The 50,404-nt window shown below is 55.5% G+C and carries 42 protein-coding genes (1 of these 42 cut by a window edge); 23 read left to right on the plus strand and 19 right to left on the minus strand.

Going from position 1 to position 50,404, the window contains the following annotated elements:
• On the plus strand, positions 1-4,554 hold the 3' portion of the coding sequence (locus ACQZ40_RS07260; protein ID WP_448747651.1) for an alpha-2-macroglobulin family protein. It extends 903 nt beyond the left edge of the window; the window shows 4,554 of its 5,457 coding nt (coding positions 904-5,457); its start codon lies beyond the left edge, outside the window; the stop codon is at positions 4,552-4,554.
• Complete coding sequence (gene pbpC, locus ACQZ40_RS07265; RefSeq protein WP_448747652.1) at positions 4,551-6,629, plus strand: penicillin-binding protein 1C; 2,079 nt, start codon at positions 4,551-4,553, stop codon at positions 6,627-6,629. The genes ACQZ40_RS07260 and pbpC overlap by 4 nt, the downstream gene beginning before the upstream one ends.
• Positions 6,630-6,766: 137 nt before the next feature.
• Here pbpC and ACQZ40_RS07270 read toward each other — a convergent pair whose 3' ends face one another.
• The 7 genes from ACQZ40_RS07270 to ACQZ40_RS07300 all read right to left on the minus strand — a co-directional run bounded on the left by ACQZ40_RS07270 (position 6,767) and on the right by ACQZ40_RS07300 (position 14,878).
• Complete coding sequence (locus tag ACQZ40_RS07270; RefSeq protein WP_220317470.1) at positions 6,767-7,063, minus strand: hypothetical protein; 297 nt, start codon at positions 7,061-7,063, stop codon at positions 6,767-6,769.
• Positions 7,064-7,471: 408 nt separating this feature from the next.
• Entirely contained in the window at positions 7,472-9,322 is a 1,851-nt protein-coding gene (locus ACQZ40_RS07275) for a TniQ family protein (protein WP_448747653.1), read from the minus strand.
• 18 nt (positions 9,323-9,340) lie between these two features.
• Positions 9,341-10,318, minus strand: coding sequence for an ATP-binding protein (locus tag ACQZ40_RS07280; protein WP_448747654.1), 978 nt, complete (start codon positions 10,316-10,318; stop codon positions 9,341-9,343).
• A gap of 1 nt (position 10,319) precedes the next feature.
• Positions 10,320-12,524, minus strand: a complete 2,205-nt coding sequence (locus ACQZ40_RS07285; protein WP_448747655.1) for a DDE-type integrase/transposase/recombinase — start codon at positions 12,522-12,524, stop codon at positions 10,320-10,322.
• A 47-nt stretch (positions 12,525-12,571) separates the two neighbouring features.
• Positions 12,572-13,216 (minus strand): hypothetical protein, encoded by a 645-nt coding sequence (locus ACQZ40_RS07290; protein WP_174040036.1) that lies wholly within the window; start codon positions 13,214-13,216, stop codon positions 12,572-12,574.
• 432 nt (positions 13,217-13,648) lie between these two features.
• Entirely contained in the window at positions 13,649-14,395 is a 747-nt protein-coding gene (locus ACQZ40_RS07295) for a hypothetical protein (protein ID WP_065656412.1), read from the minus strand.
• Positions 14,396-14,482: 87 nt separating this feature from the next.
• The gene (locus ACQZ40_RS07300) at positions 14,483-14,878 is read right to left on the minus strand and encodes a winged helix-turn-helix transcriptional regulator (protein ID WP_020808707.1); all 396 of its coding nucleotides are present in this window, start codon (positions 14,876-14,878) and stop codon (positions 14,483-14,485) included.
• A 165-nt stretch (positions 14,879-15,043) separates the two neighbouring features.
• Between ACQZ40_RS07300 and ACQZ40_RS07305 the strand changes: the two genes are divergently transcribed.
• From ACQZ40_RS07305 to ACQZ40_RS07315, 3 genes are all read left to right on the plus strand, one after another.
• On the plus strand, positions 15,044-15,436 hold the full coding sequence (locus tag ACQZ40_RS07305) for a DoxX family protein (RefSeq protein ID WP_448747656.1): 393 nt from the start codon (positions 15,044-15,046) through the stop codon (positions 15,434-15,436).
• A gap of 20 nt (positions 15,437-15,456) precedes the next feature.
• Positions 15,457-16,203 carry an SDR family NAD(P)-dependent oxidoreductase gene (locus tag ACQZ40_RS07310; protein ID WP_448747657.1) on the plus strand — a complete coding sequence of 249 codons (747 nt, stop codon included), beginning with the start codon at positions 15,457-15,459 and terminating at the stop codon, positions 16,201-16,203.
• A gap of 102 nt (positions 16,204-16,305) precedes the next feature.
• Positions 16,306-16,695: an MAPEG family protein gene (locus tag ACQZ40_RS07315; protein ID WP_448747658.1), complete on the plus strand. Its 390-nt coding sequence runs from the start codon at positions 16,306-16,308 to the stop codon at positions 16,693-16,695.
• Between the two features lie 193 nt (positions 16,696-16,888).
• On the opposite strand, the gene ACQZ40_RS07320 is transcribed toward ACQZ40_RS07315, so the two are convergent.
• Both ACQZ40_RS07320 and ACQZ40_RS07325 read right to left on the minus strand, forming a co-directional pair.
• Positions 16,889-17,809, minus strand: a complete 921-nt coding sequence (locus ACQZ40_RS07320) for an oxidoreductase (RefSeq protein ID WP_448747659.1) — start codon at positions 17,807-17,809, stop codon at positions 16,889-16,891.
• A 47-nt stretch (positions 17,810-17,856) separates the two neighbouring features.
• Positions 17,857-18,426, minus strand: a complete 570-nt coding sequence (locus ACQZ40_RS07325; protein ID WP_448747660.1) for a TetR/AcrR family transcriptional regulator — start codon at positions 18,424-18,426, stop codon at positions 17,857-17,859.
• A gap of 299 nt (positions 18,427-18,725) precedes the next feature.
• Between ACQZ40_RS07325 and ACQZ40_RS07330 the strand changes: the two genes are divergently transcribed.
• The 4 genes from ACQZ40_RS07330 to ACQZ40_RS07345 all read left to right on the plus strand — a co-directional run bounded on the left by ACQZ40_RS07330 (position 18,726) and on the right by ACQZ40_RS07345 (position 24,021).
• Complete coding sequence (locus ACQZ40_RS07330; RefSeq protein WP_448747661.1) at positions 18,726-20,423, plus strand: tetratricopeptide repeat protein; 1,698 nt, start codon at positions 18,726-18,728, stop codon at positions 20,421-20,423.
• Between the two features lie 420 nt (positions 20,424-20,843).
• Positions 20,844-21,305 (plus strand): hypothetical protein, encoded by a 462-nt coding sequence (locus ACQZ40_RS07335; protein ID WP_448747662.1) that lies wholly within the window; start codon positions 20,844-20,846, stop codon positions 21,303-21,305.
• Positions 21,306-21,712: 407 nt separating this feature from the next.
• Entirely contained in the window at positions 21,713-22,831 is a 1,119-nt protein-coding gene (locus ACQZ40_RS07340; protein ID WP_448747663.1) for a nucleoid-associated protein, read from the plus strand.
• A 2-nt stretch (positions 22,832-22,833) separates the two neighbouring features.
• Positions 22,834-24,021 carry a hypothetical protein gene (locus tag ACQZ40_RS07345; protein ID WP_448747664.1) on the plus strand — a complete coding sequence of 396 codons (1,188 nt, stop codon included), beginning with the start codon at positions 22,834-22,836 and terminating at the stop codon, positions 24,019-24,021.
• Positions 24,022-24,625: 604 nt separating this feature from the next.
• Here the strand turns inward: ACQZ40_RS07345 and ACQZ40_RS07350 are convergent.
• The gene (locus ACQZ40_RS07350; protein WP_448747665.1) at positions 24,626-25,177 is read right to left on the minus strand and encodes a hypothetical protein; all 552 of its coding nucleotides are present in this window, start codon (positions 25,175-25,177) and stop codon (positions 24,626-24,628) included.
• A 557-nt stretch (positions 25,178-25,734) separates the two neighbouring features.
• Positions 25,735-26,571 carry a hypothetical protein gene (locus ACQZ40_RS07355; RefSeq protein ID WP_448747666.1) on the minus strand — a complete coding sequence of 279 codons (837 nt, stop codon included), beginning with the start codon at positions 26,569-26,571 and terminating at the stop codon, positions 25,735-25,737.
• Between the two features lie 477 nt (positions 26,572-27,048).
• On the opposite strand from ACQZ40_RS07355, the gene ACQZ40_RS07360 reads away from it, so the two are divergent.
• Positions 27,049-28,584 (plus strand): reverse transcriptase domain-containing protein, encoded by a 1,536-nt coding sequence (locus ACQZ40_RS07360; protein WP_448747667.1) that lies wholly within the window; start codon positions 27,049-27,051, stop codon positions 28,582-28,584.
• Between the two features lie 136 nt (positions 28,585-28,720).
• The gene (locus ACQZ40_RS07365) at positions 28,721-29,467 is read left to right on the plus strand and encodes a helix-turn-helix domain-containing protein (RefSeq protein ID WP_448747668.1); all 747 of its coding nucleotides are present in this window, start codon (positions 28,721-28,723) and stop codon (positions 29,465-29,467) included.
• A 358-nt stretch (positions 29,468-29,825) separates the two neighbouring features.
• Here ACQZ40_RS07365 and ACQZ40_RS07370 read toward each other — a convergent pair whose 3' ends face one another.
• Complete coding sequence (locus ACQZ40_RS07370) at positions 29,826-30,506, minus strand: SH3 domain-containing protein (protein WP_448747669.1); 681 nt, start codon at positions 30,504-30,506, stop codon at positions 29,826-29,828.
• A 364-nt stretch (positions 30,507-30,870) separates the two neighbouring features.
• Between ACQZ40_RS07370 and ACQZ40_RS07375 the strand changes: the two genes are divergently transcribed.
• The 4 genes from ACQZ40_RS07375 to ACQZ40_RS07390 all read left to right on the plus strand — a co-directional run bounded on the left by ACQZ40_RS07375 (position 30,871) and on the right by ACQZ40_RS07390 (position 34,782).
• Positions 30,871-31,851: an ABC transporter substrate-binding protein gene (locus ACQZ40_RS07375; protein WP_448747670.1), complete on the plus strand. Its 981-nt coding sequence runs from the start codon at positions 30,871-30,873 to the stop codon at positions 31,849-31,851.
• A gap of 241 nt (positions 31,852-32,092) precedes the next feature.
• Entirely contained in the window at positions 32,093-32,716 is a 624-nt protein-coding gene (locus tag ACQZ40_RS07380) for an ABC transporter permease (protein WP_448747671.1), read from the plus strand.
• Positions 32,713-33,435 carry an ABC transporter ATP-binding protein gene (locus ACQZ40_RS07385; protein ID WP_059755729.1) on the plus strand — a complete coding sequence of 241 codons (723 nt, stop codon included), beginning with the start codon at positions 32,713-32,715 and terminating at the stop codon, positions 33,433-33,435. Before ACQZ40_RS07380 ends, ACQZ40_RS07385 begins: the two co-directional genes overlap by 4 nt.
• 9 nt (positions 33,436-33,444) lie before the next feature.
• Positions 33,445-34,782, plus strand: a complete 1,338-nt coding sequence (locus ACQZ40_RS07390; RefSeq protein WP_448747672.1) for an LLM class flavin-dependent oxidoreductase — start codon at positions 33,445-33,447, stop codon at positions 34,780-34,782.
• Positions 34,783-34,952: 170 nt separating this feature from the next.
• On the opposite strand, the gene ACQZ40_RS07395 is transcribed toward ACQZ40_RS07390, so the two are convergent.
• The 3 genes from ACQZ40_RS07395 to ACQZ40_RS07405 all read right to left on the minus strand — a co-directional run bounded on the left by ACQZ40_RS07395 (position 34,953) and on the right by ACQZ40_RS07405 (position 38,486).
• On the minus strand, positions 34,953-36,689 hold the full coding sequence (locus ACQZ40_RS07395) for a COG3904 family protein (RefSeq protein WP_065656407.1): 1,737 nt from the start codon (positions 36,687-36,689) through the stop codon (positions 34,953-34,955).
• A gap of 40 nt (positions 36,690-36,729) precedes the next feature.
• Complete coding sequence (locus ACQZ40_RS07400; RefSeq protein ID WP_065656406.1) at positions 36,730-37,254, minus strand: hypothetical protein; 525 nt, start codon at positions 37,252-37,254, stop codon at positions 36,730-36,732.
• Positions 37,255-37,565: 311 nt separating this feature from the next.
• Positions 37,566-38,486: an SMI1/KNR4 family protein gene (locus tag ACQZ40_RS07405; protein ID WP_448747673.1), complete on the minus strand. Its 921-nt coding sequence runs from the start codon at positions 38,484-38,486 to the stop codon at positions 37,566-37,568.
• Between the two features lie 447 nt (positions 38,487-38,933).
• Here ACQZ40_RS07405 and ACQZ40_RS07410 point away from each other — a divergent pair, with 447 nt between their 5' ends.
• On the plus strand, positions 38,934-39,464 hold the full coding sequence (locus tag ACQZ40_RS07410) for a hypothetical protein (protein ID WP_448747674.1): 531 nt from the start codon (positions 38,934-38,936) through the stop codon (positions 39,462-39,464).
• Positions 39,465-39,848: 384 nt separating this feature from the next.
• Here ACQZ40_RS07410 and ACQZ40_RS07415 read toward each other — a convergent pair whose 3' ends face one another.
• Positions 39,849-40,415, minus strand: a complete 567-nt coding sequence (locus tag ACQZ40_RS07415) for a peroxiredoxin (protein ID WP_448747678.1) — start codon at positions 40,413-40,415, stop codon at positions 39,849-39,851.
• A gap of 356 nt (positions 40,416-40,771) precedes the next feature.
• Between ACQZ40_RS07415 and ACQZ40_RS07420 the strand changes: the two genes are divergently transcribed.
• Positions 40,772-41,407, plus strand: a complete 636-nt coding sequence (locus ACQZ40_RS07420; RefSeq protein ID WP_174016235.1) for a hypothetical protein — start codon at positions 40,772-40,774, stop codon at positions 41,405-41,407.
• 141 nt (positions 41,408-41,548) lie between these two features.
• Here ACQZ40_RS07420 and ACQZ40_RS07425 read toward each other — a convergent pair whose 3' ends face one another.
• Positions 41,549-41,923 (minus strand): metalloregulator ArsR/SmtB family transcription factor, encoded by a 375-nt coding sequence (locus ACQZ40_RS07425; protein WP_065656401.1) that lies wholly within the window; start codon positions 41,921-41,923, stop codon positions 41,549-41,551.
• A gap of 130 nt (positions 41,924-42,053) precedes the next feature.
• Here ACQZ40_RS07425 and ACQZ40_RS07430 point away from each other — a divergent pair, with 130 nt between their 5' ends.
• Positions 42,054-43,040: an acyl-CoA desaturase gene (locus tag ACQZ40_RS07430; protein ID WP_423753061.1), complete on the plus strand. Its 987-nt coding sequence runs from the start codon at positions 42,054-42,056 to the stop codon at positions 43,038-43,040.
• Positions 43,041-43,091: 51 nt separating this feature from the next.
• Here the strand turns inward: ACQZ40_RS07430 and ACQZ40_RS07435 are convergent, their stop codons facing one another.
• Entirely contained in the window at positions 43,092-43,826 is a 735-nt protein-coding gene (locus ACQZ40_RS07435; RefSeq protein WP_233282683.1) for a DUF930 domain-containing protein, read from the minus strand.
• A 389-nt stretch (positions 43,827-44,215) separates the two neighbouring features.
• Between ACQZ40_RS07435 and ACQZ40_RS07440 the strand changes: the two genes are divergently transcribed.
• Positions 44,216-44,875, plus strand: a complete 660-nt coding sequence (locus ACQZ40_RS07440; RefSeq protein ID WP_081307945.1) for a DUF6892 domain-containing protein — start codon at positions 44,216-44,218, stop codon at positions 44,873-44,875.
• A 789-nt stretch (positions 44,876-45,664) separates the two neighbouring features.
• Here the strand turns inward: ACQZ40_RS07440 and ACQZ40_RS07445 are convergent.
• Positions 45,665-46,213 carry a GNAT family N-acetyltransferase gene (locus ACQZ40_RS07445; protein WP_065656398.1) on the minus strand — a complete coding sequence of 183 codons (549 nt, stop codon included), beginning with the start codon at positions 46,211-46,213 and terminating at the stop codon, positions 45,665-45,667.
• 514 nt (positions 46,214-46,727) lie between these two features.
• Here ACQZ40_RS07445 and ACQZ40_RS07450 point away from each other — a divergent pair.
• The 4 genes from ACQZ40_RS07450 to ACQZ40_RS07465 form a co-directional block, all read left to right on the plus strand.
• Entirely contained in the window at positions 46,728-48,119 is a 1,392-nt protein-coding gene (locus tag ACQZ40_RS07450) for a GTP-binding protein (RefSeq protein WP_448747675.1), read from the plus strand.
• Complete coding sequence (locus ACQZ40_RS07455; protein WP_448747676.1) at positions 48,113-48,373, plus strand: hypothetical protein; 261 nt, start codon at positions 48,113-48,115, stop codon at positions 48,371-48,373. Before ACQZ40_RS07450 ends, ACQZ40_RS07455 begins: the two co-directional genes overlap by 7 nt.
• Positions 48,374-49,182: 809 nt before the next feature.
• Positions 49,183-49,674: a hypothetical protein gene (locus tag ACQZ40_RS07460; protein ID WP_065656396.1), complete on the plus strand. Its 492-nt coding sequence runs from the start codon at positions 49,183-49,185 to the stop codon at positions 49,672-49,674.
• A gap of 322 nt (positions 49,675-49,996) precedes the next feature.
• Positions 49,997-50,404: DUF4365 domain-containing protein (locus ACQZ40_RS07465; protein WP_448747677.1), on the plus strand; the 408-nt coding region annotated here is incomplete at its 3' end.

Genomic DNA, 50,404 nt, shown 5'->3' on the forward strand with positions numbered 1-50,404 from the left:
CTGGATGGGGCAGCGCCCAAGGCCATCGAGACGAAGGGCAGCGAGATTTGCGTGGAAGGCCTGACCCATGGCCAGCGTTACAAGATTGCGTTTCGCGCCGGCCTGCCGTCTTCGGTGGAAGAGCCTCTCGAAAAGCAGGTCGATCTCGATATATACGTGCGTGACCGCGCCGCCAGTGTGCGCTTCACCGGCGAGAACTTCGTGCTGCCGGGCACGGCGCGCCGCGGCATTCCAATCGTCTCTGTCAATGCCGACAAGGCCGACCTGAAGCTTTATCGCGTCGGCGACCGCAACATCACCTCGCTTCTTTCAAACTCGCAGTTTCTGACGCAGATGGATGGCTACAACGCCGACCGTATCGAGAACGAAATTGGCGAGCTTGTCTGGCAGGGCTCAATCGATATCCAGCCCGATCTCAACAAGGATGTGGTGACGAGTTTTCCGGTGGATGAGGCCCTGCCCGAGCGCAAGCCCGGCATCTATGTGCTGACCGCCGTACCGCCGGGCACCGCACCGGAAACCTGGGATTCGCGCGCCACGCAATGGTTCCTCGTATCCGATACCGGCATCACCACCTATGCCGGAACCGATGGGCTCAATGTCTTCGTCCGCGCCCTTGGCAGCGCCAAGCCGTTGGCAGATGTGGATTTGCAGCTGCTCGCCAAGAATAACGAGGTGCTGGGCACTGCGAAGACCGATGCGGACGGCCGCGCGGTGTTCTCAGCCGGCCTAATGCGCGGCACGGCGGCGCAGGCGCCTGCAATCCTCACCGCACGTAACGGCGACAAGGACTATGTGTTCCTCGACATGACCCGCGCCGGCTTCGATCTTTCGGATCGCGGCGTGACGGGCCGGGCAGCCCCCGGCGCCATCGACGTGTTCAGCTGGACGGAACGCGGCATCTATCGCGCCGGCGAGACCGTGCATGCCGCAGCCCTTGCCCGCGATGTCGACGGCAAGGCAATCGAGGATCTGCCGCTCACCTTCATCTTCTCGCGCCCTGATGGTGTCGAGGACCGGCGTTTCGTCAGCGACGGCAAGGCGCTCGGCGGCCATGCGGTCGATCTGCCGTTGCAGGCAAATGCCATGCGCGGCACCTGGACGCTGCGCATCCATACCGATCCGAAGACGGCTGCCATCAGCGAAAAGAGCTTCCTCGTCGATGATTTCGTGCCTGACCGCACCGAGTTCGATCTTTCCAGCAAGGCAAAGCAGATCGACCCTGGCGCAGAAACGGCAATCGATGTCGATGGCCGTTATCTCTATGGTGCGCCCGCAGCCGGCCTGACGCTGGAAGGCGAGGTCGCGATCAAGCCGACGCGCACCAGCGCCGATTTCGAAGGTTATTTCTTCGGTCTGGCCGATGAGGAAAGCGAAGAGGAAAACCGCACCACGCTTGCCGATCTGCCGGCGCTGGACGAAGAGGGCAAGGCGAGCTTCAATATCGATCTGACCGATCTGCCATCCACAACGCAGCTTCTTTCCGCCAACATCACCGTGCGCATGCGCGAAGCCGGCGGCCGCGCCGTGGAGCGCTCCCTGACGCTACCCATCAAGGCTGAAGCGCCGGTCATCGGTATCAAACCGCAATTTTCCGGCGACCTTGCCCAGAATTCCGTCGGTCGTTTCCACATCATCGGCGTCAACGCCGACGGTGCCAAACAGGCGATGAGCGGCCTCAACTGGAAGCTCATCAAGGTCGAGCGGAACTATCAATGGTATCGTCAGGGCAATTCCTGGCGTTACGAGCCGGTGGAATATACCAAGCAGCAGGAAGCGGGCACGCTTTCGGTCGATGCCAATGGCGGCGAGATTTCCCTGCCCGTCACCTGGGGTCGCTATCGGCTGGAAGTGGAGGGCGCCGGCAATGGCGCGCCTGTCTCTAGCGTTGAGTTCGATGCCGGTTTTTATGTCGAGGCAAGCTCGACGGAAACGCCGGATGCGCTGGAAATCGCTCTCGACAAGCAGAGCTACAAGATCGGCGATACGGCCAAGCTCAAGGTTTCCTCGCGTTTTGCCGGCGAGTTGATGGTGACTTCCGGTTCGGAAAAGCTGATTGCCGTGCAGAATGCTGAGATCGGCGAGGATGGCGGCGAGATCGACATTCCCGTCACAGAGGAATGGGGTGCGGGCGCTTATGTGACAGCCACGCTGTTCCGTCCCGGCGATGCGCAGGAAAGCCGTATGCCGATGCGCGCCATCGGCATCAAATGGCTCGCCGTCGATCCGGCCGAGCGCAAGCTTGCCGTCACGCTTGGCGCGCCGCAGAAAACGCTGCCGCGCCAGCCGCTTGAAATTCCGATCACCGTCGCTGGTGCCGGCGTCGGCGAAAAGGCTTATGCCATCGTTGCGGCAGTCGATGTCGGCATATTGAACCTTACCCGCTATGAGCCGCCAAAGCCGGATGAATGGTATTTCGGCCAGCGCCGGCTGGGGCTGGAAATCCGCGACCTCTATGGCCGCCTGATCGACGGTTCGCTTGGCGCCACCGGCCGGCTGCGCACCGGCGGCGACGGTGGGCAGGCAGCCCTTCAGGGCAGCCCGCCCACGGAAAAGCTCGTGGCCTTCTTTGCCGGTCCGGTCGAACTCGACGCAGACGGCAAGGCGACGGTGAGCTTCGATATTCCGCAGTTCAACGGCACGGCCCGCATCATGGTGGTGGCCTGGACGAAGACAGGCGTGGGACATGCCGTCTCCGACGCTATCATTCGCGATCCTGTCGTCGTCACAGCCAGCGCGCCGAAATTCCTCGCACCCGGCGATGTCTCGCAATTGCGGCTCGATATCGCCAATACCGATGGCGAGCCCGGCGACTACCGGCTGGATGTGACCAGCAATACCGCATTGACGGTCGATCAGGGCGAGATGTCGCAAACTCTCGCGCTTCAGAAAGGCGGCAAGTCTTCGTTGACGGTCCCGCTGACGGGCGAACAGCCCGGCAATGGCGCGATCACCATCAAGGTTTCCAATACCGCCGGTCTTTCACTGGAGCAGGTTCTGAACGTTCCGGTACGTCCGGCCGTTCTGCCGGTGACGACGCGGCGCGAAATCAAGATCGCACCCAATAGCAGCCTGACGATCAACGGCGATCTTCTGGCCGACAGCATGCTTCTCGGCTCTTCCGTCGCGGTCAATGTCACGCGCTCGCCCGCCTTCGATATTCCGGCGCTGGTGATGATGCTGGACAAATATCCTTACGGCTGCGCCGAGCAAACGACGAGCCGCGCTTTGCCGCTGCTTTACGTTTCGGAACTGACGAAGGATAGCGGCCTTGCAGAAGACCCCGATACCCGCAAGCGCGTGCAGGAGGCGATCTACCGCGTGCTGTCCTTCCAGTCGAGTTCCGGCAGCTTCGGCCTCTGGTCGCCGGGTTACGGCGATCTGTGGCTCGATGCCTATATCAGCGACTTCCTGACAAGGGCGCGTGAGCAGAATTACGATGTGCCCGAAGCCGCCATGGTGCAGGCGCTGAACAACCTGCAAAATGGTCTTTCCTATGACAGCAATGTCAAGGATCGCGGCAACGAGATCGCCTATTCGCTTTATGTGCTGGCGCGCAACCGCAAGGCGGCGATCAACGATCTGCGTTATTACGCGGATACGGCGCTGGCCGATTTCCCGACGCCGCTCGCCAAGGCGCAGGTTGCCGCCGCCCTTTCGCTTTATGGCGATCAGGCCCGTTCTAAGGCCGTGTTCGGCGCTTCGCTCGACATGGCAAGCCGCACCACCAATGTCAGCTTCTCGCGCGCGGATTACGGCTCCGCCCTGCGTGACGGCGCGGCGACGCTGGCGCTTGCGGCGGAAAGCCGGCCGGTTCCGGCCGTCGTGCCGCAGCTTGCCGGTGCGGTGGCCAAGGAATGGGAAAAGAAGCCCTATACCAGCACCCAGGAACAGGCATGGATGCTGCTGGCCGCCCGCGCCGTCAAAGGCGAGGACAAGGATATCCGTCTCGATGTGAACGGCGATCTGCAGACCGGAGGCTTCGGCAAGCGGATGAGCGGCGATGAATTGCTGGCCGCACCGCTGAAGATCGCCAATGCCTCGGCCGATCCGGTCACGGCCGTCGTCACCACGGTGGCGCCGCCGGCGCAGCCGCTTGTCGCAGGTGGCGAGGGCTTCACCATCACCCGCACCTATTATTCCATGGATGGCGAGGAGGTGAACCCGAGCGAGGTCACGCAGAACGAGCGTTATGTCGTGGTGCTGAATGTGGTGCCGCAGAATAACTGGCAGTCGCGCATTCTGGTGACCGACCTGTTGCCCTCCGGTTTCGAAATCGACAATCCGAGCCTCGTCAATTCGGCGGAGCTTTCGAATTTCGACTGGTTGCCGGAAACGGAAGCGGCGCATACGGAATTCCGCTACGACCGTTTCGTGGCGGCCTTCGACCGCTCGGCCGGCGACAGTTCGGAAATTGCGCTGGCCTATGTGGTCCGCGCCGTCACCCCCGGCACCTATGACCATCCGGCAGCTTCGGTTGAGGATATGTACCGGCCGCAATTTGCCGCCCGCACGGCAACCGGCCGCATGGAGGTGCGCTCGGCAAACCCATGAGGCGACGCAAGGCGATCATTGTCGGCATCATGACGGCCGCGTTGCTTATGGGCGGCGCGGCCTTCGGTCTCGATGCGCTGGACAAGGCCTATCCGCCGCCGCTGGACGCTGCGCAGCAACGATCCTTCGAGGTTCTGGATCGTGACGGCAAGCTGTTGCGCGCTTTTGCGACACCCGATGGCCGCTGGCGGCTGAAAACCACGGCCGCCGAAGTCGACCCACAGTTCCTGCGCATGCTGGTGGCCTATGAAGACCAGCGCTTCTATGAGCATCACGGCGTCGATCCCTGGGCGCTTTTGCGCTCCGCCTGGCAATTGGCCAGCAACGGCCGGATCGTTTCCGGCGCATCGACGCTTTCCATGCAGGTGGCGCGGCTGATCGAGCCGCGCGCCGACCGGTCGTTTTCGGCGAAATTCCTGCAGGCCGCGCGCGCGCTCCAGATCGAGAGAAGGCTCAGCAAGGCGGAAATCCTCGATCTCTATCTGAATATCGCGCCCTATGGCGGCAATCTCGAAGGCATTCGCGCCGCAAGCCTCGCCTGGTTCGGCAAGGAGCCGGGCAGGCTCGATACGGCGGAGGCAGCCCTTTTGGTGGCGCTGCCGCAATTGCCGGAAAAGCGACGCCCGGATCGCTTTCCGGAGGCGGCGAAGCAGGCGCGCGAGCGGGTGCTGCAACGGCTTGCCGTGGAACGCGTGGTGGGTGAGGGGGAAGCGGAACGGTCGGCGCTTGCGAATGTGCCCACCAACCGGCGGGACCTGCCGGCCTATGCGCCGCATATGGCCGTCGCCGCACGGGTGAAATTCCCGGATACTGCCGAGGTGCGTTCCACGCTGAAGCTGCCGATCCAGCGGGAGCTGGAGGGTGTTGCCCGCCATGCGGCGGAAAAGCTCGGCGACAGGGTCTCCGTCGCCATCGTCATGGCCGATGCGCAGAGCGGCGATATTCTGGCGGAAGTGGGCTCGGCGGATTATCTCGATACGGCAAGACGCGGTTTCGTGGAGATGAGCCGGGCCGTTCGCTCGCCGGGCTCCACCCTCAAGCCATTCATCTACGGCCTTGCCTTCGAAGACGGTCTTGTCGGGCAGGAAACCATCATCGAGGATCGCCCGGCCGACTTTTCCGGTTACAGGCCGCGCAATTTCGACATGCATTATCAGGGCGATGTCAGCATCCGGCAGGCGCTGCAACTGTCGCTCAACGTGCCTGCCGTCAAGCTGCTGGATGCCGTCAGCCCCTCGGCGCTGATGGTGCGGTTCCGCCGGGTGGGCGTCAAACTCGTTCTTCCCGCCAATGAAGCGCCCGGGCTTGCCATCGCCCTTGGCGGCGCGGGTGTTTCGCTGGTCGATCTGGTGCAGCTCTATGCGGGGCTTGCCGGCGGCGGCGATCCCGTGCGGCTTGGAGACGGCGTCCGCTCCGCCCCGGAACGGCTGGAGGGGGACCGGTTATTCTCCGATGCCGCTATCTGGAATGTCTCCGACATCCTCTCCGGCGTGCTGCCGCCGCTCGGCATGAAACAGCGCGGCATCGCCTACAAGACCGGCACCAGCTATGGCTATCGCGATGCCTGGTCGGTGGGGTATGACGGGCGGCATGTGGTCGGCGTCTGGGTCGGCCGGGCCGACAATGGCGCGGTGCCGGGCATTGCCGGTTATGCGACGGCCGCCCCGATCCTGTTCGAGGCCTTCGAAAAATCCGGCGTGGCGATCACGCCGATGCCGGCCGCACCTTCGGGTGTCGCTCGGGTCGCGGTCAATGACCTCCCCGCCAACCAGCGGCGTTTTACCACGACGGCCAGCGGTCTGCTTTCTGCTTCAAGACGTGAAAGCGCCCCGCGCATCGTTTACCCGCCGGAGGGCGCGCGTGTGGAGCTTTCCGGCCAGTCGGGCATCTCGCCGCTGGTATTGAAGCTGCAGGGCGGGCGGGCACCCTTCCGCTGGCTCGCCAATGGTTTGCCTTTGCCGAACGCCTCCCATCGCCGCAACAGCGAATGGCGGCCGGAAGGCCAGGGATTTTCCACACTGACGGTCATCGACGCCGACGGCCGCGCCTCGAGCGTGCGGGTTTTCGTCGAATAGCAGGGATGTCCAACTGTACGAGGGGTTGCTCCGGGCTTGCGCCTCGAGCGTCTCGTCAATTTTTTCGCCGTCTTGCCAAAGATATGCAGCAAGCAATTGTACAAGAGTGACGACGAAGATGATGTGCCTAAGTTCTATTACGCCACATCGAGTGAATGGCGGTGGATCCGCTCCTGAAGCGAAGCCACAACGGCTTGTAGAAATTCCCGGCGCCTGGGATTGGTCGTTGCCGTCAGTGTCACCTGTAGCCGGCTTGTGATGTTGTTCAGAAAGCCAACGTGATTAAAACTATCGGCGGCGATATTGACCTCCACCTCGTCCATGTAATGCGCCAGATGCGGTTCCAATACGAGATTTGCATCCGTCTGGTAGCAGGCAGCCATCTGTTCTCCAAGCGTGGACATCTGCACATATGGACCATATTCGTCGATCATCAAATCTCCTTCCTCTAGCGCAACTAATTTTGACAGGCGCTTCATCATCACAGATAGGAAATAGGAAGCAATTGCCCGCTTTCAACGCTCCCTTTTGAAGCTTTTAATTTTCCGTGTTCGTGAAGGATGTCGCCGAGACTCCGGTCGAAGTAGAGACCTGCCAAACGGCTATCAGCCGCGCTGGGCCGCGCTCAAACTATTGATTGCGCTCCGTTGATTTGTCGCTGTGACGGTAATTTTCTCTGATTTCATTGAGGAATTTTAGAGGGCATCCCAAAGGTCAGGGCGAATTGCTCCGATAGGTGTGTCCAGAAACTAAAGTGCCGGAACTGCAGGCAATAAAAAAGCCCGCCGAAGCGGGCCTTCCAAACTAAGATTGTACGTGTTCGTCGAAAGACGATCTTCGTTTTATTGCCAGTGCGCCACGTCCGATCTCCGATAGAATCTCGAGTTTCTACCGGTCGGTTCATAAATGGGTCGCACTCCCTCGGCCTCGAGTTTTTGACGAAGGATGCCGGGAAAGACACCAGCACGGTCCGACAAAAGAGCGAGACAAATATTTTCGGCGATGAAGGCATCCACGGAATGAGCGAGGATGTATTGTTGCTCACGCCGGGTGGCAGGATTGATCCGGGTTTCCGTCTTTAGATAACCGAGGCGCAGCAGTTCGCTGATCGTGCCTCTCGCCGTCCCGATCCGGCGTTCTGTGTCTCGGACATTGAGGTGTCTATGACTATCGTTTTGAACGTTGCCATTCAACGATGCCACTTCAGGAATAGAGCGGTTCAAGCAGGCTCTGACTTCCTCCCAATCCACAAGGAGGTTCAAGAGAGTCGTCCGACCACCTTTGAAATGGAGGCTTTTCAGAGAACCTTCCAGGCCCAATTTGAGGATGGTCTCGGTTTGGCAACCGCATCTTTGCGCTGCTTTATCCAGCCGCACCAGGCCGTCTGTATTTGAACCGTTTAGTGAGCGCCCGAAAAGCGCTTTCTTAAATGCCTCGAATTCGGACCGTTGGACGCGCGAAAACACGCGTGCGCCGTCTTTTGGTTGCTCCACGCGGCGCAGAAGTCCGGCATCAAGAATGGCTCGCATGCGGTCATCCCTGATTCCGAGAACCGTCCGGATTTCAACACTGGTCATCGTATCCAGCGCATTGGACAATACCTCGTGGCCCCGACGCGCATCGAAGTAAATCTGGGCGCTCGTCAGCTGTGAAGGTGCAATGAGATTAGCTTCCAGAAGGAGGTCCTGGATACGGTCTTCCATCATGCCATATTCGAGGCCTGCCGATCTGATCGAATGCAGATGGCGTTTTCGGGTGGGCAGCACAAAGGCTTCATCAGGACCGATTGGGAGATTCCGCTCGGCGATGTCCTGAAAAATCTCTGTTACGAGGGAGAATTCAGGCTTCTTGTGATTGCGCAGCAGCCAATCTCGCAACGGCCCAAAAAAGGAAGCCATTTCGTAGACCATCGGTTTTGATTGTTCGATCGCCTGGCAAATAATCTTCTCAATCAGATCGCGTCCAGCGGAGGCGGAACCAAACCCGCACTCGACGTCGGAATGAGACGCCACGTCGCAACGATCGTATGCGATCTGATGCATCTTCTGGAAGCGACCGAAATGACGGCAAAGATCGACAGCCACATAGGTTTCAAATTTGTCGAGAAACTCGTTGGCAGGGAGACCGTCGATTCTTGCGACCACGTATCGATCGATTTGAGACGAGGAGGCTGCGCTGGTGTCGACCGCCTCCTCCCTGATCGTTGGAATATTCAGGGCTACGCACGAGGCGAAATCACCTTGCTCTTGCGCGGACGCCGGGGCTTCCTTGATCGCACAAGCATGCTCATGGCAATTCTGTAAGGCGCGTGTCATCCACGCCGCCCGGACGTAGGGCCGTGAGAAAGGACGGCCGCTGCCGTTTTCGAGATCGTCAACGACACATTTCGGGCAGTACCGATGATTTCGTCCCGGTCGCATATCACGGCCCATCAATGCGTGACCAAGCTTCCACGTCGCTCCGGCGGTGACGGACGCGATTGCATACGCTACGAGACTTGCTTCTTCGACACCTGACCAGTGTGCGAGCAATGAAATCGCTTCGGGGTGGCCCGAGGCGATGGCAGTGGCGTTTGTGCCCGTCGTGGCGAGAAACGCTCGCATTGAACGATAGCCATTTGCGTGCGCGAGGCGGGATGCCAGGCTCAGGGGAGTTTCGGTTGCGTGAAACTCGACGGTGACGGGGAGTGCCATGACGCGATACCTTCTTGGCTATTGCTTCTTCTTTTTCGAGGGCTGGGCAACGAGGTCCGTCAATGCATTGCTGCGATCAATGTCGCGCCACCGGGGCGAGGTGATGATGTTGTCGCCGCGAAGACTGCCCGACGCACGGTCGTAGAAACCTGCGAAGTCGCGAGCCGTGAGATTTTTACGGTTTCGTCCCAGGGCTGCGAAACAAGCCGCTCGCACCATCTCGATCATCGTACCCAGCCCACCGCCCGTGGATGCTACCAAGCGTCCCAGGAAGTCGTCGGTCATCAACTCGTCCGCCAGCACAAGACCGCAATGGTCGACGGCAATGTCGCACAGAAGCTTTTCGATGAGCGGCTTGTCAGAAGGAAAACGCACCGGCTCGAACCGCATGACCAATGACCTGTTCGCGAGCTGGAGATCGCCGGATACCAGCCTGGCCAGGTCCGGCACGCCGCTGTAGATCGTGTGGAGTGGCCAGTCGGGAATGGCGATGAGGCTTTTCAGGCGATCCTGAAGAGACCTTACGGCTGCTGCCGTTGGTGCCCGCAAGAGGTCTTGTGCCTCGTCCAGATGCAGAAAGAGGACGCGGCGTTCTCTGAGCTGTTGTTTGACTGTCTCGTAAAGTTCATGCTCATTTGCGCGATTGCTCGCGGGCAGACCCATTTCGTGAAGGATACGGATTGCCAAATCTTTGGTGGAGCAGGGTTTCGGCACCTCGATACTGATCAGTGGACGCACCGTTTCGCCATACTCATTCTGGTACGGCTGAAACGATGGGATCATCGTAAACGCTCGCTCCAGCGAGGTTGACTTCCCACTACCGGACTCGCCGATTACGATGAAGGAGCGCCTTCTCGAGCCGCCGCCGGCAAGGCAATCGAGGGCATGCTCCTCGAATTCCGTAAGGCGCTTCACGAGTTCTAGGCAACGGCCTGTCTCGAAGTAACGGTTGGTTTCCCTCACACGCAGCGCGCGCAGTTCGTTGGTTGCCGTCATCTTAGTACTCCTCATCATAGTAGAAGCCCGAAGCAAGCGCGTCAGAGGCTTGCGTGGCGGTGGGTTCGTTTTCTTTGATTTCTTCGGCCTCGGATTTTTCGAGGACGAACAGATCGGGCCGCTGGATGACCATGCCGATCCGCAGCGGATCGTCGGGCAGCGGGCCTTCGGCGAGGAGCTGAGTTTGATCTTCAGACGGCGCGGCCATCCAGGCACCGAACAGTTCCGAGTCCCAACGGTCGAAGTCTTTTGCGGTCGGTACGCTTGGAGAAAGACCGGCGCGGAGAGTTGCGGCATCACCGATAGCGCGAAGACGATTGATAGCGTCGTACATCACCGTCATGCCCTGCTCGGCAGCAGTGGCGTAGCTGGCACGCAATTCCTTGCGCGCGGCCATCCATTCGGCGAGCGTTACACTGTCATCAAGACCGATGGTGTTGCGAACGACGAACCAGCCCTTGTCGCCTTTAACGGCGATGTGGGCGGGGCATTCTGGATCGTATTTGATCTCGACGTCGACCTGGTCGAACTTGGTCCGGAGCCGCTGGATTTCGGCATCACAGTAGGTGATGCCGAATACGGTAATACCGTAGTCTGAAATCCGGCGGGTCGTCTTGATGCCGAAAATCTGGAGCATTTCTTCGGCATCTGGCGGGTAGAGGATTTCGTATTCTTTGGAGGCCTCGACCCACGCATTATGCGGGGTGTTGCCGCCAAGGCCAGAATGCGGCTTGTTGTGGTAGATGTCACAGACCGCGAAGATGAAAATCTTGATCAGTTCGTCGACCAGCAATGCGGCATGAACCTGCGGATCGTAATCGCCCTTTTCTACGACCGAAGAGAAAGTCCGGCCCTCGAAATACGGTGCGATTAGCAGACCGATCGAATGGAAAAGGCTTTCGATGAACGGGCGGCAACCAGGATCGCCGGCGGGCGGGCGGGTGCCGTGAATGCGGGCGGCGCGAAGCACCTCGGCGGTTCGTTGTGCGGTGAATTCCGCGCCGTTGTCGGTGTAAATGACCCGGGGCCTGATTTTCCCGATCCATGGCGTCTGGGCGGCCACATAGGACGACAGGTGCCTCTTGTCGGTCATGATCATGCGGATCGTGGCAACGGCGGACACGGCGTTCGGATTCGTGCTTGCCTTGAGCGCGAGAATGTAACGTGTCGCGACGTCGATTGCGGCGCAGAAGCAGATGCGGACGCGAGGAATACGCTCCTGTACTGTTTCCGGAAGGGCGTTCCAGATACCCGTTTCCACGAGAAGCGAGATCAGATCGACGGTGACAAAATCCATCTCGATCCGCTGGCCAGGAGCGACCACGTGGAAACTCCGACGGATCGCCTTGAACTTCTGGATGGCGAACTTCTCGCCGTGACGGCTCGCAATGACGTGGAACTTGTCGAACTTCGCGATCATCGCTTCGAACTTTTTGCGGGATACCTTGCCGATTTTCTTCGGGATCGGGAGGTCGGCGTTGTGCTTCTGAAGCTCAGCCAGATACGAGCGATAGACATGTGCCTTGGTCGGGCGGCGACGATCCAGATAGGCCATCGCCATCTTGTGTGCGAACGCGATCGTAGCTGGTTTCGGGGCGAACAGCTTCGGACCCGGACCGTGATGCCGGGGAAGAAGCGCCATCACGTCACCGTCGCAATTATGATAGTCGTCGTAGTCGCGTTTGAAGGTTTTAACGCTTGGGCAAGGGAAAATGACGACCTGGCTTCTCTGGTCGGCCCGGCCATCAGCGGCGAGGTCGAACAGCGCGTCGTTGATTTCCCGGTTCCTCGCCAGCAGCTTCGGGCCGAGCTTTTTCTCGGACATTGGCAGGAGCTTGCCGATGCGGTGGCATTCCACATCGTATCTGTGGATCAGCTTTTCCCGATGAACGGCGAGATCACGATCTTCGACGTCGAATTCGTCCCATGGCTTATCGCCGAAGATGGCACGGATTTTCTGCTGCGCGGGACTGTTATAGCCATATCGGATGGATGCTTTGTTGCTGTCGAGCGCGGCGTAGATTTCCTGGTGGGAGAGGAAAATCTTATATTCCACATCGCTTTCTGAACGGAGCACATAGCCTACGTCATCCCGACTTACAGGAATGAAGAAGGCGTTCCTCGTCTTGTCATGGTAGCGATCCATTTGACCCATACCGATGAGGGAATGAAGGAATTGACGAGCGGGCAGGGTGCGGGATTCCATGATGGTCCTTTCTCTGATGGATGGAATTTTGATTTGGTTGGGAACGGCTAGGCGCAGGCGCGCAGCCAGGATCGATCATCGATACGGCCCGAGTAGACGGGTGCGATCAGACGGAGATCGATAAGACGCCAGATGGCGGTCCGGCGTTTGTCACGTGCATGGACGTCACGCAGGAGGTCACCAAACCGGAACTGGCCCGGCAGACGTTTCACCACATCCACGAGTCTGGCACATTCGGCGTCATCGTGGTGGAGGCGAGATGTGAGGATGAAGTAGGCATTTTCGAATGCCTCGTGGGTTGCTTCCTCGTTCGTCATCAAGGTGACGGCGTCCGCGACGCGCGGCGTCAACTTTCCGAGTGAGCCGACCCCTGTGATACCGGCGGCGCAGATGCGATCGAGCAAGTCGATCATTTCGGCTCGCTTGCGGGCATACTTCACCGCGACGGCGACCCGTGTGCCGTCGTTGAGAACGATGAAGTAATCGAAGGTGTGCTCACGAAGAACGCCGTCGGCGTCGGTGTAGTGAACCTTCGGGTATTGCGACTGAAGTTCTCGAAGGCCAGACAGGGTCTGGAGCACAGAGCTGACGCGGTGCTCGAGTTCGCTCTCGTGGTAGACACCGTTGCCGTTGAAGAACGTGTGACCACGTGCGGTTTTCGCCTGTTTGTCGGCGGGCACGCGCAAGGCCAAGCCAAAGTGCGGCTCGTGCCAATACTCCTTGTCCGCTACGCTGACGGCCGGATTGGCGGCTGGGCTATATTCGCAAGCCCCCGGCCAAGGTCGTGCCGGTGTTCTCCGGCGGTTGGGTCATGGACGCAAGGGAAAGGAACCCGAGGCCCTCGCGTTTCTGGTAAAGGTATTGGGCGACTTTATGGGAGTGACGCATTCCGATCTCCTGCCTCGTATCCTGCGATGATCTCGCTGGCCGAGGTTTCCGGTCGGAAATCCTCTGGCTCAGAGAGAAGCAAAACCTATAGTGGCTGCTATCGTCATCATGCGTCCTCATTACTGCTCACGCTGTCGGCGAGCGGATATTACGTTGAGGCAGGGCTCTTAGGGTTCAAACGTAAATGAAAAGAAAATTTTTTCGGCGATTTCTCATAATTGGGCGCGTTACGAGTATTATTTTTTGGCTACGGCTTTATGGAACCAGTCTGGTATTTGAAGCTGATCAGACCACCATATGTTTTCGGGGACCGAAAGCCAAAAAGCCCTGAAGGCGGCGTGAAACTCGAGAAGGTGTTCGCGGGTGACGGAGAGATGCGAATGGTCTGCGAACTTTAGCCACGCGGCCTCATTTTCGTCCGGCAACCCAATTCTCAAGTAATGAGAATAAGATTCTTTTAGGCTTTCGAGAGATGTACCCGGGCCATGTTTATAGACATTAACAATTAACCTGCATGCATCGATTTTTTGGAAATATTCTTCGGAAGAGGCATCCCATCCCCAAAGTCTGAATAGACGAAAAATCTCATCGATATTCACAGACCAAATTTGGGGACCAAGGTGGTCCATATTGAAATTGTGAGACAGCTCCCTGTGCAGCCATTCGCGCAGTTGTTTGTCCCATTCATGATACATGCCCGCTGCTACCGATAGGAATGTGCGGCTCCGAAGGTCGTCGAGCATCTCATAATATTCGATTCCCTCTTCCCAAGCGGCCTCTGCGAGGTCACCCATGTCATACATCTCAGGGCGGCTGATTTCAGCAAGTTGAGTATACTTGTCGTTGGCGTAAGCCTCAGCTTCGTCATTGATATTGTTGAACTGACTGAGAATACGTTTTTCCGCCTGATCCATATAGAAGTCGAGTTCATCGATGAGGCGTTCGCGCCATCGCGACCAGATATTCAACAGCGTGCGTGCCATTCCTACTCCTGGAGAAGATCGAAAAAGGACATAAGATTTTCAACGCTCTACGGACATAAGTGGTCTTCTGCCAGAAGAAGCAAGGTTTCATACCAGACGCTTGGATTTCTCTCCCGCGGCCCTCGTGGTTGGCTTACGGCCACGCCCATTTGACTTCGAGGGGATAGTTTTACCGTACTCTTCCCACCAGGCGGCCAGTGCCTGCATCGTCGGGCCGAGACCAAGCGCCTTTTCTGTCATCTCATATTCGACGCGCGGTGGCACTTCAGCAAAAACGGTGCGCGAGACGAGACCGTCCGCCTCCAATTCGCGAAGCTGCGCCGACAACATGTGCTGGGTAATTCCCGGGATCGCCTTTCGCAATTCTCCAAAGCGGTGGACCCGCTGATGGAGTAACCACATGATTTCCAGCTTCCATTTTCCCGAGAGCATCGCGAAGGCGCGACGCATCTCGTCCTGCATCGTAAAGCCGGTTTCAGTCATTAGTCTGAATTTCCATACCTAGTGTCATAAATTCATCCTACTTGCGAAAATTCATTATAGCCTACAAATTCTCTACAAGCTCTTCGTAGCCGATGCAACGCGTCATCCGAAAAGCGCAAGATCAATGCTCAATTTCGCCGGGACGCCCGGTGAGAGGGATATTCCATGACCTACACTTACTGGATCAGCACCGTTCTCTTGTCGGCACTGTATCTGTCTTCGGCGACCCTGTACCTGACCAAGAGGGTTTTCGTCGAAAAGGCCCAAGCCGATCTCGGCTATCATGCGGCCCATCTGGTGCCGTTCATGATCGTCGTGAAGATACTCGGACCACTTGCGATCCTGGCCCGTCTGTCTCTGCCACTTAGCGATCTCGCCTATGCGGGCATTTTCTATCACCTGATCCTGTCGGGAATGGCGCATCTCGGCGTCCGCAACATCAAGGGTGCGATGCCCGCTGCCATTGGCCTCATCCTGTTGGCCACATCCTTCGCGACGCAGAACCACGCTCGCGATGTTCCCTCACCGTATGCTCTCGAAGCGGCGGTGCACCAGTAAACATGAAAAAGGAAACACCCATGAAAAGACTGGAAGGCAAGGTTGCGATTATCACTGGAGCCGGCAGAGGAATCGGCCGCGCCACCGCCAAACTATTCGCGGCGGAAGGGGCAAAAGTCGCTGTACTCTCTCTCACACCCACGAATGTCAGCGCTGTTGTGGAAGACATAGAAGCCGCAGGCGGAATTGCACTGGGCATTGCGGTTGATGTTAGCGATGCCGACGCGATCAAGGCTGCAATCGACAAGGTTGTAACAACATGGGGCGGCATTGACATCCTCGTGAACAATGCCTTTGACCCGTCAGTGGTGCAATCGTCTGTTCTCGATCTTTCGTTGGAACAACTGCAGCGCAATTTCGATACGGGCCCGATTGCCTTCCTACGGACGATGCAGGTCGCCTATCCCCATCTCAAAGCAAGCGGCGAGGGCCGCATCATCAACTTCGGATCGATGGCAGGCGTTACGGGTCTGGTGCCCTATGCTCCATACAACATGGCAAAGGAAGCCGTCCGTGCCTTGACCCGGGTTGCTGCACGCGAATGGGGGCCTGACAATATAACCGTTAACAACGTGCTTCCGATTGCCGACACCTGGGGTGCGGCGGCTGCCAATATTCCGGCCCCGGCCAATGCCCTTGCCCGGTACGGCTCGCCCGAAGACGACATCGCGCCCGTGGTGCTGTTCCTCGCCAGCAAAGATGCACAGTTCATCACTGGTTATAGCCTGACGCCCGACGGCGGGATGATCATTGATGCAGGCCGTTAGGTCTCTTTCCCAGAAGTCCACTCTCGCAGAGGTCAGCGAATGGTCGCTGACCTCCAACGCAATCTCATTAGGACGGTCCTGGAATCAAGTCGAGGAACTAACATGCCGATACTTCCCATTACGTCAATCTTTGCGGCCTGTTTCGCTATCGCACTTGTCGCGCTGTCGTTTCCGATTTCGTTGCGGCGTATGAAGGTTGGCGACATGATTGGAGATAGCGCCGACGATCTTCTGCGACGCCGTATCAGGGCGCAGGGAAATTTCACCGAGTATGTTCCGCTTGGTGTCGTGATGCTTGGCCTCGTTGAGGCACAATCCGCTCCAGGTGGAGTTGTCGTTGCTATTGGGACAATGTCGGCTCTCGGCCGCGGCTTGCATGCGATTGGTATGCTGTCAGCCTCGGGACCAGTGCGTGGTTTAGGAATGATCTTTACGTACTTGGCACTTCTGGCGTCGGCTGGATGGTTGATTGCGGGAACTGCTGTTTTTTGACAGCATGTCCGGTTAGGATCGGCACGACGACGTCCGCTGCTACGTTGGTCATCGCGACGTTTGAATATCCGAAGTGTTGAGCAAGTCTGGGTCTGGCCTTGATCGGCATCCCAACTGCAGATTCAGGGAGAGCTGCCCACGCGAGAATGACGCAGCTCTCCATCATGGATAGGTTTTCAGTGTCGGGCAGCGCTTACCTGACGCTGAATGGAGAAATCGGATCGACGCCCGTGATCTCGACAGATATGTCCCAAAGGCGTTGCGCAGAGATGGCATCCCGCGCTTCCAGTGAAGGCTGGGCCTCGCCGGATATTCCTCTGACACCCTTCAAACCCTGTGGGCCATAGTATCCCCCCGGACGAACGACGCCTGTCGCCGCTTGCAAGGCGGGCCAAGCTCCCTGTGCTGCGTTGTTCAGAAGCAAGCCCACCAATGGATTTAATATCTGGAGCGGCCCCATGTGCCGGCCAAGGCTGGTCCTTGCCATGCCTGGATGACACCCAACGGCCGTGACCGGTGCGTTGACCGCACGAAGGCGTCGATCAAGTTCAATGAAAAACAATGCGTTTGCCAGCTTGCTTGCCGCATATCTCGACATGCGCGCGTAAGACTTGTCTGCATTGAGATCGTCCCAATCGATCCTGGCTCCTGCATGAGCAAGGCTCGAGGTGACGACTACTCTTGAGCCGTGTGTCTCAGCGAGCTTTTGCAGAAGACGGCCAGTCAATGCGAAGGTGCCCAGATGATTGACGCCGAACTGGAGTTCAAAGCCCTGGTGTGTGCGGCTCAAGGGCGGCGTCATAACACCAGCGTTGTTGATGAGGCCATCAATGCGCGGTTCACGCGCGGCGCGGTTCGCGGCGTCGGCCACGCTTTCAAGGTCAGCCTGATCCAACGGTAGAAAGGCGAGATCGGCAGTAGGCATAACAGCCTTGATGCCTCTGATTGCTTCGTCAGCTTTTGCATGCTCTCTGCAGGCCAATAGCACACGTGCTCCACGCGATGCCAGAACGCGCGCGATCTCGAAACCGATACCAGCGTTGGCTCCTGTGACTATGAAGCACTTTCCCGACTGGTCGGCGACGTTCTTCTCCGTAAATCCTTTACTCGACATATTGTCTCCTTTTTATGCGTAAGTACGCACTCATTTAATCTTCCTCATCAGGCGGCAGTTCCTTTCCAGAAGAGGTCGAAAGTCGCTGCTGCAATTTCCTTCTTCTTCCGGGGGGTGGCCGCAATTGCATCGATGGCATTGTCAACCAGGGGAAACAAAACTGTGTCTATGTAGAAATCTATCTTTTGAGGGTCTGCATGCCCCGCCAGACACTCCGTTACCACAGCACGCGCTTTCGACAGCATCGTCTCACACTGCCGCTTACTTGTGTTGGTTATCCGGTCGGACACCTTGAGCTGCCTCATTGCTTTGCGTTCCAATGGATATGCAAGTCCCCATCCAATAATTCTGTTCCAAACTTCCTCAAGCTTCTCCCTGCCGGGAAACGGTTGAGGAAAATCTTCCAAGAGGAACGATGCCAGATGCCCTTCTATTTCGAGAAAAAGCTGATTTAACAGAACGTCTTTTGTCTCAAAGTAGATGAAAAGGGTGCCTTCTGAGACGCCGGCTCCTTTGGCAATTTTGGATGTAGGCGCACTTGTTCCCATTAGAGCGATCATGGATGTGGCAGACACCAGCAGGGCTTCGCGCTTTTCGGGGCTAAGAGGACGAGCCATGACTACCTTTTAATGAGTGTGCAATCGCTTATTTATATAATTGGTATTTGAGCGATGTCAAATGTCGCGGTCTAACGATTTTCGCCAAGAGCAGCCTTACCGCTTCTGGGCACGCTGCGTGAGGCCAGCAAGCATCGCGCGGTTTTATCGCGAACGGTATCGGATCGCGTCACGCAGTTCTATTGATCGTTTCGAGGGCACAAGCCGGCGGTACATGGGCGTAAAAAACATCGGTTCGACTGCAACAGCATATTCTGTGCTAAGCCTACCCTCTAGCTCCCAGCCGGAACCGATCCCAAATGCCATCCATGTTGAAAAAATATCTGACGACGCTCGCAGATCGTTATTTCGAGAAGCGCACGGCAGGCCCCGCGCCGGAAAAGCGCTGGCACGACCTCTATGATGTTCCACTCGACGATCTGAAGCAGCGGGCGTCCTCCGGTGATGCCGATGCCGCCTTCGTACTGGGCGACATTTACGATCAGGGCTATTGCGGCGTTACCCTTGATAGGGTGCAGGCAGTCGAATGGTACGAAAAGGCGGCTGCTCTCGGGCATGGCGACGCAATGAATAATATCGCCAGCATGTACCAGCACGGCGACGGCCCTTTCCCAGTCGATCTCCTCAAGGCACGCGATTACTACGAGCAGGGCGTCAAAGCCGTATGCGGCACGGCCATGGGCAATCTCGGCCATTTTTACACCGACGGCAGGGCCGGGTTGAAGCAAGATCATCGCCGCGCGGTCAAGCTCTTCAGCCAAGGAGCCCATCGCGGTGACAGCGATTCCATGGTCAGCCTCGGCCATCGCTATAGCACCGGCACCGGTATCCGGAAGAGCCCGACCCGGTCGCTTTACTGGTATCGCCGTGCCCTTCAGGCCGGTAATCCCCGTGGTGCCAACAATCTCGGCGTTGCCTATTATTATGGAACGGTCGTGCAGGAAGATGCCGAAAAGGGCGTCCAGTTGCTCTTCGCCGCGCTTGAATGCGGTTTCGAGCGGGCGGCCTATACGCTCGCCGTCGCCAACGAGGAGGGCAAAGGCACGGGACGCGACCTGGAAGAGGCGCTCTATCTGTTCCGCCGTGCACGGGCCGGTGGTCGCGAGGATGCGGATGAAGCGATCGAGCGGGTGCTCACAAAGATGGGTGAGGAGTTTTCTTCGGCCGTCGATCCCGAACAGCGACTGGAGGACCTTCGGATTATGATCCGCAATCCGGAGAAGCGATTCAGCGTCGAGGCATTGCTTCTGGAACTGGCCCGTGTCTGTGAGCAACTGGTCGAGGATGAGGATAACCCTGCCGCTGACCAACCCCATGTGCTTGGCAGATCAAATCTGATCCGCGGCTTCGTGCTGTGGAAGCAACGCAACCCCGCCTATCTCGAACCGGTCGAAACCGCGCTTGCGATCGACGACCGGCATCCCTTCCTGACGTCACAGGAACGTGCCTCTCTGATGACCGCCAGGGCTGTTGCGTTTGCCCGCGACCACAAGTGGCAGGAAGCGATCGATCTGCATCGTGGCGCGCTAGCGATCGTTGAGGCCGGCCCGGAAGCGGACGAGAACGTCGTGCTCGCCGCAATGACCGATCTTGCTTTCTGCCTGCACGAAGCCTCCGAATTCGAAGAGGCGCGCAAGCTCAATGCGGAGGCTCTCTCTCGCGGCGAGATAGTCTTCGGCAAGGACGATCCTGTGCTGTTGCGTATAATCGGTAACCTCGCCAAGAACGAGTTTGCGCTTGACCATCCTGGCAGGTCGGTGGAACTTGCGCGTCGACGGCTGGAAATCGCCGAACAGCACGAAATTCTCGACGAGATCGGCACGGCACTACGCGATCTGGCGATCGCCAGCTTTTCGGCGGGTGATCTCGTCGGCGCTGAGGGTTTATTTCGTCGCCAGTTAGCCTTTGCCGAGCGCAACGGTGACAGTGACGACATCGCCCGCGCTCGTGCAGACCTCAACGGCCTGTTTGAACGACTGGGGAAAATGTCCCTATAGTTCAGAGAAGGGACGTCTCGATTGAAGACAGAGCGCAGAGCCACCAGCGAGGCATACCTCCCACATTTTCGGCTTTTACGAATGCCCAAGGGAAGACATGCAACTGCGTTGCGGCGAAAAATTCTGCGGCCGCTGTCGCTACATCGTCGTGGACGGCCGCTCTGCTTATCCTTCTCGATCAACGAATAGTTCGGGCGCGCCCTAAATACGTTTTTTGATCCTTGCGAGCAGAATGTGTAGTGACCGACGCCTCCAGTTAAAATTCGGGACTTACTGAACCCATCACATCCTGCTGAAAACAATTAGAAAATCTGAAGGCAAGCTTGGCGACCCTTACTTGGCAGTCAGTTTAAGGGAGTACACGGTTGACAGTAGCCTATGGCGCGTGAGCTACTGTCTTTACGACAGAAGGTTTCATAGTTGTCATCACTTCTCTTCCAGCACTATCGGGCCGCCCTCCTTTCTCGCTCGCTTTCTAACGTCTGGCGGGGTCATGGCTCTGCTATCTTTCTTGAATTCGGCCCTCTTTCTCCGACCTCGAAGTTGGATGGCTCGCCGGGACAATCGCAAGGGGAATACACCCTGATGATTGAATGGAGTTGGCGTATTGAAGGGGCCAAATCCATTCTCTGCGGAAGCTGGAGCGAAGAACAAGAGTGGACTGATGTCTTCGATTCTCTGATAGGTCGCAAGGTAACCGATGTAGCGCTTTATGGGCGTCTGCCAGAGGTTACGCTCGCCTTGGAAGGGGAGCATTTCATAACGTCCTTCATGACAGCCGAGGGGCAGCCGGCATGGACAATCTTTCAGCGTTCCGGAAGTCGCAGAAGTCTCACGTCCATCTCTGTTATTGATGGGCATGTTCAAGAGAGCGCGGAATAATTCATACCTCCCAATAGACGTCCGAAGGTCTGCGTTCCGACGCTCTTTTTGCTAACCACGATTGATCGCCCGTGGCTTGTTAATGCCATCGCTTCGGGGTCGCCCGAGAGCATGGCAAAACTCAATCTTCTCTGCTGTGTTCGCCTGGCAGAGCAAAAACGTAGACGTTAATTGTGGAAATGGTCCCATACGGACAAGAGCGGAAAACAATTGAAATCAATGTCGACCGTGGTGCGGATGATTGTGAGGTAAATCGGTTCCTCGACAAGCTGGCCTTTACCATTGAATACGCTCAGGGAGTTTTCCCGATCAAAAGTACGGCAGAACTTTCACTGCAAACGCCAGGGAATTACTGAGGAAACGCAGGCGCTAGTCCCTCCAATGCGTGAGGAAGAGGCCCAAAGAAAATGACGAAATCAACTTTAACGGAAAATTCCAAGGTCGCGATACACGCTTCTCTTGAATTCCAGCCCGTATGCGGTCAAAAAGCGCTCGGGTATATTGGTTCGGGGGAAGATTCGATGGTTGACAAGGTTGTTCAAGTCGCGGTGCATGATTTGCGGCGCAAAGGACAGGGTGATTTCGAGACCGGACTTGGAAAGGCTCAGCTCAATGTTTCGCCGACGGTCGTTCGCGTCGTGAATGAATTGCATTCTCTGTACGCAAGTAAAGCTTCTAAAGCACATGGAAGATTTTCTGAGAATGTTGCCGACTATCCCGCGCAGACTTTCATTTCGGATTTCGAAAAGGGTCAATATCAAGACTTCGTGGAGCTGACGCAAAAGCTAATGGGCACTCTCACCGTGCAAGCGAGGAGGAAGTCCGGTGCGACAGGTGGGCATGTGTTGTTCGCTCATCTCGAAAAGGACGCCCACGTGTATCTGATGGTGGCAATTATCAACGACAGGCTGGGCGCAGCTCTCACAAACGACCTAGATATCACGGATGTCATGCATCTCGATCTCGATGGATTCCGTTTTGCAGGCCGCGTGAACATTACGGCCTGGTTGGCCAACGCAGATCGCTACATTGGCTTTCTAAAAGGGAAGGGCGATGTAGCGGAATATTTCAAAGAGTTCCTGGGTTGCGACACAACTGTTCAAGATATCAAAGACACCAAGACGCTTGTTCGTGTTCTCGAAAATTTCGCCGACCCAGCGAAGGGAGCCGTAAAAGACAAAAGTGCTTTCTTGCAACGGGCTTTTGAAATCTGCGAGAGGCATGTGCGCGAGGGAATACCATTAGATTTCGAAGTTTTATCGAACGAGTTGTATCCCGAAAAACCGGAAGACCTAGCAAAGGCGCTCGGTGATCCCGATTTAGCTCTTGGTGACGGGTTCATTCCGAACCCGCGTTCTTTGCGGGCTCTTGTCAAATTCAAGGCGAAGACACCACAATGGTCGGTAGAGTTTGATCGTAGTGCGTTGGCTGACGGAAAAATCGTCTATGACCGCGAAAAGAAGACGATAACATTCAAGGAATTGCCTGCCGAATTTATAGAGGAACTTGAACGAGAACGGGAATAGGGATGGCAAGGATTACGTTTGACCAACTGATTCCTTTGTATCGGAACACGGCGTTCAATGCGGCCCAAACAGGCGGACGTCTCCATATTGCCGATCACTCGATTCTGGAAACGCTCAATTTCATCAACACGGACGATGATGCGTTCCGTGACTCCGGTATCCTGATAGAGTGCGATGCTGACGCGCTTGTCCTTGGAGGTAGCGTCGAGCTTGAGATTTCTACGCCCCGAACGGGACTGGGCATACTTGCTCATGATATGGACGGAGTATTCGCGGCTGGCGCACATCGCATCAAAGAGCCCGTGCGCTATTATGTGATCAGCGAAAAATTTGCTTACAATGATGCGACGATCCCGGAAACTGTATCTCGCTATCGATTGGTTTTGAGGCTGGTGAAGTCTTTGTCGGAAGCTGCGGCGTTCGTCGATTCAAATCAGGCGGAAGCGACATTCTTCGGCCCTGGTCGACTGCGCATCCCGATAGTTTATAAGGTTGCAGACATTGGTGCGGTTACTTCAAAGCCGGTGGACGAACTTGAAGATTTCGTTTTCGAGAAAATTCATAGAGACCAGAAGGCGGCTATCCTATCGTCCAATGTCATAGAACTATGCCGACATCAGCCGGAAAATGACCGCTTCAAATTCCTCTTGGCTCATCTGCGAGAACTCGTTTCAAAAGCGCAAGATGGCTACAAGCTGTTTGCATCCGAATTTTCCTACGAGAAAATAAAGACAAAGACCGAAGACGCCATCAACGATTACACCAGCAAAATCCATAAGACGTTTCACGATATCCAGAATCAAGTAATGGGCGTGCCGGTTGCCACGATTATTGTTGCCACGCAGCTCAAGTTGGCCAAAGAGTGCGGAGTGGAGTTCTGGGCAAATCTGGCGGTTTCGGTCGGAGCGACCTTGTTCGTGATTTTTCTCACCATCGCCGTCTTGAACCAATTGATGACACTGGCATCGATAAGTAATGATTTGGTGCGCCAGAGATACAAGCTGAATAAAGAGTATGCCGCTGTTGCAGAACAGTTCCTCCCTCTATACTCGGGTCTGACAAAGCGTATCAGAATCCACCGTGCGATCTTGAGGGTGATATTGCTCATCTGCTGGGCGGGTATGGGTATGACTTGGCTTATTTATCACCGCCTGACGGTTCCCGAACTATCCGCTTGCCTGTACAATTAACAGAGCCACACGGTACGCGGTAAGCAGATCGTCAAACCTCCGATGCTGAAGCGATCTTGGGGTAACGATCCGTTTTTGGCTAAATTTGGCATTGGAACCTCTGACTAAAGATCGAGAGGTTCCATGGCAGCTTAGATTACATTACCCGGCAACTACCCTCCCCCAAAAGAGCGGCGTGAAGGTCAAGAAGGGTATCCAGGTGTTTCCCAGGCAGGGATTTCGCGCGCCCGAACTCCGTTTGCAGTGTCGCCTCGACGGACCGGCGGAGACCTTTTTGCCCATGTCGCAATGCCGATAGCCCCAGAAGGACCTGCAGGAATTATTGGCCTCGATGACAAATGGTCAGCCCTCTGCCCGGGTTCAGCGACTTCAGGTTACTCAGTCTCAAAACTGGATCGTAACGCGCCAGAGTACGATGTCCTCCCCACAAGGCGCGTCAATGGCGGAGCAACGTATCGCGAAAAGATGGTGATGATCCTAGAAGCCAGAATAGAAAAGAATACTGAGTACCCGGGAGGCGGTCAGCTTTCATCGGAATCTCGTTGCATTTGCTCCATAGTGCCGGAAATTTGTCCAAGTGGCTACGTCGACCAGATTCCATACTTCAACGATGTCTGATAGATAACGAAAAATGCGTTTGTCTCTTCATGGAACGCCAGTTTTCCACATCAGCCTCAAGTTTGCTACTCCAGCTTTCCACATTAACCACTGTGTGGTCAGGAATTTTTCCCATCTTTCCTCGCATCGCAGCCTCGCCCTGCCGAGAAAACAACTTTGTTACAGACATTGGCCGCCCGTCCGGATGCCTGAAATCCAGTTTCAGACTTAGAAGAAACTGCACGGTCTGATCGATATCCAAGCATGACGTGTGGTACCAAGCATCGTGCTCGATCGATTGCTTTGTGATCCGCCAGTGCTTTTCGTCTTCTTCTCTCAGGCTATAGTATTCATCTGGAAATCGAAACACTGTGTCGTCGGCTGTTATCCCGAATGTATCGCGTGACACCTTATCGATGAATTCGGTTACTTCAGTAGGTAGCTCGCCGCGCTTCGATACGTATGTCCTGAACTTGTCTTCCGCAGCTTGGAAACCTTTCACCATTATCATTCGGATAGGGGTAGGAATGGCTGCCACGGTTTTCCGTGCCTGTTCCATTGCTTCTTTCTTTTTTCGCTTCCTATCGCTGATTTTAGGCACTTTAGTCACGCTTTTCCCGTGTGTGTATTTCAATGGACAATACTACTTTACCGACAAGTGAAACAAATATGCGCCGCAACCAACGGACCTTATCCACAGGTCAAAAGTTCATGTCCAGGAAGACTGTGTAATCTAGCGACAAACTCGCTCTCGTTTAGTTGCAGCAAACGTAGGACCTCAACCAGTTCACCTGTTCCTGCCTCACATTGTTTGTCGATTTCGGCGACGCTGCCTTTCCACGGGATTGATTTGGTGGCTGACTTACGTTCCCTACGGGCGCGTCATAGCGACGCCCGTCCACCGCCTGTCATCGAGCAATGCTTCGAGGCATATCGCGCGAGGAAAGATGCCGGTAAGTGGAGGCTCTGACCGCAGGTCTCCTAGATCGCCGCACATGTGACAAATCAGGCGACGCCGTGACCGAAACCCAGCCTGGGTGAGATCATGGGCAGCGATATGGCTACGGCATCGTCTCTTGCTTGAGAGAAGGGTGATAACGTTTCAGGTGGCAATAACTAGCCTTCGGCCAATTTGTCCGAAATCTCCTGGATAACTTTCCTGATCTCCGAGTGAGTTCCGGTGTCGTGAACACCGCTGTAGGTCACGGACGTACCGTTCCAGATGCTTCCTTTCGTGACAAGCATCACCTGGCCGTTGAAAAGCCGCACCACGTTGCGTGCGGTGTCCGGAATGTCTTCTTCATAGACACTTCCGCGTTCAACGTAGTCCCCACCTCCAAGATCGAGCAACTCTTCCTGCCGCCGGTTACTAGCACGTTCGGTTCTTTCCTCATCACGCGCGACAGCAGGCCGCAAGTCACCAAGCTCCAGCATCAGGAAAGACTGGGCCGGATCGGAAGAGAGCCGCTCCAGAACTAGACGACGGGGTTTAGCGATGATTGCGGAACCGGAGAAGACCTGGAATTCGATGCAACCGCGTTCGACACTCTTTCTGACGGACAAGAAATCGAAACCGCCACCAGTCGGTAGATGGGCGTGGTTTTTGTTTGAGCCCATGAATGGAGACATAACACGGACAATATCGTCGATGTCGTCCCAAGAAATTGTCGCATCGCCGGATGCAAACTGATTGATCGTATCCACCCACAAAGAGCGGGTGCGAGTGTGAAAGTCGCTAGAATTCATAGCTGCTGATGTCCTTGCATTTGGCGGGGGCGCAGGCTCATTCGCACGCGAAAGGCTGCGTTTGGCGTGGAGAAAAGTCTGGTAGCCGGCGATGCGAGCTGCCTCATCAAGGGCAGCCGTGTGCTTCAACGACTTTTCGGACGCTATCCGCTTTGCAAGTCTCTTAATTCCGTGGACGGACGAAGGACGAACCTTTGGGGTCGGCATGCCGATTCTCCAGCTCCAACGAGTGTCGCCCGCTCCACTCCCGAGCCCGAACCAGACATGGACGGGGTAGGGTTCTCTTCGACAGTGCCGCTAGCAGCTTTGCGTTGACGGGCGTCAGGCTCCTGCCATGAGCCACTACGAAGATAGTGTCCTCAGTTTCCTTCTACAAGTGCCCTAACCACGATGACCACGACGCATGCGACGGCGGAGTTCTATTTCCCATCGAAAACCCTGTTGAAACAATCTGGAAGGCCGTTCAGGCGCTATCCGTCTGTCTAACCAGTTGGTATGGATTTCGTTACGAGGTCTCCCCTCGCATACGCGCTGTAGTAACTGCGGCGTAAGAGCGAATGTATCAACAATATCGTGCGCGCCACGTATGCCGGAATGCACATGGCGTGATTGGAGGGAGACCTCGTGCCACACCCCTTACGCGTTTTCGGCGGCGTCAGCTTCCGTGTCCGCATCCCGGCGGAGATGACCAACCTCACCACCTTTCTCGGCCACCTTTGCCTCTCCGAGGGCGAGCTGCGCAAGATTTGGTGGTTCCGGGGGCGGATGTATAAAGACTTCCCTATTCCTTCGAAATCCGGGAAGCCCAGAATTATCAGCGCGCCTGATCGGCGGCTGAAAATGCTGCAGAGGACGATCGCGCCACTTCTCGATCAAATCTATGCGCCCAGAAATCCAGTCCATGGATTTGTCCCTGATCGATCGGTCAGGACTAATGCGACCTCACACCTGAAAAGCAAGTTCGTCGTAAATTTGGATGTCGAACGCTTCTTTCCGTCCATTTCGGAAAATCGTGTTGCGGGTCTTCTCAAAGCTGTCGGGGTCGACGAGTCCGTCGCTCTCGTGATTGCCCGTCTGTGCACCAACCAGGGGGTCCTTCCGCAAGGTGCGCCGACCAGCCCGGTATTGTCGAACATGGTGTGCTTCAAACTCGACAAGGAGCTTCAGACGATCGCCAAGGAGGCACATTGCATTTATACGCGCTATGCCGACGACATCACGTTCTCGAGCTATCAGCCGCCTGGGGGCCTGTTCGCTGAAGGCGTTCCACTTACAGGCAGTTTTGTCCCGGACCTGCTCTCGCCGAGGCTGATCGGGGCGTTCACGGACAACGGGTTCAAGCTCAACCCGAGCAAGTTGCACTACGGCGACAAGCACAGCCGCCGTATCGTGACCGGGCTAAAAATCAATTCTGGTTTGAACGTCGACAGGCGGTTTGTCCGGAACATCAGGAGCACTCTTTATTCGATCGAGACCTTGGGCGCAGACACCGCGCAGAAGAAATTCGAAGTCGAGTACGGAGGGAAGTGCTGCCTTAGCCAGCACCTGAGAGGTAAGATTTCATGGCTAGGAAGCGTAAAGGGGCAATCCGACCCAATCTTCCGTGCGATCGCTGCCCGATTTAATTCCTCGTTCCCGACGCAGCCCATCAAGGTTTCGCCGACCCGCGAGCAAATCAAGAGTCGAGCTGTATGGGTCATCGAACACTTCGAGGGCAAATTCTCCCAGGGAAGTGCTTTCTTTTTGAAAGGCGTGGGGTTGGTTACCGCCGCTCACTGTATTGAGGAAGCGCTTGGACAAGAGATCGATGTTTATCATCCCTCGAAGCCATCAAACGTTTTCAAAGCACGGGTCAAACAGCATCATGCCGTCCGCGACCTTGCGATCTTGGACCATGCAATTCCTGCTCATGAATTCTTCGAGTTCGAAATGGCGACTAGAGCGCCGTCACTCGGAGACGCACTGACGGCGGCCGGATATCCCGGTTATGGACCCGGGGACAGTTTGAATGTTCGGTCAGGCCACATCAGCAGCTTCGCGGTAAAGAGCGCGGTTCCGCTAATCGAGGTCACGCAAAAGCTAACCCAGGGGATGTCAGGAGGGCCAGTTCTTGATGAAGATGACAGGGTGGCTGGTGTCATTCACAAGGGCGGCCCCGAAGAAGGCAGGGACTTCGCAGTTCATATAGATGCTTTGACAGCCTGGCTCGATGGGCGCTAACTGGGGGATACAGGGAGCGCAGGCGACCCTCACCAGCGTCGAACTTCCTGCCACGGCCTCGGTACTGAAGGATTTTCGAGACTCTTTTTCTGGACGAATTCGGGGCATCTTCCGAGCATTGAAAGGAGATTGCTCGATGAACGTATCAGATATCGTTGAGAAGATTGCCCAGATGCCTGAGCGCCGAACGGATGCACCGACGCCACCCCCGGTGGAGGTTGTTGCTTTCGTCGTACGGTGGTCACGGAACCTAAAAAATTGGAAGATATCGACGCTTGCCGACTTCGCTGGGGTTTCGATCTCCACCGTCGAAAGGGTGGAACGCGGAGAGACGGTAAGCGAAGAGGCCCTTGATAGGATCGCGGTCGCGCTTGGTTACGAAAAGGGGGCGTTTCACACACCTCGGATGCCCCTCGGACCAGAGAAGGCGTTCGAGAGCCTTGTTCAGGCCTACGGCCATCTCCAAGAAGTTGCCGTCTCTCCCATGAAAACCCAACGTGCGATCCGCGAGGCCGCCAAATGCGATGGCGTCCTCCTACACAGACCGGACGTCCCGCAAATGTATGATGACGACATCGCCAACCTCGCCGAGTACCTGGACCTCGCATCCTTCGTTCTCGGCGATTGGATTGAGAATTCCTTCGACGAAGAGCCGCGCCGTCGCAAATTGTACAACGACATCCTTGACCACATCAAAGGGATGGAGAGGCGGGGCCTGACCGTACTCTGTGGCATTATTCCTGCGCCGCAGCCAAAGCTTCCGACCTGGAAGATTGCAATCGTTTCCATCACGCCAAAGCTTACTGATCCGGGCGCAATCAAACGAAGCTATGTGTACGTCGACAAGCGAAACGTTGATCTGCCTATGGCTAGCGAACCTTGAAGACGGGACCAAGCCCAACACATTTACAGGCCATCGCCCGTTATCGATGGCTTGCCGCAGTGACAGCGTCGCGCACGACGCTGTCCGGCTTTCCTAAGGGCGCTCTCCAGAAATGGATCGAGTGCCCATTGTGTTCAAAGTACTCGCCAATTGGTCAGGCCCACGTCCTAAAACAGGTCAACTCAGCCGATACGCGATGCGCATGTCGCCTGCTCTTGTTTGCGCGCTCTTCGGAGGCAAAATCGGGATCAACGATTTTCAGAGGAATATCTGGGGCAAGATGAAAGTCGGAGTGGCTCGACAGATAGATGAGGCACAAAGTACTTCACATTTCAATTAGGGGTATTTGTGGCTCTGCTCAGCGATAAGCTTCGATCATTGATTTCGTAACGTCTTGCGCGAAACAGATCGGCGCGTACCCTCCGGGTTTCGAATATGCACTTCGGTTGCCACACCGTCGGCCCCTGCGATCTGTGCTGTATGGACAGGCGCATGTGCCGGGATAGTTGGTAACGGATTCGGCAATGATCCGTTGAATGATGATCGTGGGTGATATTGTCGGCGGAGGTTTATGTGTTGGTTCCGACGGTTTTACGATTTGCTCCCGCTTGGATTCGTTGTCCTGCAAGAACCTGCTTGCAACCCATCCTTCTTTTTGAGTCAGAGTATCTTTGATCCGAGACCATTGTCCTTCTGGTTGCAAGAGGTCGACTTTCCTACCTTTGTCCAGCCTATCAATGATTTGAGCCTTTGGGCCTGGCGCGGCACGCAGTGCGACGCCGTTCCCACTGACGAACCTGGTTTGCGTTGTCTGGCTGGAACGTGATTTGGCCGTCTCGCTTGGCAGGGTAACAGTGTTATTTGCAGGAGGAATGATGGATTGCCCGCCGCTCCCTGTTGATGGTCTGGGTTTCGGGGCATGCGTTATCCCTGGAGAACTCGGCGATGGTGCCGTTACGCCATATCCCGAAGGTGTTTCTCCAAGTTTCGAAATGCCGAACAGAATAAGCCCACAGAGTAACCAGTATCGTTTTTTCATGAAAAAGCCCCAAGCGTATATTGCTGAGGGCTAAAATGTTCCGCAAGTAGTGTCGTCGACATTTCTCAACTTAATGTAACCCTCCGGCTCGGCGGACGTTTCACTTCAGGTGTATGAACCCGGCAAGCGCCTTTCTTTCGTCGGCCTTCGGGAAGAGATATTTTGAACATTTAGGCAAGTGGAATGATTTCCTTGATTCCGAAATTTTCGTCTATCGATGGTGGTTTTTGAGGAATGGAAATACCTATTCCGACCTGAATTCGTATCAAGTATCTCTATCGTTTTAGTGGTGTATTGATAGCCTCTTAGGAATTCCAAGCCCGCGGCAGTCAGCAATGGCTGACAAAAAATCGGAGTGAATTCCTTGTATCGTAGAATTTTCTTGCGCCTGTCCGCCGCAACTTTGATCGGCACCTTGAGCGTGGGGGGCGTAAACGCGTATGCCACCGAACCCGCATCCAAGCTGGTCGTGGCCGATCAATCCGAACTGGTGCGCAATCTGCTGGACGCCAGTGGGCAACGTAAGAGCCTCGATTTTGATATCGAATTCCCGAACTTTGCGGGAGGTCCGGCCATCCTCGAGGCAATCAGAGCAGGAGCTTTGGACATAGCCTATGTTGGCGACACGCCACCGATACAAGCCCGAGCCTCAGGAACCCTGCTGCCGATAGTGGCGACCTTTACCCGTGAAGTCGCACAGTACCGACTTACAAGTCGTCCGGGCCTGAAAATCGAAAAGTTATCCGATCTCAAGGGGAAAAAACTGAGTTATGTGGAGGGTTCGGGCCGTCAGGTATTCCTTATCGAAGCCTTGAACCGAGCCGGATTGAAGCTTGATGACGTCACGCTGGTAAATCTTCGGGTCGCAGACCTTCCTGATGCGCTACGATCTGGCGCTGTAGACGTTGCGGTCCTGCAAGAGCCATTCGTCACACGGCTTACCAACCAGGTGGGCGCGAGTCCCGTGCTCGATCCTGAAGAGCGCAAGCTGCTGCCTAGCACCTCCTACTTCTATGCACGTCCCGAGGTGCTTGCGGACCCGGCAAAGGTGGAGGCAATCAAACGGTTTCTGGTCGCCTACGTAAAAGCTGGCAAATGGAGCAATGAGCACGAGAAAGAATGGGCGAAATTCTACTACACCGACTTTCAGCGTGTGTCGCCGGAAGACAGTGCAGCGATACTGGCGGGGCAATCTCCGCTCGTCTTCCAGACATCTGCAGAGGCAATCCCACACCATCAGAAGCTTATCGATATTCTCTATCAAGCCGGGTCTCTGAAGGAAAATTTCGACGCGATGGGTTCATTCGTAGACACGTTCGACAACGTCGTCGAGCAGTCACGCTAAGCTTGGAGGTCTTATGACAGACATTTCCTCAGGGAGGATAACAAGTGCGCGGAGAGAAGGGTATTTTTATAACGATTCCTCCCGACGCTCGGTTAGTCTCGTCCCCCGAAAGCTTCCATCAGGCTTCCGGCTTCTAGGTCCAGCCCTCGTGCTGATCGTTTGGGAAGCAGCTTCCCGTCTAGGCTTTCTGTCGCCAAGTACTCTTGCTGCACCATCGACGGCAATTAAGACCGGATATGAAATGCTGGTCGACGGCAGTCTTCTACCCCATCTTGCAGCCTCTGCGGCACGGGCTTACTCAGGTCTTTTTCTGGGCGTCGTCACAGGTGTGGTCCTTGCCCTGCTATCAGGGCTGACTCGCACTGGGGAGGCGCTCATAGATAGCCTTGTTCAGATCAAGCGGGCGGTACCGACACTCGCTTTGATCCCTCTGGTCATCATCTGGCTAGGCATCGGCGAAGCGATGAAGGTGTTCCTGATTTTCACGGCCGTGCTCGTTCCCGTTTATATAAACACCCACGCCGCCCTACGTGGTATCGACATCGGCCATGTCGAACTCGCACGTACGCTGGGCCTGACGCGTAGTGAATTCATCCGGCACGTCGCTCTACCCGGAGCGTTGCCGGGGTTCTTCGTATCTCTCCGGCTTGCAGTTGCTCTCTGTTGGACTGCTCTTGTTGTCCTAGAACTGGTTAACACCCAGACAGGCATCGGCTACCTGATGAACAGGGCCCGTGACTGGGGCCAGACGGAAATCATCGTCGTTGGAATCATCATCTACGCCGTGCTCGGCCTCCTGTCTGACGCGGTAGTGAGAATCGTCGAGGCCCGTGCGCTTTCCTACAGAAGGGCGTTGGGGTCATGAACGTGCACGTCACCAATGCTGTGGCGCTTCGCGATCTTTCGCGCAGCTTCAAGGGTAAGATTGTTCTGGATCGGATTTCGTTGGACATTCCGGCGGGCCAGTTCGTCGCTCTTCTGGGTGAATCAGGGTCAGGCAAGACGACCCTGCTGCGGGCGCTCGCCGGGCTGGACGATGATGCGGAAACCAAGGGGCATTTCAGCACGCCGGAAAGCATTTCGGTTCTGTTTCAGGATTCTCGCCTGCTTCCGTGGAAAAGTGTCCTTGACAATCTGACGCTCGGCCTACGGCGACCGGACGCCGCTTCTTCAGCAAAGGCAATGCTCCAGGAAGTCGGCCTTGCGGAGAAAGCCGATGTATGGCCCTCCACGCTATCCGGGGGACAGAAACAACGCGCTTCATTGGCAAGGTCACTCTTGCGAACACCGGACTTGTTATTGGCTGACGAACCGTTTGGCGCACTGGATGCGCTGACGAGACTGAAAATGCAGGCGCTATTGATGCGCCTTGTAGAACGCAAGAGGCCCACGATCATCCTGGTGACGCATGACGTTGATGAGGCACTGCTTCTGGCTGACCGAATTCTGGTCCTCAAAGACGGACAGATCGCTGAAGATCATGCCGTTTCCGTTCCACATCCCCGCCGGGATCACCAGATCGAAATAACCCCGCTCCGAACGAGACTGCTTAAAAGCCTCGGCGTCGAAACCGACAGCATTTGAAAGGCCATCATGTCGCGTCATCTGCATCTCAACCTCTTCCTTATGTCCCGCGGCCACCACGAAGGCGCTTGGCGACATCCGAAATCCAACCACAAGGCTCTGACCGATCTCTCCCTCTACGTAGAGGCGGCCACGATTGCCGAGAAGGCAAAGTTTGATGCGGTCTTCCTTGCCGACACTCTTGCCGCCGGCAACAGTAGTGGCTTGGCGTCTTCCGGCTCGCTTGAGCCGATCGTCCTACTTTCGCTCCTGGCGGCACATACAAGCAAGATCGGCTTGATTGGCACAGCATCGACGACCTACAGTCTCCCCTACACGCTTGCCCGCCAGTTCGCCACGCTGGATCATCTTTCTAACGGCCGCGCCGGGTGGAACATCGTCACTTCATGGGCTCCCGAGGCTGGAGCGAATTACGGTCTCCAACAGAACGTCGATCATGGTGATCGTTACAAGCTTGCTGAAGAGTTCGTGGAAGCCGTCGACGCTCTCTGGAAGAGCTTCCCAGCCGACGCCGTTATTGATGACCGTGAAAGCGGCAAATATCTTGATCGCGATCGTATCGTGCCAGCGAATTACATTGGCGAACACTATCGTACGAAGGGGCCGCTGAATGTCCCCGAAAGCCCGCAGTCGCGGCCCGTTTACATCCAGGCAGGGCAGTCGGATGCGGGTCGCGGATTTGCGGCACGCTGGGCGGAGGCGATTTTCACTGCACACATGACCAAGGAGTCGGCGAAAGACTTCTATGCGGACGTCAAAAAACGCGCCGTCGGCTATGGGCGTAGCGCGGATGACATTGTCATCTTGCCAGGGATCAGCGCAGCGATTGGGTCTACAAAGGCAGAGGCAGAGTTGGTTTGGGAGGAACTCGACGCGCTAACCAGCACCGAGGTTGGATTGACACGTCTTTCGGCACGGTTTGGCGGCCATGACTTTAGTGGCATCCCGCTAGATCAACCGCTGACGAGGGACGACTTCCCCGATCCCAATACTGTGGAAGCCTCGAAAAGCCGCGTAATCGGTTATGTCGATATGACACTCAAGGAAAACCTGACGCTGAGGCAATTGCTTCGCAAACTGGCAGGCGCGCGGGGACATTTCGTTGCGACCGGCACTCCAGAAGAGGTGGCCGACATTATCGAGGATTGGTTTAAAACCGGGGCCGCTGATGGCTTCAACGTGATGCCGCCCACCATAAACAGCCAGCTTGAACTGTTCGCAGAAGAAGTCGTTCCGATCTTACAGAAGCGCGGATTGTTCCGTGAAGACTATGAGGGAAGCACGCTACGGTCGCATTTTGGGCTGGGCGATGTTGCCGTTCCTCGCCCGCTAGCGAAGTCTGCGTAACCTAAATTGATAATCAAGGAGCCTTCGAGCCTTGCCTCCCAGGCGGGTTCGAAAATGGCCGCCTTGTCATATCAAACATCAGGAGCCGAATAGCGATTGCCAAAAGCCGCAGCAGACCGAGCCTATGCCGGGGTGAAGAAAAGCTCTGACTGATGGAGACCGCATCTCGCTCAACGGAGGTTTTCGGCGATTGTCCGATAACACGCGTCGTCGTTGCCGATTACGGTCTTGGTGATCGGTTTCCAGATGTCTCCGTCGAAATCGAAGAATTCAATGACGCAAGTTTGAGTTTCGTAGTTTAGCCATTGGGCGGCAACCAGTCGGCTGTCGCGGCGAAAGTCCAAATTCAGATACATGTGCTCTTCCCCGCCACGGGGGAATGAGCCCGGGCGACCCGTTTGATTGTTCGCGACGATAACGAACGAGCACCCCGTGCCACACCCAATCTGGATAAGGGTGTAACGGCCGGCGAAATTTGGTCCTTCGCGCATACCGTTACGAATACGAGTTCTGAAACTGTTGAATTCGCGATCACGTGCTTTGAAATCCGGCATAACGGTCTTGCCCGAAAACCGACCTCGAACGGGAAAACTGGACGGGTCCGGTCGCTTGAACGTCGGGCTCAACGCAATCCCTACCGCGCTTTCCTGTTTGTAGGATGTCGCTTCACAGGCGTGCCAGCGCATCTGATAGCCATATTCCCCCTCACGGCCATAACACCATCCTACAGCTTGCAGCTTGTCGCTGATGGCTTCGCGTCGTTCACAGGCCACATTTGTTTCCGGCAAGTCACCGCTGCCGCCGCGGCAGGCAGCATTCTGGTCCGCCCACTGGGCTATCAAACGTACAGGTTGAGAGACGTCCTTGTCCGTCTGGATAACCTTGCTCGTTTCGGAAAGGATCACATCAGCCCTCTGGTCCCAAACCAGAGAAAATTCGGCGGAGCCGGATGAAATCCGGTTCCCGACATCGCGTTTTGTGTACCAGTCAACGATTCCGTCAACCTTGCAGGTTTCCGTGCATATTACCTTCATCGAACCTGCATTCACGCTGTAGGCACGGACGGGCCATCTATTCGCAAAGTTGCGTTTTTCGTCAATCACGGCAGCCTTCGGCGTCGTTTTCCCATAGAAATCGACCGTGTCGGCATACGCATTTTCCATAAAGGCGAGCGCCTCCACATTCCTACGAGACCAGGCGTCATAGTATGCCGTGACGAAGGATGATGCTTTTTCCTCAGTTGTTGGTGGAGGAGCCTCGGTGGCGAGTGGGGCCTCAGTAACAGCTTTTGGAGCGACCTTGGACGCTGAAGCAGATTTGGTCAGATCGGCTAAGTTGCCCCAGGTGACTTTATAGTTCTGCATCTCGCTAGCCGTAAGATACCGCATATCGTCACTGGGAACCGACAGGCTCAGTTGAAGCAGTTTGGGATCGACATCCATTTCGACGAGGTACGTCATGATCTGGGCGGTTAGCGCCTGAACGGCCGCGACTGCGATGTGCCCTTCGAGACTGGATTCTGGGGAGAAAGAAGACTGGTGCACTCCGATCGCGCCGGGCTCCGCCTGTCGGTTTACACCTCCCACGAAAGCGAGTGCGCAGGCAGAAGCACATTCGGCAGAACGAAGCTGAAGCGTGGATAGTCCGAGCGACCGTATCACCCTCCCATACGCCATCGCCGTTGCAACATTGCCGCCGTTGCTGTTGAAGGTGATCAGTTTGGCACCGCTTGCGGCGACTTCACGCGCAAGTTGGTCAGGATTGTCCGATGTCGTGAACTCACCCTTCAGCAGGAGAACAGGCGAAGAGCCGTCGATTGGAACACGCTCAAAGGTGATATCGGCATATGCGGCTCCGACCCAAGCCAAAGACACCGTGGTCACTACCAATATAATACGCTGAAACACGACCTCTGCCCCCGTCCGTCCTCAGGTGCATGCTATCGTGTCAATCACCACGCGCAATATGGAAAGCTGCCATACTGGGTTCGATGACTGCCTCCAGTAATTCAGCCGAGCCGAAATGCCGGTGAAGCACGTTCGGGTAGACGAGCAGGCCATCCTCGCAACGATTAATGTTCATCATCTCAATGATGAAGGCCTTGCGGAATACGATGCCGAAATAGATGTGGTCTGGGCTCTGCTCCCATGTTGGGTCGATTGGGCAGCCATTCTTGTCGACAAGCCAAGCGTGCTGCATCGGGATCGGAATTTCGCCGTTGAACGCGTAGCCTTCGGTATAGAAGACATCATCGCGCTCGCTGGCTAGTTTTGCCGCGTTTGCGAAACAATGCCTCTTGGGGCCGCGCTTGAGCCACGCGGGATCATCGCCTGCGGGAGGAAATCGCCGTCCATGGAGCGTAAGTGCTGAGACGGGTCCAAAGGCCCGCGCGTTTGCTGCACCGTCACGAAGATCATCGAGCAAGAGCTTGAGCGCGATTTCAGCTCTGGAATCGTGAACGACATTTTCCATTTTTCAAAAAGTCCCCAAGGCAACATTTGCAGTATGACCGAAGCTCTACCGTTCAATGAATATCGATGGCAATTGGTAGAGGAGCAACCGTACATCCCATTAATGGTCATCGGATTAGGTGGGAGGTGTCCGCAAAACGGATCATCGGCCTGCTGCGAAAGAAGTCATCCTGCCCGAAGTGGGTGATGCATTGATCGCTAGTTGGCCCCGCTTATCAGTGCCATATGGCACTATCGCGTAGCGGTCATTTAGCCTCCAGGGGGCTTTACAGAGTATTTCCCGACACACACACAAATCTCGAAGGGATATCCTTACCCGCCTTCTGCAAGCGCGCGTAAACCACGCATTCTCAGGCCATTTTCGATCGTAATCGCGTGGCGTCTGAGCCCTGCGAAGAAACTTGCGAAGTCAGGAGCTTCATAAGCAAACATGTTTTTGCCAGAACGCTCACCTTTGGTGTCGTCGAAAAGTACGACCTTGGGGGCTGTACGGCCCTCGCGGTAGTCGAGGCAGAGCCAAATGTCCGAGCCATAACTGCTGATTGGTATGAGACGGTCTATGCCGGGAATATAGCTGCGCCAAGTGTCATCCACTTCACCGAAATCTATCGTATCGGAGAAACTGCCGAGAGTTTGCAGGCTCTGAAGGGGCATGATGTCCATGCCCGGAAGCGCCGAGAACCAGACGTCATAGGCATCATCGATATCCGCATGCGATGAACCACCAAATTCATAGGGTGGCGTTTTCTCGGTGCTGGACAGATAGAAGTCGGTATGTCCTCCATTTTGGAGAGTGTAGAGATCGCGCAGGCCCCGTGGAAATTCAATTCCAAGTCGTTCCTCTGTCAATTGGATGGTCTGTTGGGCTACAGTGGCATCCCATGGCTGATCCTTGTTCGAATAGTGCCGTGCGTAAAAGAATGTCGCCGTCACCGGGCCATCGCGCTGGATGATGATACGCTCATCTGCCTGAGTGGTGCCACCGGCATCCCTCAGTGCGACAAAGCGGTCGGTCAGAACGTCCTCGACCACTCCGAGCCGCGCTCTGAGCTGATCGAACATGTCAGGTGGCAGAAAGGCCCCGGGCTTGGCACCAAGCCATTCCCGATTCAGTTGATCTCGCAACGGACCAATTTGGGATGTCGAGCTTGCGGCATTCGCTTTAGCCTCGATGTCATCAAAAAAAGCTCTGATGTGAGCCTCGAAGCTCTCCGCTGTCCACTCTGCCGTCATGGCTTCTTCCTTCCAAAGCGTGGCAAGAGACGCCCCTGCAAAGTACGTAAGCGTAGCGCGCCTGGTAATCATGCCTGCCTCGCCAATTCACGTCCTGACATCCGATACACTGTCGGCTGCGAGATCGAAAACACCTCGGTAAGAGCGCTGATCAAGTCGTCGCCGGTGTCGTACATGTGGTGCAGTTCCTTTTGTTGGCGATCGAAAAGCTTCGGCTTCTCGCCGCGTAACTTCCCCCTCGGCGCGCGCGACACCCATTTCCTCACATGTGCACATTCGTACGGAATTGTGTAGCAAATGCCACAAGAATTCCGAGGTCGGAAACACTGCCTTTAGTTTGCGCTCGGGTTATGATCGCGTTCACCGGCGGTACAGTTGAAATCAAGGAGTACCCTCCAGCCAAGTGGAGTGAAGCTCAAAAATAGCCAGAGGAAACGGACAAATATCGTGACCGAACTGTTTGCAGGAAATGTCGAGGTCCAATACGGACAGGCCTATATCGAACTGGATGGCTCATTTGACGGGGCCATGGACGATTGTTTTGTTGGCCAGCGCAATGGCCTGTGCGGGGCACAAAAGCCAGCAATATTGTTTCTGATGACCGGCCTGCACACAGGCATTGTCGGCATCACGATAAACCTGTTCGATGCAGACCCCGGCATCGATGACAGTTGGGAAGAGATTGTGGAAGTCTCATTTCAAGCACCCAAAGGGGGAATTACCTTGTTGGAATGGGCAGCCGATGAAGGGGTGGGCATGGCCGTGCCAGCCGGGTCCTATCGGGCGCGGTACCAAGGCCGGGCGATGCAGGCGGCCAATGAACTGAACACCAATATCAATGACATCCCGTTAGATAGCTATCAATTGGACTTGTGGCCGGCCCCGCCGGCCGCTGATCATATCGTGAAGCAAACTTCAACCGTCGCAGCCTACTGGCACGACTGGGCCAGTAGGCTGTCCCTGAAGCAGAAATTCTAGGACCCCAAACTCTTTGGAGAGACCATTCCACAAAGTTTTGGGACAGTCTCAGCGAAACCTGCGTCAGATATGGTCCTAAGGCGGTGGCAATCTGCAAGGTCCGCTTTCAGCGCGATCGTTTGTTGCTTCGAAGAGCTGACAAGGGGTGGAAACATGGCCATAACTGACAGGTAGACCCATGTCTCCCACTGGCTCGAGGCTGTCCCGGCGATCTCACTCCGAGCGATATTTGCGCATGATATTCAGTTAGGGAGTAGTAAGCCCCCAAACGGTTTCGCCGTGGCGCAAAAGATAGATTGCCGGCATACGAAGGCACCTATTCATTTGCATAGCCTGGATACTGTATTCCGCTACGAGGAGTGACGCCACAATTGGCCAAAACACTCATCCATGTGCTTTCGGATGATAGTTTGTTTTCAACCAGGCGATCACTGCATCGGCGTTTTTATCAGGCGGGTCTACAGGGTAAAAGACATGCCTGATCCTGCCATCTTCGATGATCATCGTCAGCCTTTTGAGCAAGGTGAAACCACCCGCTTCAAACGTCGGCAGGCTAAGGGCCTTCGCAAGAGAAAGTGAATGATCGGAAAGCAATGGAAACGGCAAGTGAAGCCGTTCTGCAGCCTCTTTTTGATACTCGCTCGTCTGCGTCGAAAGGCCAAAAAGATGGCTGGCCCCTAATCCCTTCAGCTCCGCGAAATGGTCGCGAAAAGCGCAAGATTGAGGTGTGCAGCCTCTAGCCCCGGGTATGGCATCCCATCCGTCAATCGCATTGCCACCCGGCGGGCTGGTGCGTGGGTAGGCATATACGACGGACAGACCTGGCCCTCTAAGGTCGACAGTCGTGCCGTCGGTTGCTGCCAATGTAACATCCGGCATTTCCATCCCTGGCAAATGCTTCGCTGCGCCATCGTCATGTGGGATCAATGATGCCACAAAGTTGTTTCCCATAGCCACACCAATGTCCTCTCGGTCGTCAATGCGAGAAAAGCTAAACGAATTTCACGCCGCTGCAATATCTCCTATTGGCGCTCTTTGGCATGACAAAAATTGACCGAAGCGGTCATTGCAGGACTATGTCCGCGCTTGAAATAAAGGTGGAAAGCGGCATGTCGATTTCAGATTGGCTATGGAAGAAGCAGCCGTTCTGAAGCGAACCGGACTGCCCGGCTCTGCCTAGCCGCCCACCGCTTCGGGGAGAAGCAACAGTTACGAGCGGTCTGTTCCTGAAAGATGTGCCATGACAAAATATACCATCAACCGCTATCTTGCGAAATCCGCGAAGAGTTTTCGTACCGGAGAACTGCATGAGACATTTCAGACTGGTTTATCAGAAACATCCTCTCGACCTTTCAGTCGAAGAGCCACGCATCACCTTGCGAGCCTCAAGTGGCTCTTGGCCTGGTCAGGAGCTGGAGGACTACGTCGTACTGGATTTAGAAGTGAAATCTCCGAAATTTTTCTTCGATCCCAACAATGATCCCGAGGATGACGTCTCTCAGTGGTTGAATCCGGGTCTGGATACACAGTGGCTCAAAATTCCGTTGAAGCGCTTTAAGAACCGTGATTTTCGTAGCCTTGAAGAAATCTTGATAGATTTCCAGGGCGAAGGAACTCCAAACGCTTTGACCAGGGAAGATTGGTGGGAAGCCCCCGGCCTCATCACCATTTACAGCGACGAGTTCTTCTCTCGCGCGGAAATCTCCATCCGTCACGATGGTGGCGGCACGTTTTCTGTTCAGCTTTCTGGTACAACCCAGTTCGACACCGCCTTTGACATAGCCTTCAGTGCTCCTCTGACCGTCAAGCTGGTCGGCTATCGCAACTCGGCGACCGCAGACGATCTTTTGGGCTGGTTCGACCGCTTTTTGAGAAAAGACGACTTCACTTTCACGCCGCTGCAACGAGGTGAAGACCTCTATCTCGATGGTGCGGTCAAGTAACCGCCGCGCCAAGCGCGCTGAGCGTTTCGAGGGCGATCGGCGCAAAGCGTAACTGTTTCTCCGGTAAACGCATTGATAAACGTCCAAATTACATCTGGTGAAGGTCATTGAGGGTAAGTATCTACGAGCGCTATTCACTCGCTACCGCGAAGCCGTCTTTGAATCGGCAATCTGGCGGCTTTCCTTTTTGAGTGGACGGGCGATCGGACAGACATCTTGCACAAAACTGTTCAGCGTGTTGGCCAGATTGTTGGGAATGATTGAGTAGTGGATGAACTGCCCTTGCCGTTTCTTGGCAATCAGCCCAGCATTCTCAAGCACGCTGAGATGCTGGGAAATCGACGGTTTCGACATGTCGAAACGTGCCGCAATCTCGCCCGCCGTCAATGAGGTATGTGCCAGATAGGCAAGAATACGTCGGCGCGGTGCCGAAGCCAGTGCCTCGAAGACGCGCTGGAAAGAACTATCAGAACTCAACGCCTTTTCCATTTCCTCGTTCGACTTCTCATTCGTCATACCAAACCTCAAAATATTTTGGCTATTGCCTAAATGCCTAAATTAAAGCAATAGGTATTTAGCTCATGAGCTAAATATAGATTCATCCGCGATTTTGCAAGGCGAGAGCAATGCGAAGTGGGAGTTAATGATGCCTTCTATAGTGACACGGACTGTTTCAACCGAGCGTATGATTTCCGGCCCAACAAGCAGTGCGACCGATGGCAACGTGGTCTGGGTGCCATCGAAATCGATCTGGACCTGTTCGCTGACGCTGATTACATTGGTTTTTGGCCCGGCTACTTTCGGCTGGGACGCCTTGGCACTGTTCGTGGTAACAACGGCGATCACTATTTGCGCCGGTCATTCGGTTGGCATGCACCGCCTGCTCATTCATCGTTCGTTTCAGACCAGCAAGGCAGTCGAATACATCCTCGTTTATCTGGGCACGCTGGTTGGCATGGCCGGGCCCTTCGGCATGATCCATGCCCATGACATCCGAGATTGGGCACAGCGCCAGCACGAATGCCATCCGCTTCATGCCCATCGCCGCTGGTTCCTTGCGGACGCCTGGTGGCAGATGCATTGCGCGGTGAAACTGCGCCAGCCGCCCACATTTGTCATCGAGAAGGCTGTGCGTGAAGACCGATTCTACCAGTTCCTCGAAAGGACGTGGATGGCGCAGCAGTTGCCATGGGCAGCGTTGTTCTTCTTCGTCGGTGGCTGGAGTTGGTTGGTATGGGGGATCGCGGTGCGCGTCTCGGTCTCGCTGACGGGGCATTGGCTGATCGGTCATTTCGCTCATCGCCGCGGCCACCAGGGCTGGAGCGTCGATGATGTTGCGGTTCAAGGCTACAACCTGCCCGCCTTCGGGTTGGTCACCTTTGGCGAGGCCTTCCATGGCAACCACCACGCGTTCCCGCAATCCGCACGCCTGGGCCTGGAAAGAGGCCAGATCGACCTTGGCTGGACCCTCATCCAGGTTCTCATGGCGCTGGGACTAGCTAAAGAGGTGAAGTTGCCAGAGAATACGCAGCCTCGCGACGGGCTGCGGCGCGTGGCGGGGGCGGAGGCTTACGTTCCTCGAACCTGTTTGCGGACATGCAAAGGATGCCCGATTTCGGCGGGGCGGACTTGAACTCTCGGCGTTTCCGTCTGCTGTTGGGCTCGAGAAGACGCCTGTTTTGACCTAGTCAAATGACTCCTCTTCGTCTGGCAGGTTGTGATCGGCCCACTGTTCTCTTGGTATAGGTTCGCCGACGATAAATTCGAATGCACTCACTTTTTTGTGGTCTGGCATAAGGTCGCATTTAAATCGAAGGCGACTCCAGCTTTTCCCGCTATGCACAGCCGCTCCTTCAGCCAAGAACGAATTTCGTTCAAGCTTCGTATCGGCCATTGCGTAGGCGACAACGCGGTCAGGCTTTAGCTCCTTGTTGAATTCAGCAACTTGGGCCATCGCTTCGAGATTACAAAGTTGTTCGATCTGTTCGGCGGGAGCGAGTTGTGAAAGAGCTTCCTTAGCCTGGCTACTACGACGATCAGCCAGAATTACTTCAGATAACATGCGCGTAGGCTTTACAGGCTGAGACGGATTGTCCGTTGGTTTTGATGGATTTACACCTGATTGTCCTGCGCTTGCTTCCTTGAACTCTCGCGCCTCTTCTACCTTTCCGGCTTTTGGCACAGCGACCTGTGGGAACACTGGTTGCGAAACTTTTGGCGTTTCGAGTTGCGGAATGATTTCGACCGCTATGCTGTCCTCTGATGGAGCCGCTCCTTCAGGAGCAGAAGGTAAGAGCAATGCAGCGATAACGAAGATGGCGTGAGCCAACGCTGAAATGAAGATGACCTTGGGAGGCACTTGGCGTTCTGGGGGCGTCGTACTGGCAATCGAGGTACGCCGTGTGTTGCCCAGAGCCATGGCGTTTCAAGCGTCCTACTGAAAGCTACAGGTCGCACCTGTCGCGACACTCAAATCACTCAACTATTCCTGATGATAGTGGGTTTTCTGACCTGTGCAACGTCTGCAATACGGCACGAAGCAGAAAACGATTTTCGACATTGTCGCGTTCAAATGGCAATCGCCGGTTAATGATGGCAGCATTGGACCGAATCTTCACGAACAGATGGAATGAGGCATGGCCACCGTCCGTATCGCCAGGGTAGGCTACTTTCGGTTAGAACTGCTACTGTACATCAGTTCAGCGTGGTAAAATGACTCAACGTCATGGAGATACGAGCGCACTCATGCTGAAACGACGTGATCTTGTGGCCGCGGGAGGTGTCCTGGCAACCCTTGGATGGCCGCGAATGGCGAGTGCATCACGCTACCCAACGTCTGGAGATACGCCGGGCGCACCGTTTGACGATCCTAACCTCAAGCTCGCGATCCTCTCCAGCTTGATCGACAAGCGGCTGATCGATCTCGGGACTCCACAACAGCTCGCCGAGCATGTTCTTGGACGGCACGTCGATCTTGAAAAAGAAGGTTACCAGCCCATTCCTGCGGTTCGAGCCTATCTGGATCGCTACCCACTCACGCCCGAACTCCTGAACCAGATCGATGAGCTTGTTCTGGACGGAGGCAACTCCGTCTACCGATACGTCTGGTTTTTCTGGGATGGAGAGAACGATATCTTTGACATCAAAAACCTCGCCGGGATCGAGCACTGCCCGAACATCAAAGGCCTCGATCTAACGTCGATGATCGGGACTGTGGACCTTCGCGACCTCCTGCCGCCATTCAAGGTCGAGACCATCAGTGCAGGGGTTGCATTGAGCAACATCCCGGCTCTGCTCGACATGCCCAGTCTACGAAGCGTCCGTATCCTCGACGACCAGCTTTACGAAGAGGTCACGACTCCGGGGCATCCCAATCGACAGGTGATGGAAGTGTTGAAGGCTAGGGGAGTCTCCGTCTGGGTCCATTGGGTGTCCAGTTACGATGAGAACCGCCCCGCATACCAATAACTGTGATCCCGGGCACGCTTTTCGGAAATTGACGCAGCCAAGCGGACCATAAGGACATCGAAAGCGACCTTCACGAAAGATTTGGGTTGATGCCTTCTATTGGTGCTGAGCACGATGATGACTTTTGGGTCTTGGCGGTCATCAATGAACCAGAAATCGATTGACGAATAATTCGCACGCCACTGACTCCCCCTTGACCTCAACTTCGGTTGAGGTCGTACGAATTTGAAGCGGTCGCAGCATATCGAAGGCGACGACTTCAGAGGAGGACGTCTTGGTCACATATTTTCGCTATTCGAAACCCAAATATTCCTGCGGAACACGTCTTGTCGGGGCCGTCGTTTTGCAGTTACTCGGCACCGGATTGTTGGCGTTCATCTTTTGCCTGTTGGATACGCTTGCAGCGAAGCCGACGACAACTCTCGGTCAATTTGTGCCATGCTTGGTGGGGGGCGTCGCTGGCTTTCATTTCGTGGCTTTTCGTCGGCCAGCCACTGGCGGCCAGCTTAGCCTTATTGCGACATCGTTCTTGGCATTTGGGACTTGTTATTGGCTAGTATCCTATTCGTTGCCTGATCTTTTGCTAGCGAAAGTGATATGCGGATTCGGCATGGGGGTGATCGTTGCAGGAGCTTTCCGACGTCGCTTTCTGGAAAATCCGGTAGTTCCCCGCGTCCGATAGACACGCATTGCCTCTTTGGGGGATGTGTACATTGTCGGTTGAATTCAAGATAGGTCTTAAAATAGCGGGACTATGCGGACGTTGGAGGCCCCGTAATTTCACTGCAGTTAACGTACCTTGGAATACAGGAAGGCGTCTCGCGGCGTATCCGAAATGTTCGGGTGAAAGAGGTACCGTTGAAGCACGGCCTCCTTTGTCATTCCGGCTTTTTCCATCACTCTTGCTGAAGCCGTGTTCAGGACGTCACAAGATGCTTCGGTGCGAAAGATGCGAGGATGCGAAAGTGCGTGTTCTACAACGAATTGCACGACCTCGCTTGCAACACCTCGGCCCCACCAGTTTCTTCGGACAAGCCACCCGTAAGAAACCTTGTGACCAGCCGGACGTGCATCAATACGCCCGATTAGTTCGTGTGGCCGTTCGCGAAGGCAGATGACAGCCGGAAATGATGTCCCGTCATTCCATGCAGTATAATTTCCTTCGATCGCCCGCTGTGTCTGGCTGAACTCGGAGTGGGGTTTCCACGTCAAGTATTTTGTCACCTCGGGGTCAGTGTTCCACCCTTCGAAAATAGCTTGGGCGTCGGTGGGCACGATGCGTCTAACGAGAAACCGGCAGGTGAAAAACTCTTCGGGAAGTCTGTATTTGTCCGCCATTAAAAAAATCGCTCTACTGTGTCCGTACTTTATCTGCATAGACTACATGGCCTACATACGTGAGATCAATGACCGCACTTGGTAGCGGCGTGAGCCACCCAAACGTGCCAATCAACCCGTCGCCTCGCACATGCCCGCACTTCAAGGGCGTAGCCTATCATCACATGTAATGACGGTGATGGGCTGATGGTGATTTGGAGTGCGTTGGGCAGCCAATATGGATCAAGAACGGTGAAATACGACTAGCCCACAATATGCCGTTGAGCGCCATATAAACCTCTGCACAATAACGGTGCCAAGGGCCGCTTAGCCTACGCCGCAATCCGGTAGACGGGCGATGTCGCCCCAAATTCTAGCGTCAATCCGCCCTTGACGATCCTCGTCTGCTGTCACTAACATCTCTTGCCTGCCTGAACTTCAAAGGCGGCTGCGATAAATGTTCACGTGGAGGTCCCAATGCGCCGAGTCCCTTCTCAAAAAACTCAGATCAGAAATTTTGAGAAGATGATTGGACATGCGCACTTTGAATCTGGGCATTCTGGCCCATGTAGATGCAGGCAAGACCAGCCTCACTGAACGACTCCTCTTTGATACCGGTGCCATTGATAAGCTGGGAACCGTTGATGGCGGAAATACCCAGACGGACAGTCTGGAACTGGAACGGCAGCGCGGTATCACTATCGCTGCCGCTGTCGCGGCGTTTCGGATTGGTGACCTTGCCGTCAACCTGATCGACACGCCCGGCCATCCTGATTTCATTGCCGAGGTGGAACGGGTGCTGCGATTGCTGGATGCCGCGATTGTCGTCGTCTCGGCCGTTGAAGGCATACAGGCCCAGACGCGAGTTCTTGTTCGTGCGCTTCAGCGACTGGAAATTCCTTTCCTGTTTTTTGTGAACAAGATTGACCGGGTCGGAGCGCGGTACGAGGACGTGTTAGCCGATATCGCCCGGCAGTTGGCCGCCCGGCCACTTGCCATGTCGAGCGTCACCAATATCGGTAGCCGTCGTGCCGTAGTAGAAGCGGTCGACATGGAGCGGGAACCCCACCTTTCCCGGTTGTGTGAAACACTTGCTTTGGACGATGCAACTCTACTTGACGACTATATCGTCGCTCCCGAGCGATTGGGCACGCAGAGGCTGCAAAAGGCCATTGCGAAACAGGTATCCAAGGGTCTTGTACACCCGGCTTACGGTGGGATTGCTATGACCGGAAGCGGGGTTCCCGATCTCATTGATGCGATAGAAACTCTGTTGCCCAGTCGCCTTCCCGACCCGTTGCTCCCTGTACGGGGTAGCGTCTTCAAGATTGAACGCGGCTGGGGTGGCGAAAAACTCGCCTACATTAACCTCGAAGCCGGAACTGTAAGCGCTCGCGGCACTATCGAATTGCCAACCGGGTCGGCCAAGATAACGAGCCTCCAGGTGTTCCGCGAACCGGGATTGCGCAGATGTGATCACGCCAGAGCCGGACAGATCGTGAAGGTCGGAGGTCTCGCGGGAGCGCGGATCGGCGACTTGATCGGACCGGACACGGGACGCGCTTTTATGTACCAGTTTGCGCCGCCAACAATTGAAACACGTGTTGTGGCACGGCGGCCGTCGGAAAACCGGGCATTGTGGCTTGCCTTGCAGCAGCTTTCGGAACAGGACCCGCTCATCAACCTGCGTAGCATGGAGGATGCAAGCGAGATGTATCTGTCACTTTACGGAGAGGTGCAGAAGGAGATCGTTCAGGCCACCCTTCTTGCGGAATTTGGGGTCGATGCGACTTTCGAGGAGAGCACTGTCATCTACGTTGAAAGACCAACAAATTCGGCAAATGCGCTCGAAACAATCTTCAGAGACCCCAACCCGTCGAGCATTTCCAACTGGAGATTCCGTCAACTACACTTCCGGGGATGGTAACACTTCTCGCCAAGTGTGGTGCATCGATATCGGAGACATTGATCGAGAACAGCGTTGCCCGACTGGACGGCATGATTGCGTCCATCCATGTTCAGAGTATCCGCCGCCAGCTTCCAGGGCTTACCAGCGGTGTCGGCATCATGGAAAGCACGTTCGATCATCACGCATCCTCGAACAGTCCGCCACCCCTTCGCTCTCGCACGTCGGCAAACCCGTTCAACCGTGTAGAATTTCTTACAATGACCCGACGATAAACAGATTACCCGATTACGGCCACAACAGTCATTCTCACGCAGACCCGGAGTCATTACTTTGGCGTGTTACTGGCACTGTTCTGCAAACGCTAGCGTGGCGAGCGAAATATTCGATCTCGGTTTCTGTACCCTCAGAATCCTTGGACAAGACCTCGCCGACGCACTTGTTCCCGTAGGCCACCACTACCAGACAGGGTTTCAAATCGAGACGACGGCAAGCTTTCATTTACCACAGGATGGAACGCCGAGTTCCATGCCGCGTATTTGTCATCTTTGCCGCTATACCCGCCGATAATAACAACCGATGAGGTGACATGATGTCAATCAACTCGGGTCATGCTCGATATTTCCCGCGACCCACACCAGCTACCGTCAGCCCATTGGAACGGGCTATCCTACAGCTAGAGAAGATGATCGACTCGCAAAGACTGAGTGCGCTACCGGCACCGTTTGGTCTTCACAAAGCCAAACGCATTCTCGAACGATGCCACCAGGGGAAGTCGCAGCTTGGCGTTGACAACAGCATTGGCAGCATCGGTTTCGATGATGGCCGTAAATCCACTTAATGTCAGCGTGAAGGTTGGAACCAGTACAACTCATCCCGAGCCTCGCAATGCCTACATATCTGCTTAGGATAAGTGGTCACGCACCCTGTCGCGGCCCAGACGTGATTCACGGTGATGGCGGAGTCAAGCTTTTCTGAGTCTGACGATGACGACCTTAGGGTGATCGCCGATTCGTTCTACATCCCAACGGCTTGTTAGGATTTCTGCGATACTGCACCACCATCAGCGAATTTGGTGCTTGGAATGAACATAGACGAAGTTATGGAGTTCGCTCCGTACATTCAGATCATGCTGGATCGGTATGCCGAGAATAATCCGGTCGCAACGCAGTGTCTTGCTGTTTCGGCGGAGCTCGCTTCTGGCGTCGAAATGCTGATCAAAAAGCGATTGCCTCGGTTCAGAGCTAACTCCCTAACTCTCGAAATTGGCAATCTGTTTGTGGATGGCGTCTTGCAATTCGATGAAGTCGTCGCGAGGAGGCATGCACAAGACCTTCCTCCCCCGGCTTTGACCCCAGAACACGTGGAGGCCTATCACGCTTGGCTTCAGTTCGATCAGGCAATTATTGACCTTACGATCATCTACACGGTGTTCGCCGCGAAGGGCATAACTCACCTCGAGCCAGGTGCTGTCTTCATATCTTCCGATGGGGTATGGGCACCGCAGGACTACGGCTTCCAGTATCGGTCTTACCGAAGCTGGTCCTTGGACGAACTTAGGGTGATAGGATACTGACTGCCATGGCTCTGTGTTTGTTCAGCTGCACGCACAATTCGATCCAATAGCGCGGTGTATTCGGGGCCGATGAAGTTCGATCCCTGAGCTCGACTCCGCAGGTTTTTACTTCCTGTGATATGCGGTTCCTTGAGGGCGTCATATGAGTCCGTATGCACGGCGACTGTGGTTTCTGTGGCTAGCAAGGGCGACTCCAAACTGTTCGCTAATCGTGCAATCTAAACGTTGTCGGCGCAATAGTCAGGCCAATTGAAGTAAAAATAACCGGTATACTCGGTTGCAAGCATTGGCATTCTACGGTTTGTCTGCATATGATTCTGGTATGGCAAAGAACGTTACCCAGAATCAGCTTGTCGGCGAGATCGGTGAAACGGCCGCGAAGCTGCAATTTCTAAAGATCGGCTTTCAGTTCGACCCACGGTCGAGGCTTGAGGCGGGCATCGATGCCATTGTCGAAATTATGGATCACGGCAGGCCGCTCGCTAAGATGATCGCGGTCCAGGTCAAAACGACGGCGGCAGGAAAGTATGCCGGCGAGGACGACAACGGCTTCCACTATCTTTTGAAGAGCGAAGACCTCGCTTACTGGCGGGGCAGCAATCTGCCGATCATCATTGTCCTGCACCGACAGGCTGTCAATCGGCGCGGAATGTTGACCCCTTATCGGCGTCCAATATTCACCCCCTGTAGGCGATCAGCGCTTGGCCTGCCCGGCGCTGGCCGGGGTTGC

Source organism: Agrobacterium sp. 16-172Ci, assembly GCF_053522725.1.

Bases quoted from the DNA above. Each gene is read 5' to 3' on its own strand.
- pbpC (WP_448747652.1), top strand. From the start codon at position 4,551: ATGAGGCGACGCAAGGCGATCATTGTCGGCATCATGACGGCCGCGTTG.
- ACQZ40_RS07270 (WP_220317470.1), bottom strand. From the start codon at position 7,063: ATGATCGACGAATATGGTCCATATGTGCAGATGTCCACGCTTGGAGAA.
- ACQZ40_RS07275 (WP_448747653.1), bottom strand. From the start codon at position 9,322: ATGGCACTCCCCGTCACCGTCGAGTTTCACGCAACCGAAACTCCCCTG.
- ACQZ40_RS07280 (WP_448747654.1), bottom strand. From the start codon at position 10,318: ATGACGGCAACCAACGAACTGCGCGCGCTGCGTGTGAGGGAAACCAAC.
- ACQZ40_RS07285 (WP_448747655.1), bottom strand. From the start codon at position 12,524: ATGGAATCCCGCACCCTGCCCGCTCGTCAATTCCTTCATTCCCTCATC.
- ACQZ40_RS07295 (WP_065656412.1), bottom strand. From the start codon at position 14,395: ATGGCACGCACGCTGTTGAATATCTGGTCGCGATGGCGCGAACGCCTC.
- ACQZ40_RS07300 (WP_020808707.1), bottom strand. From the start codon at position 14,878: ATGACTGAAACCGGCTTTACGATGCAGGACGAGATGCGTCGCGCCTTC.
- ACQZ40_RS07305 (WP_448747656.1), top strand. From the start codon at position 15,044: ATGACCTACACTTACTGGATCAGCACCGTTCTCTTGTCGGCACTGTAT.
- ACQZ40_RS07310 (WP_448747657.1), top strand. From the start codon at position 15,457: ATGAAAAGACTGGAAGGCAAGGTTGCGATTATCACTGGAGCCGGCAGA.
- ACQZ40_RS07315 (WP_448747658.1), top strand. From the start codon at position 16,306: ATGCCGATACTTCCCATTACGTCAATCTTTGCGGCCTGTTTCGCTATC.
- ACQZ40_RS07320 (WP_448747659.1), bottom strand. From the start codon at position 17,809: ATGTCGAGTAAAGGATTTACGGAGAAGAACGTCGCCGACCAGTCGGGA.
- ACQZ40_RS07325 (WP_448747660.1), bottom strand. From the start codon at position 18,426: ATGGCTCGTCCTCTTAGCCCCGAAAAGCGCGAAGCCCTGCTGGTGTCT.
- ACQZ40_RS07330 (WP_448747661.1), top strand. From the start codon at position 18,726: ATGCCATCCATGTTGAAAAAATATCTGACGACGCTCGCAGATCGTTAT.
- ACQZ40_RS07340 (WP_448747663.1), top strand. From the start codon at position 21,713: ATGACGAAATCAACTTTAACGGAAAATTCCAAGGTCGCGATACACGCT.
- ACQZ40_RS07345 (WP_448747664.1), top strand. From the start codon at position 22,834: ATGGCAAGGATTACGTTTGACCAACTGATTCCTTTGTATCGGAACACG.
- ACQZ40_RS07350 (WP_448747665.1), bottom strand. From the start codon at position 25,177: ATGGAACAGGCACGGAAAACCGTGGCAGCCATTCCTACCCCTATCCGA.
- ACQZ40_RS07355 (WP_448747666.1), bottom strand. From the start codon at position 26,571: ATGCCGACCCCAAAGGTTCGTCCTTCGTCCGTCCACGGAATTAAGAGA.
- ACQZ40_RS07360 (WP_448747667.1), top strand. From the start codon at position 27,049: ATGACCAACCTCACCACCTTTCTCGGCCACCTTTGCCTCTCCGAGGGC.
- ACQZ40_RS07365 (WP_448747668.1), top strand. From the start codon at position 28,721: ATGAACGTATCAGATATCGTTGAGAAGATTGCCCAGATGCCTGAGCGC.
- ACQZ40_RS07370 (WP_448747669.1), bottom strand. From the start codon at position 30,506: ATGAAAAAACGATACTGGTTACTCTGTGGGCTTATTCTGTTCGGCATT.
- ACQZ40_RS07380 (WP_448747671.1), top strand. From the start codon at position 32,093: ATGCTGGTCGACGGCAGTCTTCTACCCCATCTTGCAGCCTCTGCGGCA.
- ACQZ40_RS07385 (WP_059755729.1), top strand. From the start codon at position 32,713: ATGAACGTGCACGTCACCAATGCTGTGGCGCTTCGCGATCTTTCGCGC.
- ACQZ40_RS07390 (WP_448747672.1), top strand. From the start codon at position 33,445: ATGTCGCGTCATCTGCATCTCAACCTCTTCCTTATGTCCCGCGGCCAC.
- ACQZ40_RS07400 (WP_065656406.1), bottom strand. From the start codon at position 37,254: ATGGAAAATGTCGTTCACGATTCCAGAGCTGAAATCGCGCTCAAGCTC.
- ACQZ40_RS07405 (WP_448747673.1), bottom strand. From the start codon at position 38,486: ATGACGGCAGAGTGGACAGCGGAGAGCTTCGAGGCTCACATCAGAGCT.
- ACQZ40_RS07415 (WP_448747678.1), bottom strand. From the start codon at position 40,415: ATGGGAAACAACTTTGTGGCATCATTGATCCCACATGACGATGGCGCA.
- ACQZ40_RS07420 (WP_174016235.1), top strand. From the start codon at position 40,772: ATGAGACATTTCAGACTGGTTTATCAGAAACATCCTCTCGACCTTTCA.
- ACQZ40_RS07425 (WP_065656401.1), bottom strand. From the start codon at position 41,923: ATGACGAATGAGAAGTCGAACGAGGAAATGGAAAAGGCGTTGAGTTCT.
- ACQZ40_RS07430 (WP_423753061.1), top strand. From the start codon at position 42,054: ATGCCTTCTATAGTGACACGGACTGTTTCAACCGAGCGTATGATTTCC.
- ACQZ40_RS07435 (WP_233282683.1), bottom strand. From the start codon at position 43,826: ATGGCTCTGGGCAACACACGGCGTACCTCGATTGCCAGTACGACGCCC.
- ACQZ40_RS07440 (WP_081307945.1), top strand. From the start codon at position 44,216: ATGGCGAGTGCATCACGCTACCCAACGTCTGGAGATACGCCGGGCGCA.
- ACQZ40_RS07445 (WP_065656398.1), bottom strand. From the start codon at position 46,213: ATGGCGGACAAATACAGACTTCCCGAAGAGTTTTTCACCTGCCGGTTT.
- ACQZ40_RS07450 (WP_448747675.1), top strand. From the start codon at position 46,728: ATGCGCACTTTGAATCTGGGCATTCTGGCCCATGTAGATGCAGGCAAG.
- ACQZ40_RS07455 (WP_448747676.1), top strand. From the start codon at position 48,113: ATGGTAACACTTCTCGCCAAGTGTGGTGCATCGATATCGGAGACATTG.
- ACQZ40_RS07460 (WP_065656396.1), top strand. From the start codon at position 49,183: ATGAACATAGACGAAGTTATGGAGTTCGCTCCGTACATTCAGATCATG.